Origin of the sequence: Sutcliffiella halmapala, from assembly GCF_050107295.1 — a bacterium.
Classification (GTDB): domain Bacteria; phylum Bacillota; class Bacilli; order Bacillales; family Bacillaceae_I; genus Sutcliffiella_A; species Sutcliffiella_A halmapala_A.
On the sequence record NZ_JBNIKR010000003.1, the window covers coordinates 57672 to 115342 of the forward strand.

Annotated in this window: 44 protein-coding genes and 2 riboswitches (1 of these 46 only partly in view); of the genes, 18 read left to right on the forward strand and 26 right to left on the reverse strand. The window is 41.4% G+C overall.

The window, feature by feature from the left end:
- From ACQCT5_RS06275 to ACQCT5_RS06300, 6 genes are all read right to left on the reverse strand, one after another.
- On the reverse strand, positions 1–4093 hold the 5' portion of the coding sequence (locus ACQCT5_RS06275; RefSeq protein ID WP_499640561.1) for a cell wall-binding repeat-containing protein. 566 nt of this gene lie to the left of the window's left edge; only the first 4093 of its 4659 coding nucleotides appear in the window; it begins with the start codon at positions 4091–4093; its stop codon lies off the left edge, out of view.
- A 744-nt stretch (positions 4094–4837) separates the two neighbouring features.
- Entirely contained in the window at positions 4838–6163 is a 1326-nt protein-coding gene (locus ACQCT5_RS06280) for a cell wall-binding repeat-containing protein (protein WP_499640098.1), read from the reverse strand.
- A gap of 121 nt (positions 6164–6284) precedes the next feature.
- Positions 6285–8573 (reverse strand): cell wall-binding repeat-containing protein, encoded by a 2289-nt coding sequence (locus ACQCT5_RS06285; protein WP_499640100.1) that lies wholly within the window; start codon positions 8571–8573, stop codon positions 6285–6287.
- A gap of 282 nt (positions 8574–8855) precedes the next feature.
- Entirely contained in the window at positions 8856–10688 is a 1833-nt protein-coding gene (locus ACQCT5_RS06290) for a hypothetical protein (protein WP_499640102.1), read from the reverse strand.
- Positions 10689–10691: 3 nt separating this feature from the next.
- Positions 10692–11768: a glycosyltransferase gene (locus ACQCT5_RS06295; RefSeq protein WP_499640104.1), complete on the reverse strand. Its 1077-nt coding sequence runs from the start codon at positions 11766–11768 to the stop codon at positions 10692–10694.
- An 825-nt stretch (positions 11769–12593) separates the two neighbouring features.
- Positions 12594–13406, reverse strand: a complete 813-nt coding sequence (locus tag ACQCT5_RS06300) for an SGNH/GDSL hydrolase family protein (protein ID WP_499640106.1) — start codon at positions 13404–13406, stop codon at positions 12594–12596.
- A 170-nt stretch (positions 13407–13576) separates the two neighbouring features.
- Between ACQCT5_RS06300 and tagU the strand changes: the two genes are divergently transcribed.
- A complete protein-coding gene (gene tagU, locus ACQCT5_RS06305; RefSeq protein WP_499640108.1) occupies positions 13577–14524 on the forward strand; it encodes a polyisoprenyl-teichoic acid--peptidoglycan teichoic acid transferase TagU in 948 nt (315 codons plus the stop codon).
- Between the two features lie 46 nt (positions 14525–14570).
- Here the strand turns inward: tagU and ACQCT5_RS06310 are convergent, their stop codons facing one another.
- From ACQCT5_RS06310 to ACQCT5_RS06325, 4 genes are all read right to left on the reverse strand, one after another.
- Positions 14571–15341, reverse strand: a complete 771-nt coding sequence (locus ACQCT5_RS06310; RefSeq protein ID WP_499640110.1) for a tyrosine-protein phosphatase — start codon at positions 15339–15341, stop codon at positions 14571–14573.
- Between the two features lie 363 nt (positions 15342–15704).
- Positions 15705–16316 carry a class D sortase, LPxTATN-specific gene (gene srtD, locus ACQCT5_RS06315; protein WP_499640112.1) on the reverse strand — a complete coding sequence of 204 codons (612 nt, stop codon included), beginning with the start codon at positions 16314–16316 and terminating at the stop codon, positions 15705–15707.
- Between the two features lie 237 nt (positions 16317–16553).
- Positions 16554–16871 carry a hypothetical protein gene (locus tag ACQCT5_RS06320; protein ID WP_499640114.1) on the reverse strand — a complete coding sequence of 106 codons (318 nt, stop codon included), beginning with the start codon at positions 16869–16871 and terminating at the stop codon, positions 16554–16556.
- Between the two features lie 163 nt (positions 16872–17034).
- On the reverse strand, positions 17035–17823 hold the full coding sequence (locus ACQCT5_RS06325; protein ID WP_499640116.1) for an N-acetylmuramoyl-L-alanine amidase: 789 nt from the start codon (positions 17821–17823) through the stop codon (positions 17035–17037).
- A gap of 222 nt (positions 17824–18045) precedes the next feature.
- Here ACQCT5_RS06325 and ACQCT5_RS06330 point away from each other — a divergent pair, with 222 nt between their 5' ends.
- The 3 genes from ACQCT5_RS06330 to ACQCT5_RS06340 all read left to right on the forward strand — a co-directional run bounded on the left by ACQCT5_RS06330 (position 18046) and on the right by ACQCT5_RS06340 (position 23086).
- Entirely contained in the window at positions 18046–18606 is a 561-nt protein-coding gene (locus ACQCT5_RS06330) for a BsuPI-related putative proteinase inhibitor (protein ID WP_499640118.1), read from the forward strand.
- 129 nt (positions 18607–18735) lie between these two features.
- Positions 18736–20286, forward strand: coding sequence for a hypothetical protein (locus tag ACQCT5_RS06335; protein WP_499640120.1), 1551 nt, complete (start codon positions 18736–18738; stop codon positions 20284–20286).
- Positions 20279–23086, forward strand: a complete 2808-nt coding sequence (locus ACQCT5_RS06340; protein ID WP_499640122.1) for a DEAD/DEAH box helicase — start codon at positions 20279–20281, stop codon at positions 23084–23086. The genes ACQCT5_RS06335 and ACQCT5_RS06340 overlap by 8 nt, the downstream gene beginning before the upstream one ends.
- Before the next feature lie 204 nt (positions 23087–23290).
- Here the strand turns inward: ACQCT5_RS06340 and ACQCT5_RS06345 are convergent, their stop codons facing one another.
- A complete protein-coding gene (locus tag ACQCT5_RS06345; protein ID WP_499640124.1) occupies positions 23291–23809 on the reverse strand; it encodes a VanZ family protein in 519 nt (172 codons plus the stop codon).
- A 60-nt stretch (positions 23810–23869) separates the two neighbouring features.
- Entirely contained in the window at positions 23870–24331 is a 462-nt protein-coding gene (locus tag ACQCT5_RS06350) for a hypothetical protein (protein WP_499640126.1), read from the reverse strand.
- A gap of 250 nt (positions 24332–24581) precedes the next feature.
- Between ACQCT5_RS06350 and ACQCT5_RS06355 the strand changes: the two genes are divergently transcribed.
- Complete coding sequence (locus ACQCT5_RS06355; RefSeq protein WP_499640128.1) at positions 24582–24986, forward strand: helix-turn-helix domain-containing protein; 405 nt, start codon at positions 24582–24584, stop codon at positions 24984–24986.
- A gap of 215 nt (positions 24987–25201) precedes the next feature.
- Here ACQCT5_RS06355 and ssb read toward each other — a convergent pair whose 3' ends face one another.
- Positions 25202–25585, reverse strand: coding sequence for a single-stranded DNA-binding protein (gene ssb, locus ACQCT5_RS06360; RefSeq protein WP_417898849.1), 384 nt, complete (start codon positions 25583–25585; stop codon positions 25202–25204).
- Between the two features lie 517 nt (positions 25586–26102).
- On the opposite strand from ssb, the gene ACQCT5_RS06365 reads away from it, so the two are divergent.
- Complete coding sequence (locus ACQCT5_RS06365; RefSeq protein ID WP_499640131.1) at positions 26103–26531, forward strand: YwpF family protein; 429 nt, start codon at positions 26103–26105, stop codon at positions 26529–26531.
- Positions 26532–26837: 306 nt separating this feature from the next.
- On the opposite strand, the gene srtD (ACQCT5_RS06370) is transcribed toward ACQCT5_RS06365, so the two are convergent.
- The 4 genes from srtD (ACQCT5_RS06370) to ACQCT5_RS06385 all read right to left on the reverse strand — a co-directional run bounded on the left by srtD (ACQCT5_RS06370) (position 26838) and on the right by ACQCT5_RS06385 (position 29834).
- On the reverse strand, positions 26838–27395 hold the full coding sequence (gene srtD / locus ACQCT5_RS06370) for a class D sortase, LPxTATN-specific (protein ID WP_499640133.1): 558 nt from the start codon (positions 27393–27395) through the stop codon (positions 26838–26840).
- A gap of 3 nt (positions 27396–27398) precedes the next feature.
- Positions 27399–28337 (reverse strand): processed acidic surface protein, encoded by a 939-nt coding sequence (locus ACQCT5_RS06375; RefSeq protein ID WP_499640135.1) that lies wholly within the window; start codon positions 28335–28337, stop codon positions 27399–27401.
- A gap of 131 nt (positions 28338–28468) precedes the next feature.
- Positions 28469–29518 (reverse strand): YecA family protein, encoded by a 1050-nt coding sequence (locus ACQCT5_RS06380; protein WP_499640137.1) that lies wholly within the window; start codon positions 29516–29518, stop codon positions 28469–28471.
- Positions 29519–29684: 166 nt separating this feature from the next.
- The gene (locus ACQCT5_RS06385; protein WP_499640139.1) at positions 29685–29834 is read right to left on the reverse strand and encodes a YwzD family small protein; all 150 of its coding nucleotides are present in this window, start codon (positions 29832–29834) and stop codon (positions 29685–29687) included.
- Positions 29835–30228: 394 nt separating this feature from the next.
- Between ACQCT5_RS06385 and ACQCT5_RS06390 the strand changes: the two genes are divergently transcribed.
- From ACQCT5_RS06390 to ACQCT5_RS06410, 5 genes are all read left to right on the forward strand, one after another.
- Complete coding sequence (locus ACQCT5_RS06390) at positions 30229–30807, forward strand: DUF5317 domain-containing protein (RefSeq protein ID WP_499640141.1); 579 nt, start codon at positions 30229–30231, stop codon at positions 30805–30807.
- A gap of 741 nt (positions 30808–31548) precedes the next feature.
- Entirely contained in the window at positions 31549–32862 is a 1314-nt protein-coding gene (locus ACQCT5_RS06395; RefSeq protein ID WP_499640143.1) for a diguanylate cyclase, read from the forward strand.
- A gap of 56 nt (positions 32863–32918) precedes the next feature.
- On the forward strand, positions 32919–33341 hold the full coding sequence (locus ACQCT5_RS06400) for a hypothetical protein (protein WP_499640145.1): 423 nt from the start codon (positions 32919–32921) through the stop codon (positions 33339–33341).
- A gap of 175 nt (positions 33342–33516) precedes the next feature.
- Positions 33517–34002: a hypothetical protein gene (locus ACQCT5_RS06405; RefSeq protein ID WP_499640146.1), complete on the forward strand. Its 486-nt coding sequence runs from the start codon at positions 33517–33519 to the stop codon at positions 34000–34002.
- A 132-nt stretch (positions 34003–34134) separates the two neighbouring features.
- Positions 34135–35589, forward strand: a complete 1455-nt coding sequence (locus ACQCT5_RS06410) for a hypothetical protein (protein ID WP_499640148.1) — start codon at positions 34135–34137, stop codon at positions 35587–35589.
- A gap of 440 nt (positions 35590–36029) precedes the next feature.
- Here the strand turns inward: ACQCT5_RS06410 and ACQCT5_RS06415 are convergent, their stop codons facing one another.
- The 7 genes from ACQCT5_RS06415 to ACQCT5_RS06445 all read right to left on the reverse strand — a co-directional run bounded on the left by ACQCT5_RS06415 (position 36030) and on the right by ACQCT5_RS06445 (position 43808).
- On the reverse strand, positions 36030–37070 hold the full coding sequence (locus tag ACQCT5_RS06415) for a Gfo/Idh/MocA family protein (RefSeq protein WP_499640150.1): 1041 nt from the start codon (positions 37068–37070) through the stop codon (positions 36030–36032).
- Positions 37071–37097: 27 nt separating this feature from the next.
- Positions 37098–37847, reverse strand: coding sequence for a response regulator transcription factor (locus ACQCT5_RS06420; protein WP_499640152.1), 750 nt, complete (start codon positions 37845–37847; stop codon positions 37098–37100).
- The gene (locus tag ACQCT5_RS06425) at positions 37828–39624 is read right to left on the reverse strand and encodes a cache domain-containing sensor histidine kinase (RefSeq protein WP_499640154.1); all 1797 of its coding nucleotides are present in this window, start codon (positions 39622–39624) and stop codon (positions 37828–37830) included. Before ACQCT5_RS06425 ends, ACQCT5_RS06420 begins: the two co-directional genes overlap by 20 nt.
- A gap of 322 nt (positions 39625–39946) precedes the next feature.
- Positions 39947–41218 carry an ABC transporter substrate-binding protein gene (locus ACQCT5_RS06430; RefSeq protein ID WP_499640156.1) on the reverse strand — a complete coding sequence of 424 codons (1272 nt, stop codon included), beginning with the start codon at positions 41216–41218 and terminating at the stop codon, positions 39947–39949.
- A 72-nt stretch (positions 41219–41290) separates the two neighbouring features.
- The gene (locus ACQCT5_RS06435) at positions 41291–42118 is read right to left on the reverse strand and encodes a carbohydrate ABC transporter permease (RefSeq protein WP_499640158.1); all 828 of its coding nucleotides are present in this window, start codon (positions 42116–42118) and stop codon (positions 41291–41293) included.
- Complete coding sequence (locus ACQCT5_RS06440) at positions 42118–43071, reverse strand: carbohydrate ABC transporter permease (protein ID WP_499640160.1); 954 nt, start codon at positions 43069–43071, stop codon at positions 42118–42120. The genes ACQCT5_RS06435 and ACQCT5_RS06440 overlap by 1 nt, the downstream gene beginning before the upstream one ends.
- 521 nt (positions 43072–43592) lie before the next feature.
- On the reverse strand, positions 43593–43808 hold the full coding sequence (locus ACQCT5_RS06445) for a hypothetical protein (protein WP_499640162.1): 216 nt from the start codon (positions 43806–43808) through the stop codon (positions 43593–43595).
- A 266-nt stretch (positions 43809–44074) separates the two neighbouring features.
- Between ACQCT5_RS06445 and ACQCT5_RS06450 the strand changes: the two genes are divergently transcribed.
- From ACQCT5_RS06450 to ACQCT5_RS06470, 5 genes are all read left to right on the forward strand, one after another.
- Positions 44075–46063 carry a PAS domain S-box protein gene (locus ACQCT5_RS06450; RefSeq protein WP_499640164.1) on the forward strand — a complete coding sequence of 663 codons (1989 nt, stop codon included), beginning with the start codon at positions 44075–44077 and terminating at the stop codon, positions 46061–46063.
- Positions 46064–46483: 420 nt separating this feature from the next.
- On the forward strand, positions 46484–47869 hold the full coding sequence (locus tag ACQCT5_RS06455) for a Glu/Leu/Phe/Val family dehydrogenase (protein WP_499640166.1): 1386 nt from the start codon (positions 46484–46486) through the stop codon (positions 47867–47869).
- 250 nt (positions 47870–48119) lie between these two features.
- Positions 48120–48605, forward strand: a complete 486-nt coding sequence (locus ACQCT5_RS06460) for a zinc ribbon domain-containing protein (RefSeq protein ID WP_499640168.1) — start codon at positions 48120–48122, stop codon at positions 48603–48605.
- A 30-nt stretch (positions 48606–48635) separates the two neighbouring features.
- On the forward strand, positions 48636–50192 hold the full coding sequence (locus tag ACQCT5_RS06465) for a zinc ribbon domain-containing protein (RefSeq protein WP_499640170.1): 1557 nt from the start codon (positions 48636–48638) through the stop codon (positions 50190–50192).
- A gap of 18 nt (positions 50193–50210) precedes the next feature.
- A complete protein-coding gene (locus ACQCT5_RS06470) occupies positions 50211–52016 on the forward strand; it encodes a zinc ribbon domain-containing protein (RefSeq protein ID WP_499640172.1) in 1806 nt (601 codons plus the stop codon).
- 39 nt (positions 52017–52055) lie between these two features.
- Here the strand turns inward: ACQCT5_RS06470 and ACQCT5_RS06475 are convergent, their stop codons facing one another.
- Entirely contained in the window at positions 52056–52313 is a 258-nt protein-coding gene (locus tag ACQCT5_RS06475) for a hypothetical protein (protein ID WP_499640174.1), read from the reverse strand.
- Between the two features lie 557 nt (positions 52314–52870).
- Positions 52871–52958: riboswitch (cyclic di-GMP riboswitch) on the forward strand.
- A gap of 41 nt (positions 52959–52999) precedes the next feature.
- On the opposite strand from ACQCT5_RS06475, the gene ACQCT5_RS06480 reads away from it, so the two are divergent.
- Positions 53000–53176 carry a hypothetical protein gene (locus ACQCT5_RS06480; RefSeq protein ID WP_499640176.1) on the forward strand — a complete coding sequence of 59 codons (177 nt, stop codon included), beginning with the start codon at positions 53000–53002 and terminating at the stop codon, positions 53174–53176.
- A 288-nt stretch (positions 53177–53464) separates the two neighbouring features.
- Complete coding sequence (locus tag ACQCT5_RS06485; protein ID WP_499640178.1) at positions 53465–56050, forward strand: leucine-rich repeat domain-containing protein; 2586 nt, start codon at positions 53465–53467, stop codon at positions 56048–56050.
- A gap of 149 nt (positions 56051–56199) precedes the next feature.
- On the opposite strand, the gene ACQCT5_RS06490 is transcribed toward ACQCT5_RS06485, so the two are convergent.
- On the reverse strand, positions 56200–57456 hold the full coding sequence (locus ACQCT5_RS06490) for a DUF5667 domain-containing protein (protein ID WP_499640180.1): 1257 nt from the start codon (positions 57454–57456) through the stop codon (positions 56200–56202).
- A gap of 73 nt (positions 57457–57529) precedes the next feature.
- Positions 57530–57618, reverse strand: a riboswitch (cyclic di-GMP riboswitch).
- Positions 57619–57671 lie beyond the last annotated feature (53 nt).

A 57671-nucleotide genomic window follows, 5' to 3' on the forward strand; every position in this document is an offset into this window, starting at 1 on the left:
CACCAGCTAATCGCACAACCTCAATCTTACTATCAATAGATTTAACTTGAGCATCAACTTCAGACCCGATCGCTTCATATCCACCTAGGATATAAACTTTCGTGGCTCCAAGTCTGGCAATCTCTTCTTTCGTTACATCTTCCAACTTGTTAGTGCGTGTCAATAATACAGGTGCATCATATTTGGCAGCCAATGGTACACCAGCTAATGCATCCGCGAAGTTATCCCCACGAGCCAATACTACCACATCAGAAGATTCAAAACCTGCTTGGCTGATAGCTACTGATGTTTCATAACGATTTTCGCCTTCAAGACGGAATATTTCCCCGCCGTCAGTACGATGGATCACGATTTCTTCGGTAGTTGTATTACCTGCAAGGTCCACAAGCTTTAATTCAAACACGTTTTCACCTGGCTCAAGAGTAAGCTCAGTTGTTACTTCCGTGCTGAATGGTACCATATTGTAGCCAGCCATTTCATTGTAGAACTCTTCACTTCCATCAATGAGGAATCTTAACTCTTCAGCATTATCAGAGATATGTGTAGTCAGCTCAACAGTCTCTGTTTCACCGCTAACTCTTGTTGGAACATCCACTGATAATTCAGGAGCAGTTGTATCAACAAAGATCATACGGCTATTTGTTAAAGAATGTTCGTTTCCAGCTTCATCAACTGCAACTATTTCAATTGGATTAGCTCCATCTTCAAAGGTAACAACTGTTTCAAAGTTGTAAACAGAGTTCTCTTCATCCCATACTAATTCTGTTGCTTGTCCATTAACTGTGAATTCTTTGATTTCTGTTTCATCTGTTACAGTACCAGCCACTTTAACATCACTAGTGTCATGGATACTGAATGTTTCTGGAGTATTCACTGTAATGACAGGATTGCCTCCATCCACAGCTCCAACTGTAGCTTCAGAATAGTTTCCAGCATAGTCAACAGCGATAACAGTGACTTCACTAGAAGCAGAAACAGCTTTGTCAAATTTGTAAGATGTAGCATCCGCTGCTAGAGGAGTTTCCAGCACCGACTCACCATCTACCAAAATATCAAAGTAAGAAACACCGGAACGTTCGTCGGTAGCCTCAAAGTTCACAGTGTACCCATCAACGCTTGCAGATACTTCAGGTGCAACTGTATCTACGATTACTGGTACTTTTACAGATTGAGGTGCTTTTCCTTCAAAATCGACTGTCGTTGCGATTTCAAAGATATATTCGCCATCTGCTGCTACTGTGTTCTTCACTTTTCCATCCCAACCATTTTCAGGATTTAAGGTGTAATAAGCTCCAAGCCCACGATCATAGTAATGTTTTCTAACATCTTTTTCAGATTTGATTTTACGTAGTGTATTTCCTTCACTATCAAGAACTTTGTATTCAACTAGTTTAGCATTACGCAAGAATGATAATACAGGAATTGCCTCATCATTCACACCATCACCATTTGGAGAGATAGCGATTGTTGCATTGTTAAATGTGTCAGCAGCCGGATTATATCCTAAATAGTTGTAATCATCACCAGCGTCTGCCACCATTCCAGAAGTGCCATAGAATGATTTGCTATCATAAACCATACCATCAATAACCGGAGGCTTGCTCCAATCACCTTTGTAACCTACATATGGTACTGTTACTGTTGGATTAGAGTCATTAACATCTGTTAATTGTACAAATCCTTCCACAAAGTATCCATTTGCAAAGATTGCTTCTAATGGTTCATTATACATCCAATCAATTGTATCAGTTAAGTCCACTGTCACATCGAAAGTTACGCTTTCACCAGCAGGAACAGTAAGTTGATCTGCACTGAAGGAAATTGGATATTCACCAGTATAAGGAGCTTCCGCAGAAATTGTACCATCTTTGAAAATCCCTTGAGCTTCAATCAAATTATTTCCATTTAAAGCCATATCAGTTTGTACAGTACCATCTACATTATACGTAACAACTGCGTCTGATAGGTTTTCAACGTTTAAAGTAAATGTTGCAACGTTACCTTCAATTTCTTTCAAGGCAACCTTTGCTTCATTTGTAGTAGCCTCCGTTACAACAACAGGAGTGCTAAGAGCTGCATCCAGCTTCATTAGTCCAGCACCTTGTCTACGTGGAGAGTAGAAGGAGTTAATTTGGAAATAATCATTGTAAAGACCTTTATCCACAACAGGCGTACTAGTATTCATTAGAATATTTTTCGCCAGGTTTACACGGTCTTTTCCTTCAACATCAAAATCTTCGTTGACACGCTGTAGAACAATAGCTGCCCCACCAGCGACATGTGGTGCCGCCATTGATGTTCCACTTTTTACACCGTACTCATTATTTTGAAGAGTGGAGTAAATGTTTCCACCTGGAGCCGTTATTTCCGGTTTAAAATCCAGGTTAGGCGTTAGACCCCATGAAGTAAAGTCAGACATCTCACCTGCAGTTGGGTTTGGAGCTGTTGTTAATTCTCCAGTAAATGTAATATTCACTTCCACGCCTTCTGCCAATTGAGCTGCTAACGCCTCCCCATTGGCTTGTAACATGAACAACTGTGGAATGTTAATTTCATCTGTAGTTTGCATGTTTACATAACCGGTTGAATGGTTATACACAATTACACCAGCCGCACCAGCGTTTTGAGCATTTAATGCAGTGTCAGTAAATGTATTCCCACGTTTAACAAGTGCAAATTTGCCTGTAAAATCAATTCCTTCAAAATCAGCTTTCACACCAATTCCTTGGCCGCCAACATGAAGTACTTCATACGTTTTAGTCTCTAAATCATTTGGATGTACTTTACTTGCTGATAGGAACGGTGCTAGACCTGACTCCTCACCATCAAATTCATAGGAAAGTGCATCAAGATCGATAAAATTATTTTCTAATGAAGCTACTTGTAGTGAATCATAAGATAGTCCCGGGGCACCAACAACACCAATATCAGGGTTGGATGCAAATGGGGCTTTAGCTGATCCATTTGGATTCAACCATCCATTACCAAGGTGAGCTGAGTTACCAGCGGAAATGGCCATTAATACACCATTTTCAACCGCTCTTGCGATTGCTTGTTGCTCAGGATTATTCTCATCAACGAAAGAAGCCGTTGATCCCAAGCTCATATTAATAACATCTGCACCTAAAATAATCGCATCGTCGATTGCTTTAATGTAGATATCTCCCCAAGTTGATCCCATGTTAGGGTCATTACCGAATACTTTAAGCGCCAATAATTGCGCTTCCGGGGAAACCCCTTTAATTCCACCATTTTCTTCATCACCGTTTGCAGCAACTGTACCTGCAACGTGCATACCATGATGGGAAGCTCCCGGACCTAGATCCAATACTTCCTGGTTTTTGTCCATATAGTTGTACCCGTAAGGCACTTTGGCTGTATGGAATTTACCCGGAAGTCCATTTTCAGCAATTGCAGCTTCTACTGATTCTTTCGAAAGAGCTGCCTTGGAATCATCTGTCAAAACAAAGTCTTTATGAGCTGGATCAATACCAGTATCAATGATACCGACAATCATCCCTTCTCCGTCATAGCCATAATTTTCCCAAGCTAATTGCGCTTCAATAATTTCCTTACTGTATTTCATATTTGGCTCTTGTTCTTCTGGACGCTGATATTCAACAGCGATTGTTACTTCCTTAACACCAGGAACCTTTTTCATTGCTGTGATTTCCTGGTATTCCACTTCACCACTGAAACCATTAAAAGCAGTTGTAAAGCTTTCCTCAACCTTAATGTTCAATGATGCAGAGTTAAGCTTATCTTTTACAGTCTGCTGCGTCTTAAGAATTTCATTTTGAAGATTCTCTTTAGTGGATTCAGATAATTCACTATATTTCTTACCTTCTTTAGTTGCATAGGTAATTGCCGGATCGCCATCCACTTCCACGATTACACGGACTTTGTCAGTAGCTTTATATTGCTCAATATGAGCATCTTCTTTAGCTATTTTCCCACCTTCAGGCAGGGCATTAAGCTCCGATCCATTAGCCTCAGACTGCGGAAGAGTAGGAATGGCAGGTGATGGTGCCGCTAATGCAGCATTAGAAAATACCAATAAAACAACCATGAGTAACGCTAAAATCTTCTTCACGTTCAATGTTTCTCCCCCTATCAAATGGTAAAAAAGAATGCTGGCTTTCTAGTACTAATAACTACAACATTATGTATTCATTTAGTAGACTAGATGACCAAGGTGATTTGTTTCTAACCTCCCCTATAAATTGAATATTTTACTATTTTAGTTTAGTTCCAATTTACTAAATAGTCAAACTATTATAGGTACTTTTTTTTACATTTTTCTTAACAATATTACAGAATTATTAACAAATTTATATATAATTTTCCAATTTAGTGAAATTGTCATATATCGTAGATTCAGTGTTTTATAAGTTTTCCTCTTATTTCCTCTTATTTCCTCTTAGAATTGTTATAGATAAAATCAATACGTCCGAAACGCATTTCAAAATATTAGAATATTATAGTAATATTTACTAATTACTAATTTTAAAAAAGAGGCTGGGACAAAACTAAAAATTGCTAATAAAGAAGGACAATATAGGTACCGGCTCTAAATACCTCTATTGATTTCCGTGCAAGACTTCGCTTTCCGCGGGTGACCCGTGAGCCTCCTCGGCTTCGCCTGCGGGGTCTCACTTTGGCCACTTCTCCCGTAGGAGTCTTCGTCTTACACTCCAATCAACCGCTGGTGTAACCTAAAACTAATCGAATACTTCAAAAAAAGACCCGAACTAATTTGATTTAAAATTCAAATTAGTTCGGGTTTTATTTAGACTAAAACACTTTTGTCCCAGCCTCTTTGATTCTGAATCTAAATTTAGTGAAGTCGTTTTGCCCCTAAATAACGGGGGTTAAAATAACTATTGGACAAGCTATGGATCGTAACGCCAGCAGTTGAACTTGCATGTATGAATTCATTGTTTCCAATATATATCCCTGCATGCGATGGACCTTCTTTATATGTGGTAAAGAATACAATATCTCCCACTTCAGGGGTTGAAACAGGTGTACCCGCTTTCCAAATATCCGCGGTGGTCCTAGGTAAAGATACGTCATGTTTATTGAAAACATAATTTAAATATCCACTGCAATCAAAACCGGATGGTGTCGTCCCACCCCAGAGGTATGGTACACCCATATATTCTTTTGCAGTATTGATAAGAGACGTCACATCAAATCCAAGTTGATTCTGCACAGAATTGGAAACGGCATTCGGCCCACCAATGATGGTTGCATTCGCAGGACTTGCCGATGACAAGATTTGCTGAACAGCATGAGGAATTTGATTTTGCTTCACCAACACGAGTGATGTATTCTGTTTTGCGGCAAGAACAGAACCAGTCAATGCATCTGCAAAGCTTTCACCAGTTGCCACATAAACATTGTTTCCAAAAGAGATGTTGAGACCATCGATAACATTGAATAGTGTTTGATAGCGGTCAGGTCCATGATATCTTTTAGGGCCTGGAATCTGACTGAAAATCTCCTTGGACACAACAGTTTCTCCACCAACCACGAGGGTGTTTTGGTAATTTTTCAATACTTCTTTCGTCCTATCGGGCAACTTATTTGTATCAGTCAGGAGGATGGGATATCCCTTTCTAGCAGCGTAAGACGCAATCGATAAGCTATCGGGAAAATTCTTCCCATATACCACTACTGCCGTATCAGCCTTTTTAGGCAGTTTTTCTGCAATTTTAGCTGCAGTTTCATACCGGTCTTCACCGCTGATTCTTTCCACGGTCAATTTCATATCAGAAATATCTTGAGCAACTTTTGAAGTAACTGCATGTTCCCCGCCAAGAATAATGACCTTTCCTGCTTTCAAGCGGGTGAGTTCTTTTTTTGTTTCACTCGGCAAATAATTCTTATTTGTTAATAGGATAGGGGCATTCATTGCATAAGCAAGCGGTGTACCAGTTAAAGCATCGGGGAATTGATCTCCCGCTGTAATGATAACGGTATCCGCTCCTGTGCTCCATCCCCTTTTTGATACTTCAACTGCGGTTTGATATCTATTCTCTCCACTGACTCTATCTACAGTAAGGCTGCCCGCATCTTTAGGTGAAGGGAAGGAAGCAAGGGCTAGCATTAGCATGAATACAAGTGCGACTATGTACCTTCGGGTAGTTATACTGTACATTTTTTCCTCCTATTTCTACCTTTTGTTACAGATTTATTTGACCTCTTTTTTTACATTGAAAATATTAGGTCATGCAACAAGATGACTTGTACAAAGTAGCTTCATACAAGTCATTTGAGTCTTATTTTATTAAATTTATGATATTGTCATTTTCTACAGCATAAATACCACCAAGCACGGAGAACTGATTAAATGCATGCTTTTCTGCAAGCATCTTTGTTTCTGCAGGAAGAATATCAGGTTTCACTAATAAAAGCGGCGAATTAAGTTTTGCTGCTAAAACAGAACCTGTTAGGGCATCAGGGAAATCCATTCCATTAACCACTAATCCAGTCTGAGCAGCAAAATTAAATTGAGAACCGATTTTATAAGATGTTTCGTATCTGTTCGCACCTGCGATTCTAGTTGCTTCCGGCATGCTTTTTAATAGATTGTCAGAAATAACATCTTTTCCACCCACCACAATGGTGTTGGTAGCTTTTGAAAGCATGGTCGTGGTTGGACCAGGAATTTGAGTCTTCTCTGTTAATAGAATCGGAATTCCATTTCTAGCTGCATATGGCGCTATCGCCAATGCATCCGGGAAACCCTTTCCATGTGCTACAACTACGGTTGAAAAATCCGTTCCCATCTTATTGGCAATGAGTTTTGCTGTTTCATATCTGTTCAGCCCGGCAATTCTCTCTACTTCCATTCCCAAGTCACCAATGGCCTCTTCCACCTTTTCGTTGACCGCAAAGTTACCTCCAAGAATGACCACCTTTTTTGCATTCAACCTAAGTAATTCCTTTTTAGTCTCTTCAACCAGTTCATTACTTCTGGTTAGTAGAATAGGTGCGTCGAGCTGATAGGCAAGAGGCGTACCTGCAAGGGCATCCGGAAAGTCATCCCCTCTCGCTAAAACAACTACATCAGACTTATCCCACCCCGTTCGGGAGATCTCCACAGCAGTAGCATAGCGATTTTCGCCTGAAATACGCATTTTTTCTAAATAACTAGAAGCAATAAAATACGTTTCATTTGAGTTCATATCTTTCACAGGATACCAGACAAAATGATTCTCTCTATTAGCGCCAGCCTTATAAGGGCCAACAATTTGCAAAGTTTCTCCAGCTATGGTCTTTCTGATTTCTGTTCCTTCTGGCGCATTTCTCAATCTGACACTATCCTCAGTGGCTTTCACTAGATCCCCTACATTGAATAGATGTTTGGAAGCTTGATAAGGGCCATTAATATGATAATGCGGCTTTTTAAACTGAAGAGACCCTGTACTAGTATAATAGATATCATCTTTTAATAATTGTTCTGGAAAACGAGTAGTCTCCATTTGAGCATATCTTTCCACATGATTATAAATGACATCTTGATAGGTATTACCAGGATAATATTGGGGGTCATTTCGTCTTGAAACTCCATTGTAAGCCATGACCGCAAAATACCAATCTTCTATAATTTGCATGTCATTCCCATTTATCTTTGGAATTCTCCCCCAGTTGCTATAAGTCCATTTATCTTTTAAAATCTTTAATCCTTCTTGAATATTATAAACAATATCTGTTTTTAATCTTCTTGCACGTTCAGCAGTCATATTAGGCTCGGTAATTTGCATAAGCCCGATTCCGCCATCAAAAGAAATGACAGGATCACCTATTTCCCATAGCCCATTAGGGTCATTTGTTGTTCTATACTGCTGCCAGGAACTCTCCTGCCATGCTATAGCTTTAACCAATTCAGGAGGTACACCTGCTTTAAGCGCTTCCGAAGTCAATAGCAGATTCATTTCAGAAGGGGTAGGGTTTGTCCCCTTCAAAGGATCTTCGGATTGTATCGAATACTTGTTATTCACTTCTTCTTTTGCTGGAATAGCTTTAACTTCTTCAGCTTGTTTACCGATTTGTACTGATCCATCGGTACCTTGGATGTAGGTATCTTTAAACAATTGGTAGTCAGCTGTCTGCACAGAATTAACGTTAGTATTTAAGTAGCTTACTATAATACTATTTTCATTAACTTCTACTGAACCCGCATTGTAGTCATCCGTTAACAAAAGTTGATCCATCTCACTACCACGAAACTCATAGAATGCATATCTCTTATAGCTTCCAGTACCATCATATGTATTTTCAAACAATACATAATAAAAGTCCCCTTTTTTCCAAGAAAAAACTTTGGAAACTTTAGCGAAATCTAGCTGCCACTCTTCCATTACTTTTCCTTCGGACTTTATACTGACAGTAGTACTTTCTCCATTTAGAATATTGATTTCATAGCCATCAAAAGTAATGGAATGATCACCATTCGGGCTTGCCTTATACTCGGTTACTTTCCCCTCCGCAAAGCCTTTATCTACAACCATAATCAACATCAGCACCAAGCAAAACTTCAGAACAACAATACTCTTACGAATCAAAATCTTTCCCCCTTGAATATTAAAATGTTTCTTATCTATTTCCAATTCTACCAAAGTTATCTCTTTCTGGAATAGGTAATTTGTCAAATTTTAACGTAATATCGCGATTTTAAACAGGTAATTTTAAGTTATAATGTAAAATTATGGACTTTTACGCGACCTATAGCCTAAAACTTTAGCTCTCAGGGATGTTGCATTAAAAAAGCCATCCGTCGCATAACGGATGACTCTTCTATAAAAACCCGTCACTCTACACCAAAGTGATGGGACTCAACTTAACACTTAAGGTAATTTAGATAACTTCAGCTCTCCATTATTAACAATGACTTTATACGTACCTTCTGAATGTGCATCGGAATATTTCTTTAGGAACTCAGAAAGATCCCCATCAGACTCAACAACCACTAAAAAGTCGGATTTCTTTATATGATAAAGGAGGGAAGCTTTTTTTTCTTGGGTATCACTGCTTCTGTAGATATAATAATTATTTGTTAATTGCTCATATGTTGCTAAGTATCTAAGATAGCCATTGTCATTTACACTCTTGGGACTATAATAGACAACTGTCGCTTCTTCTGATGAAGTAGCCCTGATCACCTCATTGCCATACTTCACCTTTTCCCGTATAGAACCAGTAGGGTCAGGTTTAGTGGTAATGGTAGGTACATTTTCAATAAACGGATAGAAGAATAAAAATGAAAGACCGAGTGTTACTCCTAATTCCAGGATTTTAGACTTGATTGAACTTGCATATTTTGTCCACTCCAAAGTGATTGCACCCATTAATATGCCTGCGTAATAAATAAACATCGTGGCTTGATATCTGCTAAAACCAGCAAGCCTTGCAGACTCATTTTCTGGCATTAGGTAAAGATACATCAAATATAGGAACATCATGTACAAAAAATATATACTGTTGACAAGTATGGTGGAAAATAATAATAACCGAGAAACCTTCTTGGTCTTCATATAGGATAAGATCATTAAAACAATGGAAATACCGCTTAATATAATCATACTTAAAACATTTGGATTATCCGGACTAGTGGAAGCTTTTATTAAATTCGCACCGAGATTATTTTTCAATTCATCAGACTTATCATCTGCATTTAATATCTCATTTGTTATTGCAAATTTATTACTTTCATAAGTAAATTCAGGGTAGGCCTTTTCGGTATATTTCGACCACAAAAAATTTGTGCCAAATGGTAATAGCAAGGTGAAGATAATCGCAATTACAGCTATTTTGCTCTTTGCAATACTAAACCTGTTGCCTCTTAAACTGTTCCAATATACAAAAGCCAATATTAATATTGCATTTATCACGATAAATAATTTCCCACTATCCTTTATTAATACAAGTAGTATCAGGATAGGGGCATTAACAAGAAGACTCTTTTTCCAATCGTTTCGATAAAAGTATGCTATGACCGCGACAGATAACGCCACTATTCCCAATAAAGTATCAACTAGTAAGTTGTAGATATGACCTTTAATGACAAACAAAAGTGTTAAGCTTGAAATCACACTTAAAATAATGGCAAACGGCTTTTTCCAATCACAGAATACCAATAATACAACTACAGCCGCTGCTAATAGAAATCCTTGTGCCATCAAGGCTCTACTTTCCGAATAACCTAGCACTTCTACTATGTAATAAATGAATACAGCGCTTCCTGGTGGGTAATTTCTAAATAATACCATTGCGGTTGAATCAGGAAGTCCTCTCATTAGATACATTTCTTTTACGATAAGACCCCAATGACTGAAATTATCATAATGTAAATATATTACACCCTTAAGAAGGAGAATAGCGCAAAAAACCAGAACAATAAAAAAGATGCTTGACGGGTTTAAAAGCCACTTTATTTCGTATCTTTTACTAAACAATCGAAAGGTAAAAATAATAAATAGTAATAAACCCGAATAAGTTATCAGGGTTACCATAAACGGCATAATTTTAAATAATCCAGCAAAAAAAACCAAGGATGTAATGGAAGAAAAGATGAATATAGGGATGAATGCTGGGTTGATTTTAAACTTTTTGTTAACAAGCAGCCCCCATCCTAATAATGAAAAGAACAACAGCCCAAATGTACTTATATACGCTGTCATACTTTAAGCACCTCGGTATTTTCTTGTGCTTTTTTTGTTAAAGACCCATTCTCTTTGAATAACAAAGCTTATCAAAAATAAAATGGAGTCCACAACAATTTTTATCCAAACTTCCCCTTCACCTATGGAAAAATAAACTAATTGAACTAAAGCCGCTGATGTCAGCATTTGAACAACACTTAAAGTAAAGTATTTTTGAATTGTATTTTTAGATCCTGATTTAAAGACAACATTTTTGTTTACTGTGTAATTAAAAAGACTGGACAAGACTCTTGCTAGTATAGTTGAAACGATGATGAAAGCTATTGGCAGAACATTTTTAAGTAACATTGTGAGGACCGTAAAGAGCAAAATGTCCACCACAAATGAACCCAAGGAAGAAAAGATGAATTTAAAGAAAACCGAATAAATTTTGATTGAATCGACTATTGGATTGAAATGTGATGAATCATTTTCGTCAATATATATCGTTCTAATTTTAACTTCTTCCATCGGAATATTGTGGGACTTGCATTCAAGTAACATATTCATTTCATATTCATAACGGTCCCCGCTGACATTCAATAAAGTTCCTGCAAAACTTCGAGGTATACCTCTTAAACCAGTTTGAGTATCAGAAATTTTTATACCACAGGCAAAGTTGACAACCGATTTCGTTACTAAATTTCCAAACTTACTTCTAAACGGGATATCTTGTGAACTAAAATCCCTGACTCCAAGTACTAAACTGTTTTCTTTTTCATATAACTTTTCTGCAGTTTTTACAATATCTTCGACTGCGTGTTGACCATCTGCATCTACCGTTACAATACCTTTGGATTCTTTGAAATTCTCCAAGAAATAACTAATTCCTGTTTTAAGCGCCCCACCCTTACCCTTATTGACACTGTGATGTATCACAGTACAAGGTTCGAGTATAGAGAGATCAACAAAAATCTTATTGCATTCCGATTTACTTCCATCATTCACAACAATGATTTTACTGAATCTATTTTCTATAATTTCCTTTACTAGAGTTGTTAATTTGTCATCCGGGTTATATGCGGGTATTAATATTGTCACATTTTCCTTTAGTGTCATAACTGTCCTCCAAAATTTTCTCTGTACATCATTTCCAAGCGAGGAGGAAATTATCTATTTCCTTTGGTGAAATCACATTATTAAAGTGTCCTCTAAGCTTTATTGAAAATTGTGTTTGAATGCGATTCAATAAATTTAAATTCTGAATCATTATTAATTGTAGATATTTATTCCCTTAAAATAGACAAAGAAAAACCTTTTTTCACTAATAAATTTTTCTCCCGTTTTTTTGAATTTAACAGTTTAATAAATTCATAAATGGGTATTATAGTAATGCGTATCTGCTATTCTAGTAAAAGGATCGAAGTTAATAATCATAATTAATACATAATATACATAGAATTAATAAATACTATGTTTTCGGAAAGTGAAGGTGAGCAAATTGACAGCAATTGCACACAGGTTTCTTCCATTGTTAAAGAAACGTTTCTCTGAATTCACCAGCAGTTCCAAGCAATGGGATTGGGAGAATATAACTTTGGTAATGGATGCTTATTGGCTACGTCTTATTATCCTTTCCTGCTTAAGTCCAGTGTTCATGATTGTTCCTGCTATCGCTTTTAAACTCTCATCTGAAAGTTTCTCTATGCTGGGATACATTCTATCTACCACTTTATTAATTCCATGGTTACTGATACCTGCACTCTTTATCCAACATATTACCTCCCGATCAAAGATGGGGAAGAATCTCTCCTTCGCATTTATTGGAATTCTATTAATGATTTTCATCCTGTGGATTACTATAATCAACTTTTAAAAAGCACAAAAAAACCTCCAATGTAGAAGCAATTGTCATTTCTACTTGGAGGTTTTTTCTTATTAATGTCACTCTTCATTAATGAAAATATTTGCTACATATTCTGCCCATACTTCGTGCCCTTCATCGTTCGGTCCAGCATTATCCTCCATAAGGAGTGCTTCTAATTCCGCTGAGTTATGATCCTCGGGCCAAACTTGCCAATGATTAATATATGTATATTCACTCAGTTCCACATACTCACGAAAAACTTCTACGTCACGAGGATAATAGAGACCTCCATGTAATGGATGCGCTGGTTGCAGGAATACGTGCAATTCAGGGTTTAAAGATTTAAAATCCTCTATGATCATTTCAATATGTTCTATAGATTGCTCTATACTTATTCCAACTGAATTGTCTTTAATCAGAAAAGGTTCCAATATAAGCAGATCTGGAGTCACTTCCAAATTTTCTGAATGTAACTCTTCATTTACCACGGTATATGAAGAAGTATCCCTGATCTCCTTAATGGTAATATGGAATAAATCCCCATATGCATCTTCCATCTTTTCTTGAAACAACTTCGTCCAAGGCATGGAACCCATTGTATTAGCCTCCGAACCTAATATTAAAAGATCTATCGTTTGTTGATTGGATGCCGCCTCTTCAATAAAGGAAGACGTTCCAAATGGTAGGAATGCTAATTTTTCTTTCAATGACGGATCGATTTCACTTCCTGTTGTAACGCCTATATCACTCCCCTCTTCTTTGGTAGATGCTTTTTCATTTACAGCCGCACCAACTGCAGAGGAGTTTTCTAATTTCTCTTTCCAATGTAGATTTCCTAATACTAAAGTAATACTGCAAATAATAACAATAATGAATGCTAGAATCCTCATTTATACCACCCCATTCCAAATATACTATTTTTATGTATTTTATCAATAAATATTACGAAATTTGTCAAAATACAGAAGAATTTTTCACCATAAATTGTATTTTGGGACATTAGTGCCTTATAATAGGTTGATATATAACTAATATTCTACACTCAAAGGAAGAGGATCATATGTTTAAAAAGAAATGGTTCATTGTTCTAATCAGTATTATCGGAATTACGACTATAGGCGTAGGTATATTCGCTTTTACAGTTTATAAATCTCTGGAAAATGCGGCAGGCTCCATGCATACCCCGTTAGATCGGACATCTTCGGAAAAACGTCCTGTAGAGGTGGATTTCAAAAAGCAGGATCCTCTATCCTTTCTTATATTAGGGGTAGATGAAAGGGAAGAAGATACAGGACGCTCCGATTCGATGATTGTACTCACTGTCAATCCGAACGACAAGTCCATGCAAATGGTGAGCATCCCCCGTGATACGAGAACAGAGATTATAGGAAAAGGTTTTGAGGACAAAATCAATCATGCATATGCCTTTGGCGGACCTGACATGTCTGTTGCCACGGTGGAAAACTTCCTCGATATTCCTATCGATTATTATGTGCAAGTGAATATGGAAAGCTTTAAGGATATTGTGGATGCTGTTGGAGGAATAAATGTTAACAACGAATTTGCGTTCAACTATGGGGGCAACGATTTTCCAGAAGGACAAATAAAACTGGATGGGAATTCTGCTTTAAATTACTCAAGAATGCGCTATGAGGATCCGAATGGAGACTTTGGAAGACAGAAAAGACAGCGGAAAATTATTCAAGGTGTGATTGATAAAGGAGCTTCTGTTTCCTCCATCACAAAATTCGATGACATTTTAGATATTCTTGGTAAAAATGTTCGAACCAATTTAACCTTCAATGAAATGGTAGATATCCAAGCAAATTACAAAGATGCACGACACAACCTGGATCAGCATCAAATCACTGGCCAAGGCCAATATATCAGCAACGGAAGCCAAGAGATCTACTATTTGATTGTTTCTGAGGAAGATAGAACGGAGCTTTCCGGAAGGCTGAGAAATCACTTGGAGATCGAAGCAAATGAAGTTGCCAAGAACAACTAATAAAAAGAGGGAGCCCATTTTTACAATGGCTCCCTCTTTTAAATTTCTATTTCAATAATCCAAATAGCTTCTTCTTTTTGATTCTTTCCGGAATTTCCTTCATGATAGTCTGTCCTTCTATAAGCAATTCAGCGTTTTCCATCAGCATGTACATGACATCATGACCGAATTCCTTACCAATAACATCATACGCTTCCTTCATCACAAAGGTACGGTTCTTGATATTGTGGGCATCAGAAGCGATGAAGTGCACAAGGTTAGCTTCTATTAGATCCAAAGAAAACTTCTTGATTTTTTTTCCGAACTTTCCAGCTACACTAGCAGCAGTAACCTGGGTACAAGCACCTTTTTTTACAAGCTGATATAGTTTATCCGGAGTCTCGATAAGTTCTGCATTACGTTCCGGGTGAACAATAATCGGTATAAGACCCTTCATTTGAAGATCGTACACAAGCTTCTCTGTATATAATGGCACTTGGCTTGAAGGCAATTCTATAAAAATATATTTACTTGTATTATTTAAAGTAAGCACTTCTCCGTTTTCATAATGCTCGATTATCTCTCCAGAAATTCTGCATTCCTGTCCGGGTAAAATAGTCAAATCAATCGCTTCTTTTTTCAGGCGGCTGTTTAACTCTTCCACCTTCTCGAGAATCTCTTCTTTTTTATTCATATATTTACCATCATTATGATGCGGAGTTGCCACAATTGTCGTAATCCCTTGCTGAACAGCAGCTCTTGCCATCTCAATACTTTCCGTCATATGTTTGGCTCCATCGTCTACTGACGGAAGTATGTGACAATGTATATCTATCATTTAAAAAATCCCCCATTTCAGAAATAGTTCTATTCTCCTATCCCTCACATCTAGTCTAGTTTAAATACTATCATAGAATAAATGATTGAGAAACGGGTGTAATTTGTCGAAATAAGGTTTTATTATTGTTTGAATCCTTATTTCACGGAGTTTATTAGATAATAACGTTTTTTCAGAATAACAATATTGGATGATATATACCATTTTCCCTTTAAATTAACATATGATGAGAAAGAGAAAAATATTTTTAGAATAGGTTCAAAATAACTATTAAAAAATTCTGTTTTTTGCCGAATAGACCCAATTATGAAAATACCTGTGCCTATTCCGCGTACATGGATAAAGGGCACAGGTATTTCATAATTATAAAACCGGCTTCGCATACACGATATATCTCTCAGGCGCCCGGCCAGTCAAGGTGAATGGATAGCAGGTTGTCAGAATCAACTCTTCTTTTTCTTTCTGAAGGGTTATGATGCTCGTATCGTCGTCGTCCACAATCTTTGTTTCATAGATTTCGTACATATAGTCACCATAAGGTAGGGAAACCACAAACTTATCCCCAAGTTCCAACTCCCCCAGACGCAGGAATACGGTGTCGCGATGACCGGAGAAGACGATTTGGCCAAGCTCCCCAGGGTAAGATGCACCAAGGTAGTGCCCCACTCCTTTTTCCAATTCATCGGGGTCTGTTCCTTCTACTATCGGCAACTGCGCTTCAAACCTCGGAATCTGAAGGATACCCACTACATCCCCAGTAGCCGGATTCCAATCTTCCGGTTTTGCCGGCCAATCCCGCTCCTTTTCAGTACTTGGAGCAATATCCTCTTCCTTATTTCCGGAGGTAAGCGCCATCGCGTCCTGAAGGGCAGCTTCCGTTTTGCGATCTAACGTCCACTTCTCATACAATCCATACCCGATAAACGAAACCCCTCCTATAATAAACAAGAGGGCCAGAATCATCCCTTTTCTCACTATCCACTCTTCTCCTTTTCATGTCAGATCAACACCCCGAAAAGTGCATGCAACATATTTTCTATCTTCATTATATAGGCGCAGATTATTAAATTCCATATTAATTACATTAGATGAAGCGAATATGCTTTTCCACATAGAAAAATCGCCTGCACCGTATAGTATGTAAATGGCTACTAGTGCAAACGATTTCATATGTACTATTTTACACAAAAATCAGAAAACTTCAATATTTATTTATAGTACCCCATTAAAAATCCCCGACATCCTCTGCATAAGCATTGGTAAAAACGCCGCTAAAAGATGTGTGGCAATCAGTGTATAGTGGTAAAATTTCTGCTTTGCCATCCGGAACACCAACGGAATGACGACCAGAAAGATTCCTGTTACGCTGATCAATGAGTATATCAGCGTCCCTTTCTCTTCCCCATATGTAACCAGCAAATAGAAGAATCCAACAATACTGATATTATAAATTAATAATAGCAAAGACAATGCAAAGCAAATGAAATTGATAACAGCCTTTGTTTTTGGTCCGATTCGGATTTTCCCCATGAGTGCTGCCCCCTTTCTCACTAGCAAGTTATCTATTAATTTCGCTAAATGGGGACAAATTTCCTGTTTTTATTACAAATGAAATTATTTTTATATGACAATTTAAATATAAGTATCATCTCATGAAAGGGTGGAGAGCTATTCCCAGCTACCACCCTATATCCTATGCACTTATAAAGGTCGAATATCCCTGCTTGCGCAATTTCTCTGCCAAACGGTCCGCATTTTCCTTTTGTGAAAATGCGCCAACTTGGACCTTATTCAGTCCCTGCTCCTGAAAAACGAAGGTGCTATAGCCTTTGCGGTCCAATTCATTTGCTAAGTTATCTGCATTTTCCTGTGCCTTGAATGCGCCGACTTGGACCTTATAGACCGCTTTAGCTGGAGGCGGTGTCGGCTTTAGCTCCAGGTTGAAATATTCCGCTACCCCTTCTGCAATAGCGCGGGCACACGTTTTTCGATAGCTATCTGTCTTTAATAGTTGTGCTTCTGGGTAATAGGTCATAAATCCGCATTCCACCAGAATTGAAGCCATCTTTGTTTCTCTTAAAACATGAAAATTTGCGGTTTTGATTCCTCTATCTCTTCTACCAGTTGCGTGGATCAATCTTGGGTGAACGAGTCTTGCGAGGCGATCCGAATTGGGGGATTCGACAGCTGGAGTATATGTTTCAATGCCTTGTGCGGTGTTCCATCCTCCTGATCCATATGCATTCGCATGAATGGAGATAAAGGCATCCGCTTCCCAGCTATTAGCACGATCGGTGCGCTCCTGCAATGGTACATCCCTTTCATCGGAATGGGTAAACAGAACCTCGACATCTTGATACTTTAATAGTTCCTCTCGTGTATACTGCGCCACTACTCGGTTAAATTCATATTCTCTCATTCCATCAGGTGTCCGTTTTCCTGTAGTACTATATCCATGACCAGCGTCCAATACAATTTTCATTTTCCCACCTCATTTTTCAAAGTTTTATACTTTGTACTAGTAGAATATGCAGATCGTACCATTTATTGACAAAAAGAGGCCGCTGCCTTGTTCCTCCCTCTGTAACCTTTTATATTATTTTGCGTCTAACCTTACAAAGAGACGTATGGGTCATTACACGGTTTGATATAGTAGGAAACAATGTATATCTCAAAATGAAATAGCACAGATGGAGGAATGATGATGAAGAGAATCGCACTTTTACTCACAATGGCGTTTCTTCTGACCGCATGTGGTACAGCACTGGAGAACAACACGGCTACTGAGGCTCCAGAGGAAACGACAGTGGGTTCGGATGGAAGTAACGAGGAAAATACGACAGGTAGCCCAGGAGCGGAAAGCGTCTTGAAGAAACCGGAAATGCCAAAAGGGCAGAAGAAGTTTACTGGCGAAGACCCGAACAAACAGAAACTCTCCAGTACGTTGGAACAGAAGGACAATTCTTTTGTATTTACAGTTGAAAATGATACCGGCAAAGATGCGGAAATAACCTTTTCCTCCGGCCAGGAATATGATTATATGGTGTACGATTCAGAAGGTAAGCTAGTGAAGAAGTTATCGGAAGGAATGATGTACACGCAAGCGATCAAGGAAGATGTCATTGCCCCCGGGGAAACGGTTTCCTATTCTGCTTCCTATGAAGAAGTAGCCTCTGGTCTGGCTAAAGGAGAATACATCATCGAGTTCGTCTTTACAGAACAAAATTTCCAAGCGTCAGCCAAAGAAGCATTTAACGTGGAATAAGAAGGGAAGTTTTCCCCAAGGTTGTAACTGCTTGTTAAAAAACCTATAATGGAATAAGAAGATTTTACCGTAAAAGAAAGGTCTACATATGATAAGTAGGCCTTTTATTCGTTTTGGATGGTGACAAAAATGGAGCAGTTTGCAACTTGGTTAATCAATACATATCCACTGTCAGAGGAAAAAAACCGTGTTCTTTTGAAGAGCGCCTTGCAGCTTTTTCGGCAAGGAAACGTGATAAATGCCCTTGAAGAGGGTTCTGGCATTACAGGGAAGGTACAGGATAATGGCCACCGCCATGTACTGCTGGATTTGGACATCCATGAATTGAGCAGGTGTTCATGTGGATCGGATTCCCTGTGCATCCACCAGCTCGCAACCTTTCTGTCCTTTTGGTCGCAAACGAGAACCATCGCATCGCTCATTGAAAAATGGAAGGAAACTACCCCTCATACCGCATCCGAACCGCTCCCCCTTTTCAAAAACAAGAAAGTGGATAGCTATTCTGATACATCTCTTGCAAGCTGGCTGGACTTTGTAGAGCATCAGCATGATCAATACAAGCGTTCCATTCCATCAACAAGAACGTATTTGACCGGTCTGACACATGCATTCTTTCCGAAGCTCCGTTTATTGGCACCCAAAAAGGCTGAGATTCGCCCGCTCTTCCTCTTGCACGCCTCTCTTTATTGCATGCAAGAGGTGATGAAAAGCTATGACTCCTCTCAGCCTTATCAATATATAGTGGATATCCTGCACCGTTTCGTGGATGAGGTCGAGACGGAAGCGAAAGGATTGTTTCATAGTGCGATCGCATTCCAGCTTGACTCCTTGTTGAAGGAAAGCAGGGAGTTGATCCGTCACATGCTCATGCAGCAGGAAGAGCCTTTTATCCGTGAGGTTTTCTATTGCTTTCAGTTCATGTGGAATGACGTATTTCAACGCAGAAACTGGATGTCCTCTGAATTGAAAGAGCTGGAAGATGATCTGACTCTGCAAGCCGAATTAGCGAAAACTCATCTCCTTTTTCTTCAAAAAAAAGACGATGAAGCACTGCATATAGTAAAGAAGCATTCCAATCGGTACGCTCCTTATGTGTTCAATTGGCTTCAGGCATTAGCGAGCTCCAAGGCAAAGGACCGATTGGACATTTGGCTGCAAACAGCGCTACCAATCGTGACCAATTATATTCATGATGAGCCGACCTATGAACGCAAACGTCAGCTCACAAAGCACCTTTTGAAGCTTTTGACGGACTATGCACTGGAAACGAAGCATGATGCCATGTACATCGAAGCGATGAAGAGCTTGATGCCTTACAGCTATGGCGAATACGAGTGGTACCTTTTCGAAACGAAGAAATTCCGGAAGTGGGTGGAGCTCCAGCTTTGGATGGGATTTGAACTGAGTGGTCTGGAGACATACAAAATCAAGACAATCAAGAAAGCCGATCCTTATGCCCTCTTTCCCCTTTATCATATTGCCATACAACAGGCGATCGGCCAGCGGAACAAGAGCTCCTACAAGGAAGCGACAAGCCTGTTGAAGACTCTGCACGCTTTATATAAAAAGGAAAAGCTCGAAGATGTCTGGGTGGAGTATATTTCACAGATAAAAGAAGGAACCAAACGACTCCGCTCCTTCCAAGAAGAACTGAAAAAAGGAAGATTCACATATGATTAATGGATCATTATCCGCCAACTCGATATACGATGAAAAAACGAACAGTTTTTTCCTATTTGTACAGATGAAGTCATCTGTACTGCCGCCTTCGCGTTTCATCCCGCTGTTATTCACCTGGCATGAAGGCTCTTTTTTCGGATCCTTTTATCAGGAATCCACTTTCCAAGGGAAAACGGGTATCTTTCTTTCTCCGGCAGATGCATTGGAGCTTTTTGCAAACAATACGGAGAATTCTTTTCTGCAGCTGGAATGGTGTGACCAATCGGAACTGTATCGTCTATTGGCTCCAACGGTATCTTCCATTTTTAATCAGAAAGCCTTTCAGCCTGATTTTTCAGAATGGCAGAACGGCAGACTCTCCTTTTCTTTGACGGAAGAAGGAAACAAGTTGATCCAGGAAAATCCGCTTCTCCCTTCCTATAAGGAAAAAATAGAAGAGTGGATCGGATCGATCATGATGGACTGGATAAAAAATGAGAAGACCGATACATTGCGCTCCTATTGGGCGGAATACTCCAATTCAGTCTCTCTTCTTTCTCATGACAGCCACACCAATTATCTGGATGAAGAGGATTGGCTGAAGGATATTGGCTGGATGAAGGACACTACTCCTTTCTTTGTAGGTCTCCGGTTATTGGAACCGGAAGAGGCATACTCGGACTGGAAGCTGGAGACGCTCCTTAAAGATAAAAAGACCGAGCAATTATATGTATGGGAACAGGATAAGCTCCCTGCCTCCTATAAAAAGTTTAAAAAAGAAGTGGAACGAAGCTTTAAAAAGTGGCAGCAAATCACCCCCTCCCTTTTTTCTAATGGTCAAATACGCGAGGCGTTAACCGAGGAAGATGCTTGGCGTTTTCTAGTGGACGGCAGTGAAAGATTGCTCGAAATTGGCAGCTTCATCCTGCTTCCATCATGGTGGCAGGCTGTCAAGGATTCCCGACTGAAAATCAAAGCGCGAGTCAACAGCTCCAAAAAGGGATCCTCTCATTCCACCTCTTTTGTAGGCTTACAGTCTCTCGTCAATTTTGAATGGCGCTTCTCCACCCGGAATACAGAGCTTTCGGAAGAGGAGTTCCTGGCATTGGTGGAGCAGAACCGCCGCCTCGTACAAATCAAAGGTGAATGGGTCGTTTTAGATCCTCAATTCATTGAAGAAATAAAACAGATGATGAAGCAAGCGGAAGAAACCGGGATCCGTATTGAGGATCTCCTGAAAAGTCATGCTTCCAACCACTTTGACGAGCCTCAGGAGGAAGCGGGAAGCTACTCCATGAGTGAAATCACCTATGAGATGACTGGCCCGCTTCAGAACCTGGTCGAGCAGCTCTATCAAGGAAGAGCCCTCCCTGACTTTAAGGCACCGACAACCTTCAAGGGAGAACTCCGCCCTTATCAGGAACAGGGTGCCGCCTGGCTGTTATTTTTGCGAAAACACGGTTTTGGAGCATGTCTGGCAGATGATATGGGACTCGGCAAGACCATCCAGCTTATCGCCTACTTCCTCGCCTGCAAGGAGCTCGAGGATGATCCAGAGCGCGAACCGGTTCTGATCATCTGTCCGACCTCTGTTTTAGGCAACTGGCAGAAGGAGCTGGAAAAGTTCGCTCCAAGCCTGAACGTCATGCTGCACTATGGAACAAACCGAAATAAGGGCGATAGCTTCTCGGAATCTATAAAAGGGGCAGATGTTGTACTGACCTCCTATGCAATCTCGCATCTGGATGAAGAGGAACTATCTAACGTCCGTTGGAGCACCGTTTGCCTCGATGAAGCACAAAACATTAAGAATGCCGATACGAAGCAATCACAGGCAGTCAGGAATCTTGACGGCATCCACCATATCGCGTTGACAGGCACCCCGATGGAAAACCGCCTGTCCGAGCTTTGGGCAATATTTGATTTTATTAATCCGGGCTACCTCGGTTCTCTTGGCGCGTTCCATAAACAGTTTGTCCTGCCAATCGAAAAGGATCAGGATAAAAAGAAAATCCAGCAGCTTCAGATGCTCATTCAGCCCTTCCTTCTGCGTCGAACCAAGCAGGATGAGCAAGTGGCTCTCAACCTGCCGGAGAAGCAGGAACAGAAGGAATACTGCCCGTTGACAATCGAACAGGCCTCTATCTACGAACAGCTTGTGAAGGAAACATTGGAAAAGTTGGAATCCCTGGGAGGCATTCAGCGAAGAGGCCTTGTTCTGAAGATGCTTGGCCAGCTCAAGCAGGTTTGCGACCACCCTTCCCTCTATTTAAAAGAAGAAGAGCCGACCAACCTGATGATGCGTTCCACGAAAATGGAGAAGCTGGTAGAGCTCGTGGAGCAGATTCGCCTGCGTAACGAAAGCTGCCTAATTTTTACCCAGTATATCAACATGGGGAATATGATCATCGAAGCAATCGAGAAAGCACTTGGGGAAAGAGGAAGGTTTTTAAATGGAAGTGTCGTGAAGAAGGACCGTGATAATCTGATCACCTCCTTCCAGAACGGGGAATTCCATGTGCTGGTTCTCTCCTTGAAGGCAGGCGGAACAGGACTGAACCTGACTGCAGCCAATCACGTCATCCACTATGACCGCTGGTGGAACCCGGCAGTCGAAAACCAGGCAACAGACCGTGCCTACCGGATCGGTCAAAACCGCTTCGTCCATGTCCATAAGTTCATTGCAACAGGGACACTGGAAGAAAAGATAGATGCCATGATCGAATCCAAGCAGGCACTGAACAACCAGATCATTACGAGTGAAGGCTGGATTACCGAGCTTAGCAACGAAGATCTGAAGGAACTGCTGACATTACGTTAAAGCTCTTTTCTTAAAGTTTGTTGATTTTGTCCGTAAAAAATCGGCTTTTGGATTTTTTACTGTACTAAATTCTTAAAGTTTATAGGGAATAGATATTCCAGACCGGAAAAGAGCACGAATATGAGTAATATTACGGGTTTTAATTGTATTCGAAAAAGCAACAATTTATGCGAAAACAGCCAATGTTAAAAAAGCGCGAGTCATTCACATCGAATGACTTGCGCTTTTTTTTATGGATGAGGCTCTGGAAGTTAAATAGCCCGCTGCTATCCCGACTAGCCCGCCGGTACAATCAAGCCACACATCTATCCAACGGCCGCTCCTGTCAGGATGTAGGTGCTGCAGATACTCGTCCAGCATGGAAATGAAAAGCACCATGCAGCAACTCAACAAGAATACACGCAATCGCCGGTTATGCATGAAACTGAGGAAGTAACGGACGATTACGAAACCTAGCATAAAGTAAAAGAACAGGTGGGCAGCCTTCCTGAACAGAAACTCCACAAAAGCATAGCCTCCACTCGTTTCCACACTGATAACACGCCCATCATATTTCATCTGAAATCCCTTTAACCACACAGATAGGCTTTCCTCTGGAACTAGCAATCTCAGATACGGCCTGATATCCTGTGCCGTATAAGACATGGAGGATAGGTGAAACAAAAGCACCGTCCAACCGATTGCAAGGAATAGATAATAGTATTTTCTTCTTTTTAAAATCATAGGATCACCACTATTCTTTTCAATAATAACGGTGTGTCCTATTTTTCATCTATCTATACGCTACTGATGCATACTTCTCACCCTTGGAAGGGAAAGAAAACTGCTTTTTCCTTTATGCTTGATGGAAATCCTCTTAAGAAGACTGATAACAAGTGGTTCGTCAAGGTCCTGGGGATCGTCAAATCGGATGAATGCTCTGCGGTGTTCTTGCCAGACATAGGAGGAAATCTCTATGAAGCTTGTTTCCAAAAATATTTTTATGGATATGATCCGCTTATCTTCCGTTGAACGGAAATGTATTTCTACTGCCTGATGGTTGTTGGTGACAATGCTTCTGACATCGCCATCATCACATTCATGACTCTCCCTATCACAGAGCTGCAAGGCATCATAAAAAGAAAAACCATGACTTGCGTAAGAATAGGTGGGCTCCTTTATATAAATAAAATAATTCTCCTGTTTATGAATCGGATTCTTTACCCTTTGAAGAAATGCAATACTGTATAAATGGAACTCTACCATTTTCTCACTCCCCTATTCCTACGTAATTGACCCACTTCTATCATTTCATTTTTTCCCAAATATGGAAACCCTTTTTAAAAGTATGTGTTTTTACTGGGTATTCTTACCTATTCTTGGAATACCTCTGTTTCTTACCATATTCCTCACCGTTCTATTTTGTTTCATATATATAATTGAACGGATTAAGAACCGAAGAAGCGCCCCTCTTCCTATACGGTAAAGGAAAAACCATCTGGTAGGAGGGGATTGGATGAAAGAAACTGCGGTTTCTCGCAATATTAAGAATTTCCGGGACCAAAAAGGATGGAGCCAGCAACAGCTTGCTGACGAACTGAATCGTTCCCGCGGCACCATCAGCAAATGGGAAACCGATAAAGAAACACCCAATATGGAGGCACTGATTCAACTGAGCAGTATTTTTGATGTATCTATCGATTACTTGGTAGGGAATCATCACCAACAGGAAGCATACGTAAAGGAATTCAATCGTCTTTATCAATTACAGAAAACCGATGACGAACTACTGGAGGTAGTCGATTATTTAAAACAAAATCCAAAATTCAAGAAATCACTACATATGTATACAAAACTGAATGTCAAATACCAAAAAACCATAGAAAAGAACTTTCGATCCCTGGTAGAAGATCTATCGTGAAAAGAGAGCCAACCCGAGATAGGTTGGCACAAGTATTGGAGAGCAGGGAGGATATTTTCTCTGTGAAGATTCTAAGAGGGCTTATCCAGTTTAATAAGCAAAAGAAAAAGGCAGCTTGTTTCGAAAAGTTGCCTTTTATTTGAAAGGCTAAAGCATCCTGGGAGGGGTTCCCTATTGCTTCATGGTTAACAATTCAATATTTGCGAAAGACATGGTTAAAATGGCAGCTCCACTTTTTCCAATTCTTTTTGCACTGTTTTTTCCACCTTTACTGCAGGCGGCTTCCGTTCCAAAAATCGCACATTATCTGCGACCACATCCGTCACAAACACAGTCGTACCGTTCTGACCCTCGTATTTCCTTGTCTGGATCCTTCCGGTAATTCCGATTAAAGCACCTTTTCTGCAATAGTTCGCTGTTGTCTCTGCCAGCTTTCTCCACACGGTGCAGGATACAAAATCCGCCTCCACCACACCATCCTGGTTTTTGAAATTACGGTTTACCGCTAGATGAAAGCTTGCCAATGCCGTTCCGTCACTCGTATACCTCAGCTCCGGATCCTTCGTCAATCGCCCAACAAGAATAACTTGATTAATCACGTTCCTTCCCTCCTTTTTCGTGTTCTTGCCTGTTGCTCCGTAATCATAAACGCAAGAGGGGATACCCGTAAAATGGAGGTTATTCATTTTTCTATAAGGTTTTGAGTCGAAAATGGTCGTTTTCTGTAATAAAAATCGCATTTCGTAGAGCACTCTCTTCTTAATAGATGAAATTTCATCATGGGAGAGTTTTTTTTCACCGGAAGACACTCTTATGAAAATTTGTTGCTTTTTCGAAAAGTTTAGACCCGTGAGTGGATTGTAGTGGAAGGCGCTTGACTCCTGCGGGAGGTAGCGTTTAGATGGAGACCCCACAGGCGAAGCCGAGGAGGCTCTCGCAAGCCCCGCGGAAAGCAAGCGCCTGCAGCGGAAATCCACGGGCAAAATTTTTACTTAAAATCAAAATTAATGCAAAACAAACCTTACACAAAACAAGATCAGTATCTTTCCCAACCAATATGATATAATAAAACCAAATTGGTACAGGCACGACAATAACACCCGCTGGAGGGAAAGTATGAAAACGTTCAAACTTGTTGCATTGTCCATCGTACACGGGGAAAACGTTGAAAAGTTAGACTTACAAGACGGATTGATCATCAATAGAGAATACGGCAAGGAAAACTGGCTCATTGAAGCCCTTCTTCCAAAGGAAAATCCGGAAAAATATCAATCCATATTAGAAAATAAACAAACTGTTCATGTGCAAGCTACCATCTCCAAACCAACCAATGATCCCGCTTCATTCGAGGCTGTTATCAGGAACGTGGCTGTGATGGACGAGCGTATGAGCATCCTCTTTGAAGGAGAACTGTTCCGCCGTAACAACAACTATCCGGAGAAGCTCTTGGAATCATTGGTGGAGAGCGGCTATTACGGGGATGATCTGCTGCAGGCCTTTAAAGACAAAATCAATGAGAAGCCTGTACTGCAGAAGTCTAAATAAGTGTATGAGAGTCAACCATGGTGGTTGGCTTTTTTATTTTGGGGCGTTGTTTGGCATGACGCGCGATATTTGTCGTTTTTTGACTTTTTGAACGCAAATGATGCGTTTTTGTGCATAACACATCATTTGCTAGCATTCGCTCCGATAAAGGATGTAACTCACACAGTATTTTATTATAGTAATTTTTAAACAAACGTTTGATTAAACGCTATGATAAAGGAGCAGTAACAATACTTCCATATACACAAAGTGAATTCTCTTCTTTTAATTACTATAGTAAAATAATATAGCCCCTCCATACTTTACCTAGTAAATCCGCACAGCCTCCAAAACATACCTCTCTGGGGCACTTCCAATAAACCGAAACGGATAACATGTCGTCACCGTCAGGGTTTCCTTCGGTTTTGGCACAAGGACAGTCGTATCATCCGCCTTCACAATGCGAATTCGCTTAATCTTATAATGATAGCTCTGCCCACCATTCTCCACATGAAGCGAATCCCCGACCTCCAGCTCACCCAACCGGCGGAATACCGTATCACGATGACCTGAAAGCACGATGTTTCCATCTTCCCCAGGGAGTTTGCTGTTAGCAACATGGCCGATTCCCTTTGTTAACTCTTTCTCAGAAGCTCCGTGATAGATTGGGATACTAGCCTCCAGTTCAGGAATGGCGAGGTTACCGATTAAATCTCCGATGTCCATCCGTCCCCAGGGACTCTCTACATCCTTCTTATCCTGATGGTCACGTTCATCCCATTCCTCCACAGCCGAATACCCTTGCCAAAAGGAAAGACCGCTTCTCACGAACAAAGCGGTCCCAATGATAAAAATCACGATAGATGCAACTCGAAGCTTGACCATGCACTATCCTCTGCTTACAGCCAATGACCTTCTGAAGAGGATTCCTGCAGCGGCTACCAGCAAGAGCCCCAGTACCATGCCCAATCCATATGGAGACGCAGTATCGGGCATTCTATTATGGTAGAGTTCATCACTCAATTGCACGCCGAGTTGTCCGAGATGGATCAATTCTTTTCCTGTTTGCTGAACATAGGCAGGAGAAATAATCTGGTCATTCATTTGGGCATTTGCCAAAAGTTCTCCCTCCTGGTTAAAAAGCTCTAAATGCACCGTTTTCCCTTCCAGCCATCCAGGCTGCAAAAGCTGTTCCTGCGTGATCGCCTCTTTATTTTCGCGATTTTCCATATGGAGATTTGCGGTGACGTCAAATGCATTCATAAAATCGGACCAGAGTGAAAATATCTTTTCCACGGAGTTCGGTTCTTCCTCAACCTTTTTCTCAAGCAAATCTAGCTCCGCCTGCAGGTCTTCATTCGGCAAACCAAGGATATGCTGGAATATCAATCGTGCTTCCTCCGCCTGAAAGCCTACGGAAACGAGAAAATCCTCCGCCCTTGCAACCTCCTCTTCATGCGTCAGGTAAAAATCCACCGCAATTTCAAGGTCCTCCAAGAAGGTATAGTCCTGCACCTTTTCCCCAAACCTTGAGAGCAGGATTTCTAGCTCCTCCTCCGTCAGATTATAAGAGTCGAGCATTCCATGGAGATTATCTTTATTGATCGGAGTTCCAAGCTCTGCCTGCAGGTGCTCGATATCACGGAAATCATCCAGGCTTACCTCATAAAATTTTAAATAAGTATCCAAATCATGTCTGGTCCATCCGATTTCCTTCAGGTAATTATCGACCTCATTCTCTGTTGGCGCAGCAAACACAGACCCGGGAGTTCCCACTATAGAAATGACCAATACCAGCATAGAAATCATGGCAACAAAACGCCTCATCAAAACGTCCTCCTCTTAATCGTCGCATTCTTTCCCATTAGTTTGACCAAAATATGGTGGAAATATGTAGCAAACTAAATAAAAAAGCTCTGAATCTACCTTATGGTAAAATCAGAGCTTCTTCACAGTTTTTAGTTCAATGCTGCTTCGATATCATGTTGGAAAGTCTGGATGACAGGCTGTAGAACCTCATCCAGCTTGCGGTATGTGGATGAGACACTACCAGGGGAAATGCCGAATTCCTCAGACAGCGACTTTTGCGTTTCAACCTGTTCCTGCATAAATTGAACATCCAGAAAATAGATCAGGGCCGCTGCATAGTTCGGTTCATTCCGGATAGCGGGACTCTCCTTCATACAATAGACGGACCAGAGCATATGGGCGAATTCCTGAAATCTTTTCGGGTATCTGCGCTTTTCAGCAGCTTCCACAAAAAGCTCCAACACCTTCTCCTGCGCTTCATTTTGCACAGGCAGCTCCTGTACGTCCTCTTCTGATAATTCAAATTCGATGACATGTCCAGCAAGTGTCGGGAACAACGAACAGACCTGTTCTTTGGACAAGCTTTTCTTTTCAAGAAGAACCTGCAGCTTTTCCTTAATGCGGATAGCCTCCAACGTCCCTCTTTCGAACGTGGACATGAAGACGACATGTGCATCCTGAAACGGCACAAACATCCCCACAACCAGCTCGTTCTTGCTTAGACCTTCTTCTCGTTCAATAAATTTAACTTTGACTTTCTCGTTTGTAAAACAGTCCTCCATCGTATATTGGGCTCCACGAACATTGGATACCTTATAAACAGAAGGCTGGGCTGTCTCCCAGCTCTCCGCCCATTCCTTCACTTGAGGGCGAGAGAACTTATGCCCGTTTCCTTTTACAAATTCCTGCACAATGGTCTGTCCGCTCTCACGCACAACTGTGAACATATACCAAAGGTGGACAATTTCCTGGTAGCCTTCTCTCTTATCCTGATCCAGTTCGAATTTATGTACATACTTGCTGGTTACCTCTTCCAACTCACCTGCATATTTATCATAAGCATAACGCATGATATCAATCTGAAGCGCCATCAGTTCCGACTCCAGCACCTTCTCAAAACTTGCATCCTGCTCTTTTTCACAACACTTCTTATACTTTCGTCCGCTTCCGCAAGGACACGGTTCGTTTCTTCCAATCATCCAATCACCTTACACTTTTAGTAGATTCTAAGTTGCATAGGCATAAGCCAATTAGCACAACGTTTTTCATTCTATCATAGTTTGCGCCACGATGTCGGGCTCATCCATTTGTAAAAAACGGAAAACACCGCTGTTGGCAGCGGTGTTTTCTAAAATACGAATCTATTTATTTGATAAGCATTTGCAGCTTTTCTCTCATTTCGTTAACAAGCTCAATCATGGAAATGTTCTCACGTTCCATCCCTTGTTGGTAGGCATACTGTAGGACCTTGATGATTTCATCCTGGTTTTCGATATTTTTAAAAGAATCGTTCATTTGTTTTTTATTCACCGCCTAATATATTACAATTCATAAAACAATTCTACTAGATTTCTACAAAATGGCAAGACAATTTTTTCAGGTTTTACTATTTTATAAGAATATAGGTTAAAAAAGGTTAAATAGTAACAATTTTCGTTAATTTACTTATACCTCTTTTCGTACATTTAAAACCTATTCGACAAATCCCATTTAATATTCGGTACTTTTGGCCGATAACTAGAAGAGATACTTTCCGTAATATAGGGTAGCACCCATTAAATCTTCCCTTCTATTCTATCATTTTCCAAATAAACCTTGAAATTTTTAAGTATTTTTGTTAATTATTAGTTAATGAAGTTTTCATTTTTCAACAATTTTCTACATAAATACTTCTTTTTGGAGGACCAGCATGGTATATGACGGAATTATTATCGCTCTATTAGTGGGCCTGTTTCGAGGCGGAAATTTTAAAGGATTAGCAGACATGAAATTGAAGCACGCGTGGGTCTTTCCCGTGCTATTGCTGATTCAGATTATCGTCTACCTTACACAAAATAAAATAGCAATCATCGGCTCGTCGAGTAACATCGTATTCATGCTGGTCTATATCGCAGGTCTGTATTTTTTATGGAAAAATAGACACCATTCCGGTTTTTTCATCATTTTCATCGGCGTCCTGCTGAACTTTATCGTCATGGCAGCTAACGGCGGAAGAATGCCTGTCTCCTTAGAGGCAAGCACCGTGCTGGATCCATATTTTATTGAAGCGCTGAAAAGCGATTTATATGGCAAGCATGCCGCTATCACAGAAGCCACCCGATTGGCTTTCCTGGGTGACATCATCCCGCTATCCGCTCCTTATCCACGTGAACAAGTAATCAGCATTGGCGATGTCATCATGAATATCGGCGTATTCTTTTTCATTCAGTACTTGATGCTCGGGAATAAAGAAAAGAGTCCAACACCTCAGGTAACCGCATCAAACTAAATTCCCAGAAAGCTTCTTGAAGGGAGGTGACAATAATGAGCGCACGTACTAAAAATGCTATCATTAACTTATTGGTGATTGGTTCTGTAATTGTAGCTTTAACTTCTGGTTATAAAGTTGTATAATTTATCATAGGGAAATAAATTTATTTATTTCCCTAAAATGAAAACTAACGAGAGTGATAACATGGAACTTCAAATAAAAAGTAACAAAGGCTTTATTCTATATGTGACAACTATTTCACTTATCGGTGTTATATCATTTTTATCTTTTATAAGTTTTTCCCCTATTTCACTTACAAAATGGGTAATAATTTATTCCCTTGTTGGAGCGCTTCTTCTAGTACTTCACTTCATTATCTACCTACCTCCAAAAGGAAATTCTATTTCAATGGATTCTGCTATATATCTAGCCTCTCTATTTGTTTATGGCATAGAGACAACTTTAATACTATTGTTAATTGGTAATATCATTTTCGCTTTAATCAACTATAAAATAGTATGGTGGAAACATCTTTTCAACTTTTCCCTTTATTCAATTATGATTATTAGTGCTTATTATTCTTTTATCTCTTTTAATGGCCCTATCGGAACGGTATCATTAAATACGATTTCACTGTACATACTTTCTCTAACCGTATATTTTTCACTAAACGTCCTTTTAATATGGCCTTATTTCTTTCTTTCTGACCCAAAATCGGTAAAAAATATATTTAATGGTTTAATTAAAAAAGGAATATTATTGGAGTCAATCATTAGTTATGCGAGCATATTAACTCTCTCTTTAGTACTAACAATATTATTAAAAGAAGAGCATTTTTTTGGATTATTTCTCTTCACTATTTTATCCGTTCTCCTTGCCTTGGCCTTTTCTAAATTTTTCGACCTGTATAGAGAATCAGAGGAACGTGCAAACAAGGACTTTTTGACCAACCTTTATAACCATGGCTACTTCAAACTCAAATTGGACGAAACCTTCAAGACCCATGAAAAGCACCAAGTATTCACTGTGGCTCTACTGGATATCGACGATTTCAAAAAATATAATGATCAGAATGGCCATCTGCAAGGTGATGAGCTTTTACGGTTCATAGGGCAATTTCTTATCAATAAAACGAAGCTTACCTCTTATACGCCTGCACGATACGGCGGTGAGGAATTCGCCATCCTATTTCCTGATGTTACGAAGGATGAAGCCAGCATATTTCTGAATAAAATCCGTAAGGACTTCAATGATACTCCCTTTAAAGGCGCGGACGACCTGCCTTTGAAATGCCTATCCTTCTCGGCCGGAATTACAGAGTATGAGCCTGGAACCTATAATTCAGCAGAGCTTTTGAATAAAGCTGATAAGGCGCTCTATTATGCAAAGGCTCAAGGGAAAAACAATGTTCAGATTTATTATGAAGAGGCGGATGTTTATCAGAATGACTTGTATCTGGTAAAGGAAATAGAGAATCTCGAACAGCAACTGCAGATTTTCCTTCCAAAAGATGTGTACACCTATCAGCACAGTAAACGAGTATTCAAATATGCCATGGACTTCAGCAAAAAGCTTGAACTGAGCGATCATGAGAAACAGACACTTATCCTTGGTGCGTTGATTCACGATATCGGGAAAGTGGAAATCCCACGAGATATCATCAATAAAAAAGGAAAGCTTGACCATCATGAGTGGGAGATTATGAAAAAGCACGTACTTTGGGGGAAAGAGATTGTTTCTACTACGAAGAAGTACGAGGAGCTGCTCCCATTAGTCGAGCTTCATCACGAACGCTTTGACGGAAAAGGATATCCTTCAGGACTTAAGGGCAATAACATTCCAAAGCTTGCCCGAATCCTCTGTCTCATTGATTCGTTTGATGCCATGACTACCGAGCGCCCTTATCAGCCTACAAAAACCTTTAGTGAGGCTTTTGCAGAGCTTCGCCGCTGTAGTGGAAGTCAATTTGACCCGCAATATGTGGAACCGTTCATCGAAGTCATACAGGAAAAATTCCCCGCCCTTTCGATAAAGGCAAGGCTGGAGGAAGAACCAAAACGAGCAGCGCAATGATAAATTTGCGCTGCTTTCTATTATTTTATATAGTAAATGGGAGAGAAGGTGATTAGATGAAGCTACTGAAAGGCTTGCTTATGACTGTAATTATTCTTGGTGCAATAGGGGCTGTAGGCTACTACTTCATCAATAAATATATCGAGGATAGAGCTGTTGATTATGTGGAGCAGGATTTAGATGACAGCAATATTGCCATCGCTCGGGAATATGTAGACAACTCCCCATCCTTGAAAGCATATATCTCAGAAGGTGCGGACGCCAACCTCGAGGACTTGCCGTTCCAGACGAGAGAAGAAGCGACAAGGGCAGTGATGAACAAGCTGAGCCTCCAGGAACTCCAGTCCATCCAGTCGAAAGCCGCTGACGGTATGACAGAGACCGAAGCGATGGAGCTTGCGGATACCTTTGAGGAAAAATTGACGGATGAAGAGCTATTGGCATTGAAGGCTATTATTTATAAAGAGCTTTATGAATAAGGAATGAGGATTAACGTTGATGCGTTGGTCCTTTTTTTGTGGCAATTCCTGCTAGAGCTGGCCAGCATACTAAAAGAGGCAGTTACTCTTCCATTATTTTAGGACAAGAGAACAAGCATTTTCCAAAGGGTCACATATATTAACTCTAGATTTCAATAAATAAGGAGGTTTATTTGTGTCCTTATATTTCGAATGGATAAAAAGCTCCGGCCCCCATGGTCCTTATGGTTGTATGGAGCCACGATTATATTTTGTCCAAATAAAAGAACCCATGGATGTCACGCTCGATTCCCTCGTGGAAATCTTAAAGCTGGATGTGACCATTAACTCATCCAAGGAAAGAGTATGGATGGACTCCAAGGTGAATCTGAAGATGGACACGGGAATATCCTCAGAATACAGCATACATTCCGAGTTCTCTTTGTGGAGAAACTCCACTTTAATCGCTACAGAAAATTTTGCATTAACTAATCAGCTAGGGAAGGAAGGTAAAACGAAAACACTGATAAATTCCATAGGTATCTCGTGGATCGATGATTTGCTTCCTCCCGGAAATTATACGTATACGCTAAAGGTTCGACGCCTTGAAGACGTTGAGGAGAATGTCTCAAACTTCGAGGTAAAAGATAGAGGATTAAATGCGGTTGTGTTCATGCAGTGAAAAGCCCTTATCAGGTTTAGAATTTCACCTGATTGGGGCTACTGTTATTTTTTCCAATTTCGGTGTGGTTTACCCTTGTGAAGCTGCTGGGTATGTAATCATTATTAAAGCAAGCTTGAGGAGGAAGAAAAGATGGCTGGACATCGTAAAGAAATGATTGGTTCATATTTAACAGAGCAGGAAGCGATGGATAAAATCAATTGGTTGAAGGAGGAAGGCTATCGCTCCGAGGAAATCTTCCTTATCAGGGACTTGAGTGGTGTGGTGGAGCCTTTGCATCCGCAGAATGATTTGACTTCTCCTGAGGATTCCGGGATGATGACCCATTCCAATATGGATCCCTTGCATGCTTCACATTCTATTGAAAGAACGTTCTTTAGAGGGTCTCGCGAAGATGGTGTCGCATCCACCCTGATGGAGATGGGCATTGAGCGTGAGGAAGCATATCGTTATGAATATGACGTAAAGGTTGGGAAAGTACTTATTTTGACGGATAATGTGAACAGAACGGTTTCACAGGACCATAGCCGTCTTGATTGTTATCGTACCGAGGAGGAGCCTGCCCTGCAGTTTGGTGAGATTCATGATGAACCTACCGAACCTGTGGAAAAGCCTGCGGAAGAAAACACTAGCTCCTGGAGTGTGAACAGGCCTTTAACAGATGACAATATTGATATTAATAGACCTCTCGATGAAATGATGGTGAACTCCTGGAATGACGAACGTCATGAGGAAGCTGGTGCGTTGGAACAGCTTGATGAAGGGTATCGTGAGGCTGAGAAACCTGAACCGATGATGCATGGCGAAGCGCACCGTCCATCTGATACAGTCGATTCTATCCAAGAGGAAAAGCCCCTCTTTACCACAATGGGACATTCTCATGCTCCTAAAGAGGATGCTGATAACAGCACGATTGAGGCTACAGAGGATTATGACAAGCTCTTATATGAGCATGGGCAGCCATTCCCTATGGAGAAAAAGGATGAGGAAAAGGAAAGCTATGATAGCAGTGTGATAAACAAGCATTCTTCCGAAATGGGTCACTTGGAGAAGGAATTGAATCTTGAGCATGATTCTTTTGAGATGCATGACAGAATGACTAATTCATCTCAACTTGAGCAGCAGCGCGGCCATTTCACTTCCGAGCAGGATGTCACTCCTGAGACGGCATTTACTCAGGACAATGTGCTCAGGTTTGAAACGGACCATATGCAGGAAGAGCCTGTCTCCCCTCAAAATGAATTCAATCATGAAGACCGAATGCTTGAAGAGGAAGGCCCGCTTATTTCAGATAGAGTCGAAGCGGAATATACACCTGATCTGATGGATTATGACCAGCAGCATGAACCGATGCCTTCCGGACAGTTGGAGCCTTGCAACGATTATGTCGGTAATGAGCCTGGGTATATGGAAGAGGAGCCAATGTTCAGAGACGAGGCAGCACATGGGGAAACCCAGCATTCTTCATTATTTGAGGAAGAAGCGGAGGAGCACTATTCTTCTGAAAGAAAGCCGAGCGCTCTGAACAGGAAGAAAGGTCTATTAAGTGATAAAGGACACGATCCTTTTAAGCCGAATAGCAGATAATGGAATAGGTAGTAGCAAGCAGTCTTCTGGCGTGGTGTCAGGAGACTGTTTGCTTTTTGGGTGAGCATAGGTTGTCTGCTGGGGAGACGGGTGGTTGTATAATTACTAATTTTTGTAAAGTGGACAGATAATGTGGTGTTTTGGATCGATTACGGTGGATTTCCGATAGATTCCGGCAGAAAGTGGATCGATTACTGCTCGTTTTGGACAGATTAACAGTGATTTTCGCTAGGAATAATGTGCCCCGTCCCACCTCCATAGGTAAAACGAGCAGCCTACACCCTCTCTAAAACAGAAAAATAGCCCCCACCACCCAAAAACTCCAATAAGGTGCGGAGGCATGCACAAAAACCTAAAACAAAATTACCTATTTTTAATAAAACCGGTTTTCCACTCACAAATTGCTAGTCGACATAACAACAGGGGCCAGACCCCTGTTGTTATGTCAATTTAATGCTAGTCCCGGTCTCACTACTGCGGTAGATGGCGTCGATGATTTGGGATGTTTGCATGGCTTGCTCGGGCTTGACTACGAGTTCTTCGAGGCCAAGGCAGCTGTTGATGAAGTTGAGTGCTTGTGGGATGCTTGGGTCGTCTTCGCCCGGTACCCAATTCGCTTCTGTGTTCAGGAGCATTCCATGTTTCATCTGGTTCAGGTGGAATGGAAACAGGTCGACTCCTCCGTCCATTCCGGAGATGCTTACACTCTCCTCATCTGCTTTCACGTTTGCCGACCAGGAGGTTTCAAAAAGCATCGATGCCCCGCCCTCGAATTTTATGTAGGCTGTAACATGGTCATCCACTTCAAACGTATCGTGGTTGAAGCTTCCCCACTGGTTCACTTGGCCAGGGATTTTGCTCAATTCATTATAAGCGGTACCCAACACTTCCACAGGCTTTGGGTTGCCAAGCAGCCATAGGGATAGATCCAGTAAGTGGCAGCCGTAGTCGATCAGGCTTCCGCCGCCCTGCAACTCTTTATTTGTAAAGACGCCCCATCCTGGAACTTTACGGCGGCGCATCCCTCTTGCACGTGCAACTATCGGCTTCCCGATTTCCTTTTCATCCACTAAGCGCTTTGCGGCAATGGATTCCTTCATAAAGCGGTAATGGTAGGCAATCGCCAGCTGCTTGCCAGATTTTTCTGCAGCTTGAATCATGCTTTCGCATTCATCGGGCGTCATGGCCATCGGCTTTTCGCAAAATACATGTAGCCCTGCTTCCAACGCTGCAATCGTGATTTCCGCGTGGAACTTATTCGGTGTACAAATCGTTACCGCGTCGACCTCCGAAAACATATCTGCATAATGGGGAAACACTTTCTCGATGCCGAACTTCTCAGCAACAAGCGTTGCCGTTGCTTCATTCACATCACTGATCGCTTCGATCACCACTTTGTCCGCCAATTTCAAGAAAGTAGGAATATGACGCCCCTGCGCAATTCCACCCACTCCGATAATTCCCATACGTAGCTTTTCCATATCCTAGCACCCCATCTTTATTTTTATCTATTTTCCGACTGTACTCCTGTATTCATTGGGAGTCATTCTAGTAAACTTCTTAAACACCTTACTGAAGTATTTCTCATTCTGATAGCCCACATGGTAGGCTACCTCATAAATTTTGACATGCGGCTTCGCCAAGTATTCCTTTGCTTTTTCCATCCGGATTCTCGTTACATAATCAGTGATGGTTTCATTATACTCCTGCTTGAATTTGCGCGATATATGCTCCCTGCTCAGAAAAAAGCGGTCCGCAATCTCCTGTAGCGTGACATCCTGCTGGTAATTGGCACGTAAGTATTCTTCTATTTGTCCCATACTTTTCGTTTCGGAGGAAGCAGCAAGGAACTCCATATTGCCAGAAGACCTCCTGACCAAGGCCTCCTCCTTCCACTTTTTCACCGCCCGCTCCAAGGTTTCATTTAAAATATCCGGATCAATCGGCTTCAAAATGTAATCGAAGCTTTTATACGTAATCGCATTACGCATAAACTCATAGTCATCATAGCCACTCACCACGATTGTCATACAGTTCAGGTCTATGGATGCTAGCCATTTCAGCAGGCTGATTCCATCCCTTTTAGGCATCCGCATGTCGGTGAAGATAATCTCCGGCCGATGCTGGGTAATCAGCTCGGTGGCCTCCTCCCCGTCCTGGGCCTCGAGGATGGTATTGATTCCGTGTTCTTTCCAATCCGCCAGGAGAAGCAGTCCTTCCCTGACATGCTTCTCATCGTCAATGATGATCGCCTTCATCCTTTACACCTTCCATTTCCAAAGGCAGTCTCAAGCAAACGACCAAGCCTCCCTCATGATGGTTGACAAGCTGCAGGCTCGCCGCCCCGTCATAATACAACTGCAAACGGGCATAGATATTTTTCAATCCGATATTCGTTACTTCTTCCCTTGCCTCTCTATTTCCTGCTTGAAAATGACGATAAATTTCCTGCAGTCTTTCATCTGTCACGCCGACTCCGTTGTCCACAACATCCAAAAGAAGCATACCTTCCTCCACTTTTCCCTCGACCGTTATTCTCCCTACTCCTTCTCGTATATCAAAGCCATGCTTAAAATAGTTTTCAATAATCGGCTGAAGGATCATTTTCGGAACGTGAACTTGCAAGGCGTCTTCTTCAACATCGATCATGTAATCGAGATGGTCTCCGAACCTCTCTTTCTGCAATAAAAGAAACGCCTTGATATAGTTGATCTCTTTTTTCAGAGGTACCATGTCCTCCTCCATATTCATCCCATAGCGCATGATTTTGGACAGGTGCGTGATCAGTGTATAGATCTGCGGCACATTATTTTTTAGGGCCAACGTACCGATTGACTGAAGGGCATTGTAGAGAAAATGGGGATTCAATTGCGACTGCAGCACCTTCAACTGATTGTTTTTATTCTCGATTTCGAGCTTATATTCCCGGTTTATGAGGTGATTGATCTTCTCCATCATCTGCTTGAACCTGCTGCCAAGTATCCCGATTTCATCGTGTCCCAATGACTCGAACTGCACCTTCATATTCCCTTCGTTCACCTGCTGGATGTTCTGAAGCAGCACTCTGATTGGTGAAGTGATTTTAAAGGATACGAACAAGGTAGCGAGAATGACAAGACTTAATCCAAGGACCCCGAACAGGATATTGATTTTCGTTACGGTGAAGGCATTTTCATAAAGGGTGGTGTATGGGACGCGTTTGACAAGTATCCATCCGCCGACCGCTGCCGGTGTCTGTTCATACATCATCATCCCGTGGAAGGAGTCATTCTGCCATTCCATCGTCCCCCGCTCTTTATTGGAGTCCATCACCTCGCCTATCCACTTCTGCTCCGCTTGCTTGACAAACACTTCTTCATTAGAGCTGTAGATCAGGTCCCCGGTCCTCGATAAAATAAAGAATTCCTCGGTCTCCTTGTTGTAAAGGTTCTCGCTTAGCTCCAGCACCCTCTCCGTCGACACCTCTACCGTAATAAATGCCAGCACCTCATCGGATGGCACATTCCTTAGCGCCCGGTGCAGATAAAGCACATTTCTCCCCTGCTGCGCTTCTGTGGTATCTATAAACATATTGAACGGATTCAATTGGGCATTTTTATAGGCATCCTCATACATCCTGCTGTTGAGCCTGGTTGAAAAGACGACCGTCGAGCGCTTGGAGGCCGTGATGCTCCGCTCTTCCTCGGCAAAGGATATATGTACGCGCCTGATATTATCCTCGGCATAAAGGATCGTCTGCAGGACGTTCTTCACAATTCCGAGTGTCATATAGTTATCTTCCTTATCAGGAGACCTCATATAGTTGATGAAATCAGGATTATTATACAAGGAAAGTGTTAAACTATTAAGCTCCTCCAAATAGGTTTCCAGATTGATCTTCCCCTGATAAAGGAGATTACTATTTTCCTGTACGACGAGATCCTTGAATGCTTCTTTTGTGTGGTAATACGTGATGATAATCGATGTTCCGAAAGGCAGAATCGTTATCAATAGCAGCAGTACGATAAGCTTATTGCGGATACTTTTTCTGATCATGGCCTACCCCCGGTGTAAGGCGTTTCTTTTCTTTAATGGTCTGTTAAACACCGCTGTTGATTTCCGCAAAAGACTGCACTTTCCGCGAGGCGTTTGTGGAGCCTCCTCGGCTTCGCCTGTGGGGTCACCACTAAACTCTCCTCCCGCAGGACAAGGAAGGCTTCGGCAGCGATACATCGCACGCAGAAAATGCTTGCATTTTCAAGGAGTCTCCGCCTTTTGCTCCAATCAACAGCTAGATTCTTATTAAATCATATTATCAAGGCTTTCTTTTAAGTATAAACAGAAAGCATGCCTATGAATAGACATGCCTTCCGCTGAATTATTTTAAATTATCCCAAGAGCTTTGGAAGCGCTCAAGGAGTGTGTCATAATCGATTTTGCCGGCAGCGTATTCCTGGATGCTTGCAGCAAATTCCTTGTTTGCCCCATCCGGCCACATGAACCATGTCCAAGGGATTGTCTGCTCGTTTTTGGAGTATTCCAGGATGTTTTGGCCAAGGTCGCCAAGTCCGGCAGGCTCGATGTTATCAAATGCCGGGATGAACGCGAACTCTTCGGTGATATATTTCTTACCAGTTTCAGAGGAAACCATCCAGTTCAAGAATGTTTTTGCTTCTTCCAGGTGCTTGGAGTTCTTATTCAATACCCAGTTGTTCGGCACGCCAACAGGAAGACGGTTGGCATCCGCATCGTCACTGATGCTGATCGGAAGGAAGCCCATGTTCATGTCAGGGTTCACTTCATAGATCATGTTTTCCGTCCAGTTTCCTTGTTGCAGCATTGCAGTCTGGCCTGAAGCGAATTGTGTTACCTGTGTATTATAATCTGTTGTTAGTGGGTTGCTGTTTCCGAAATTGATTTCTGTATCCAATACCTCTTTGAAATTTTTGAAGTGTTCATTGCCTACAATCTTTTCAGATCCATCATACAAGCCAGCAATGAATGCTTCCGGATCGTCCTGTTGTGCAAATGGGATGTTCAATAGATGCTGGCCGATTACCCACCACTCGCCATAACCGGCTGAGAATGGTGTGATGCCTTTGGCTTTTAGCTTTTCAGAAGCATCCTTCAATTGGGAAATCGTTGTTGGAGGCTCTGTAATTCCCGCTTCTTCAAAAAGGTCTTTGTTGTAGATGAATCCATATCCTTCAAGGTTGACAGGCATACCATAAAGCTTCCCATCTTCCGGATCTGTCATTGGTACTTTCCCAATAGGAAGAACGTGTTCAGCCCAAGGCTCTTCCGAAAGGTCTGCCAGCTTTTCTTTCCATAGCTCAAGCTCCTTGAAGCCACCATTGTTGAAAATATCCGGCTCTTCACCAGATGCAAACTTCGCTTTCAATGCAGCACCATAATCCGCACCGCCACCAACTGTTTCAAGCTTGATCTTGATGTTCGGGTGCTCTGCTTCGAATTCCTTGATCATTTCCCCCAACTGATCGGCAATCTCCACCTTGAACTGGAAGAAGTTCAACGTTACCTGATCGCCGGAATTTTCCTTGTCGTCCCCTGAGGAATTATTGCTCGAACATCCGGCAAAAATCCCAGCTACTAGTGTTAATGATAGTAATAGCATGAAAAAGCGTTTCATTTTATTGCCCCCCTTGAAAGTTAGATTAATTTTTATATAAATCTTGGAATCTGTAAAGCCAGACTCCTAGATTTACTTAACAGATCCAGCGGCAATCCCCTTGATGATATGCCTTTGTAAAAATAGGAAGAAGACAATGATCGGCGCGATACCAAGAACCAGTGCCGCCAATCCCATGTCCCACTGCTTCGTATACTGTGCAAAGAATGTACTCGTAGCAAGTGGAATCGTACGCAGATCCCCATCCTGCAGCACAAGAAGCGGTAGCAGGTAATCATTCCAGATCCAGAGTGTGTTCAGGATGACGACTGTCACTGTAATCGGCTTCAGCAGTGGAAATACAATTCTCCAGAACACACCGAACTGGCTGCAGCCATCGATCCTTGCCGCCTCCTCGATCTCAAGCGGCACCGTTTTGACAAAGCCGTGATAGAGAAAGAGGGAAAGTGGTACACCAAATCCGAAGTACATCATGATGATCCCCGGCAGGCTGTTGATCATGCCAAGCGTCCCGCCAAGTTTCATCAGCGGAATCATGACTGTCTGGAACGGAATGACCATCGCCGATACAATCAGGACGAACAGTATTTTACTGAACTTACCTGGTGTCCGAACCATTTTCCAGGCCGCCATCGAGCTGAGCAGCACAATTCCGATATTACTGAACACCGTGATGATAAGGGAGTTCCAGAATGCTTTCGGAAACTTGATGATTTCCCACACCTTCGCATAGTTAGAGAATAGGATCTCCTGCGGCAGTGCAGCTGCATCTATCAGGATTTCACTAAAGCTTTTCACCGAATTGATCAGGACAAAGTAGAAGGGAATGAGGAAAATGAGACCGAGTGTAATCCCGATGATTTCCAAAAGGAACGTCCTTTTCGTATACTTCTGATCCATTATGCCTCCACCTCCCTTTTCTTCGTTGCCATTACCTGTACCGTCGTAAAGATTGCAACGACGACAAAGAAGATAATGGACTTCGCTGTACCCAGCCCGTATCTGTTATATTGGAATGCCTCCTGGTAGATATTGATCGCTACCGATTGGGTCGAGTTGAACGGACCGCCCCCTGTCAGAGAGAGGTTCAGGTCGAAAATCTTGAATGCCATCGAGATCGTCAGGAAGAAGCAGATCGTAAACGCCGGTAAAATTAATGGAATAATGATTTTCGTAATCAAGGTAAAATTGGAAGCGCCATCAATTCTGGCCGCTTCAAGCAAGGAATTGTCCACTCCTTGTAACGCCGCCACATAGATGACCATCATATAGCCACTTATCTGCCAGGCGAACACGATGACAATGCCCCAGAACGCCGTCTTTTCATCCCCGAGCCATGGAAGCTGAAAGAAGGAGATGCCCGTCATTGCACCGACAGACGCGAAGCCTTTGACAAAAATGAACTGCCAGATGAAACCGAGTAGCAAGCCCCCGATTACATTTGGGAGAAAAAAGACCGTTCTTAATATATTGCGGGTTTTCAGTGCTGCATTAAGTAAAAGTGCGAAGCCAAAACCGATAAGATTGCTGATGATCACAGCCGCAAACATGAATTTGGTCGTGAACATGAAAGAGTTGAAGAATGCCTCATCGTTCGTAAAAATCTTTTTATAGTTCGCAAGCCCGACCCATTCTACCACTGAACTGACACCATTCCAGGAAGTGAAAGAGTAGTAGACTCCCATCAGGAATGGAATAATCTGAATGACAAGGAAGAATAACAATGCCGGCCCGACAAAGGCAGCGTAGGTTAAAATATTTTTCCATTTCACTTTCCGCTTTGGCACTCCTTCTACTATTCTCGTCTTCGTTCTAGGATTTTGCGACGTCGCCGGATTCACGTTCGTCTCCATCCTTCACCACCCCCGTATGTGTAACCGCTTTCTTTTATTATATGCGGACACCCTCTGGATTTTGGGGTACCTATATTGACCGGTTAGGTGCACAATATTGACTGAATTTTTTGTAGAATATGTGGTTAATCTCCTTTTTATATCAGAATGAATTTCATGTTATCGCGGAAAACCTTTTTTAAAAGTTAATCTCTATATTTTTTTTCAACCCTTTGAGACTCAAGGGGTTTATTTTTTCTTAATCAAACGTTTGTTTAAAAATTTCTATACTGATAAAAGAAATCAATAGCTTAATGAGTTTATTAACTCCAATTTCGACAGTTTGGACATGGTTTCTTACAAAACCTTTTTTAAAAGTTAATTTCTAAAATCTTTTTCAATCGCTTGGGGCTCAAGGAGTTTGTACTTTTTTAATCAAACGTTTGTTTAAAAAAAGCTATACTGGTATACTCATCAATTTCCCCATAAAAAAAGCCAATAAGAGCTAGGTAAAGCAAAGCTCTCATTGGCTGGTTCTTATATTACTCTTCGACTCCGCTCACACGCGGGCCGTCCACATTCTGCTTTCTGCGTCTGATTGCATAGGCGGCTGCACTTGCCGCACCTATAAGTCCAGCTGCAATGCCTCCGAAGAATAGTGGTTTATTTTCGTATACTTTTACTAGCACGCTCTTGTCCGCTATTTCAAATGGCAGGACAAAGCGCTCTATGTTCCCTGCTTCATCGACTGCTTCCACGATAATCTCGTATGGCTTGATGTCACTAAAGGTGGAACCGATTACTTACAACCTGTAAATATTCTGGGGGAATAAACTTATCAAAAATGACCCGTTAATTCGAAAGGTTTTTAGCCAATTACATTTTATAACATTAGATCGGGTTGTTACATTTTCTCCAATTGGTGAATTTATCTTATTGTGAGATATAGCTATATTAATCATAAATACCTATAATAGAAGGATAAACCTTTAGTAAAAAATAACGGACGAAAAGAAGGATACTTATGAGAATAGAAGAGAAATTCAAGTTTTTCTTTGAACATATGGTGGACATGGTGTTTTTGGTTGAGTGGAAAGATAATAATTTTTGGTATACCTATGTCAATTCTTCTGCACAGCAGAAACTCGTTGTCGAGATGATTGGCAGAAAATTGGAGGACGTACTCCCGCCGGTTACATACGATCTCCTTCATAAGCACTATTCAGTTTGTGTTCAGAATAGGGAATCCATCAGTTATTCAGATTTGAATCTATTCGTACCAGATATGCCAGCTTCGGAAACCACCTTAACTCCAATTGAAGATGATGGACGCATTTTCGTTCTTGCCATTACAAAAAATGTCAATGAATTGAAGGAAAAAGCGAAAGATTACCTTTTTCTGAACTCCCTAGTAGCAAACACCGTGGATGCCATGTTGGTAATAGATACAAATGGCACCATATTAAAAATAAACAATGCTTTTCAAAAACAATTTGGATGGACAATTACTGAAATGATTGGACACCATTGGGAAGAGTTCCTATTCACCCCAATTGAATTGAAAGCGCAATCAGATGAGACGATTCAGTTGCTTAAAAATCAAAAAACGACTCAGCCGCTGGAAACCGTCCGATTAACAAAAGATGGTCAATCTATCCATACTTCCGTCAGCTATTCTCCTATCTTGGATAAAGAGCAGCAAGTAGTCGCAATCTCCATGATCTATCGCAACATCCAGCATTTACGAGAGCTGGAGGCTAAACTTGCCGAAAGTAAAGATGCCTACAAATCACTTTTTTCCTACCATAAAAATGCGATTCTTATGGTAGATTCCAAAGGCTATATCACGAACGTTAATGAAGCCTGCGAAACGTTGACTGGCTATAAAAAGGAACTAATTATCGGCATCGATTTTAAACAATTTGTACAACATGAGCTCCAACTGCCGGATGACCCCCTCCAGAAAGCTTTTGAAGGGGTTGTAAATAGCTATGAGGTGGAAGTCCCCCATGCATCCGGAAACATGCTTTTCTTTTATGTCACCCACGTCCCTATTATCATTAAGGGGAAGGTAACCGGAGTGTATCTCATCGCCCAGGATATTACGGAAAAGCGCGAAATGGAGCTTGCCTTGAAGGACAGCGAGGAAAAATTCCGTCTCATCACAGAGCATTCCTCCGACTTAATAAAAGTTATCAATAAATGCGGCAATATTTCTTATGTGTCTCCTTCTTATCGAAATCTTATGGGCGCTAAATATGAAATCATGGAAGGCAAGCAACTGACATATGGCATTCATGAATTAGATCATCCATTACTATTGGAATCCATTCATAAGCTTCGGACAAACAAGATGAAATCCGTACAAATAGAATATCGATACTTGAATCAGGAAAAAGAGGATGTATGGGTGGAAGTGAATGCTACTTCTATAGCCGGTGAAGGAGAGCTCGATCACATCGTTCTGACTGGACGTATCATTTCAGAACGAAAAGAGCTGCAGGAACAGCTCACCTACCAAGCATACCATGACAGCCTGACTGATCTTCCAAACCGCCGATTACTTGAGCAATCCCTAGATAAAGCGATAAAATCTGCTTCAAAAAATAACGGAAAACTGGCGCTTCTTTTCTTGGACTGCGATAATTTCAAACAAATTAATGATACGCATGGACATGATATGGGAGATCTGTTGCTTGTTGAACTGGCACAACGATTATCAACCTGCGTCCGTTCAGAAGACACCGTTGCCCGCTTAGGCGGCGATGAATTTGTCATCCTCATCAAGCGTGTAGAGAATAACGAGCATATCACAAGAGTAGCAGACCGCATCCAATCAACACTGCAGCAACCATATATAATAGAAGGAGAACTGATTGAAACCACATCTTCCATCGGAATTTCCGTTTATCCCGATAATGGCACAACCATCAAGCAGCTATTCCGAAAAGCCGATCAGGCATTGTACCAGGTAAAGAACAACGGCCGCAACGACTATCAATTGTATTCATGAACACAGAGGCTGGGACAAAACTATAAAATGCTAATAAAAGACGACCAATATTAGTACCGGCTCTAAATACCGCTATTGATTTCCGTGCAAGACTTCGCTTTCCGCGGGTGACCCGTGAGCCTCCTCGGCTTCGCCTGCGGGGTCTCACATTGGCCACTTCTCCCGCAGGAGTCTTCGTCTTGCACTCCAATTAACCGCTGGTGCAACCTAAAAACTAAGCAAATACTTCGAAAAAAACCCGAACTAATTTGATTTTAAAATTCAAATTAGTTCGGGTTTTTTTTAGACTTAAACACTTTTGTCCCAACCTCTTATTATTTTCTACTCCCCCCTTCACCCTATCAAAAAGCATTTCACTAAAGATTCCCAACCAAAAATGTTATACTATTTGAAAAACATAGAACTGGAGTGATTCATAAAATGTCCAATCAAACACGCCAGATTGTCCAAGATTCGCTGAATGCCTTGCTGGAGGATACCGCATTTCTTCCCGAGCTGCAGGGAGATGCCAGAGAACAGGCTTTTACGTCCCTTGGCTCCATCCTTTCCACCCCCAATCATGTACATAAATCCTTTCTTCGAATCGCGCTTGAAAATGGAAGCGTTGTCAGGATTCCCGCTTTCCGGGTCCAGCACAACAATGCACTTGGCCCCTACAAGGGCGGCATCCGTTTCCATGAGTCCGTTAAAGAGGAGGAAGTGATCAACCTCGCTTCCCTGATGACCTTGAAAAACGCACTCCACGACGTGCCATATGGCGGAGGAAAAGGCGGTATCATTCTCGATCCACGCTCTTTTTCTGTAAAAGACCTGCACCTCATCTGTAAAAAATACGTTCAATATTTCAGCGACATCATTGGTCCGGACAAAGATATCCCAGCGCCTGATGTAGGATCTGGCGAAAGGGAAATGGACTGGATGATGGCTGAGTATAAAAGCATCCGTCCCGGTCAGCCCTATAAAGGAAGCTTCACCGGAAAAAGTGTCGTAAACGGAGGATCCCTCGGTCGCCGCGAAGCAACAGGGAAAGGCGTCTATTTCACCTTCCGCTATATGCTACATGATTTCATGAAGGACCAGCGAAAGTTCCTATCTGGCGCAAGCAATGACAACACCTTCGCCAAAACGGCACTTAAATACGAAGGACGACCGCTGAAGCTCGCTGTACAAGGCTTTGGTAACGTAGGCTCGGTTGCCGCCCTGGAAGCCTATCAATGCCAGTATCTCGAGAATAAAGTGGTGGCTGTTAGCGACCGAAACGTGACGCTATTCAATGCAGATGGCTTGGATATACCAGCTCTCGTCCGCTATACCTCCCTTCATAAAGGCGACCTGCCTACGACGGACGAACATCTAAAGGAAGCAGGAGTTAAGGCGGAAATCCAGGACCGCAGCAAGGTGCTCTATCTGGACGTTGATGTACTGATACTTGCTGCACTCGAGGACCAGATCCACCTCGATAATATGGATAAAATAAAAGCCGGAATCATCGTAGAAGGCGCGAACGCCCCTGTCACAAGCGAGGCCGACCAATACCTCAGCGACAAAGGCGTCATCATCGTGCCTGATATTCTTGCAAATGCAGGCGGGGTCATCGTCTCCTATTTCGAATGGATGCAGGGCCGTGAAACCCAGTTCTACACTGAGGCGGAAGTTTACGAACTTTTGTACAAACAGATGAAAAACACCATGGATACCATTCTTCCTGCATTCTTCGGAGATCCGTTTCCGTTGAGGCAGAACTGTTATATTCATTCGGTGATGAAGCTTTCGACTGTGTTGTTTAGGCAGGGGAAGTTGTACTGATATGTTTTTATTAAGGGGCCTGACCCCCACCGCTTTAAAGCGGTGGGGGTCAGGCCCCTTTTTTTCACTATTAACAACAAATTTCCATAGTATTATTTTCCTATTTATATATTTACTGTATAATTAGTAGGTCTACTTCCCTACTATATACATACTATTTACATGATATTGCTATTTTTCGATTTTTATAGAGTAGGAAGCCGGACAAGAATGAGAGTTCGTCTTAAAAATTCCAGAAAGGGTGAAGGATTTGGCAAACGATTTGCAATCAAAATTAGGTGAAGGATTATCAAAGGTACAGGGGGGAATTGAGCAAGGAAAGCAAAAACTTCAAATTGCTCAAGAAATCAGCAGATTGAAAAAGAGTATTGCGGAAAACTCCCAAAAGAAGTCCAAAATTTTATTGGAGGCTGGACAAGTTACATACCGCAAATTACGTGCGGGTCAAATTCACGATGCAGATTTGGCGCAGATCTCAGAAGCGATTATCGGATTGGATAAGCAAATGTATGTTGCTACAAGGCAGATTGCAGAGCTTTCCAAGACAACTCAAAACGGCGTGGTCTGTTCTTGTGGGACAATGAATGGAATGAACGATAAATTCTGCGGCGGCTGTGGAGCGAAAATGGAAAAGCCTGCTGAAATCGACTTAAGTACCGCTAGTTCATGCAATCAATGTGAAGAGATTGTACCAGTTGGTGCCAATTTCTGTCCATGCTGCGGTTCTAGAGCGTAAAACAACGAGGGAATAAGGAGGGAAAAGATATTGTTTTGTAAACATTGTGGAACGAAAAACCCAGAGGGTGCACACTATTGCGTAAATGATGGCATGCCACTTGGAGAAGCGAATGAAAATATTCAAGCAGTAAAAGAAACAGCGAACTTCTGTAAATCATGCAGTCAGCAGAATTCATCCGATGCCCTATATTGTGTAGCTTGCGGGGTTTCGCTAGAAAAAGTGACCGAGAAAAAATCAGGACCGGGAGATATTCTATCATTAGGTACCTTTAGCAAAAGTTCGAATAGTTCAGCCCCTATATTAGAAGGTGGTCTAGCAAGCAAGTTCAGTTTACCGGGATTAATTTCTGCAGCGAAATATGCCGGGATAGCTTTTGCTATTTTGTTAATCGTGTCTTTCATCGCCACATATTTTGTTAACAGCGCATTAAAAGACATGCTTGGTAACGACGAAATCATGGAGATGTTCTCATCAGGTTTAAAATTCATTTCCGTAACAGACATGCTGATGTTGAGTCATTTAGCTGGTGTTGAGTATGCCGTATCTGCGATGGGAGCAGCCGTTAGCTTAACCACTTCCGGATGGGTCAGTTTATTTGCCCTTATTTCTGCAATTGGATTGGTGGTTGCTGGGTTTCTTGCGAACAGAAATCAACCTGAGCGATCTGCAATCGAAAGATTCTACACGATTTTACCTATTTCCGCTGTATATGCTTTACTAATAGGAATCATCTCTACTTTTGCAGGTGTATCAATAGAAATGGAAGATCCTACAGGTTGGTTTGGAGATATTACAGTTTCTGCAAACTACCAATTCTTTACTGTATTAATCCGAGCACTTGTGTTAAGCATTATTTTTACAACAATCGGCTCCATGATTGGAATGACTTCACAATTGAAGAGCTTTGGAAGCAACTCGGGCTACGGAATTTCCATCCAAAGAGCAGCCTTACATTCTGTTTTAGGAATTGTAATTTGTATGGTACTTACCTTAACGATAATTGGTAACAAATCAGACATAAAAGAAGTAAAGGAAGAAGCTGGTGATGAATCATACTTTGTGGACTTTTTCCTAATTCAAGCTGGAACCTATATGTGGAATATGGCCCACTTAGGATCATTGGAATTCGACCTTAACGCATATGACGAGAATGTTGGTGCCAATTATTCCATTCTAGGGGGACCAAAAGCGGATGGGATGAATATGGAAGAATCACAAGAGGTTGCCACCGGGCTTAAGGAAATTCTCGGAAGCCTATGGTATTTCTTATTAGTTCCGATACTCCTGCATTTTTGGGCAGGGACGGCAATCAAAAAATCTACAACAGGTAATATCCTCTATGAAATTGGGGCTTATGCTCTTGCATTCGGTATCGTTAATACAGCTATCTTCCAGCTATTGAAGCTGTCTATTAACACAACATTTGGAGATTTGTTCAACGTAAGCTTTGGATTCTCCTTGTTCCTTACCTTCTTATTCAGCACTGTCATCTCATTCGGTATTTCTTATGCCGGAGTGGTCTTGATGAACAAGAAATCAGGTTCAGACGACGTAGTTCAGCACCAACAAGTATCAAACTTTTAGAAAAGAGGAACAGCACTTATGAGATTTTGTACGGAGTGCGGGGCCAAGGCCGATGATCAGGCAGCAATATGTACCAATTGCGGGGCGAGGCTATCGTCCCCCAAGCGGGCTCAGCAGCAAGAAAAGTCTGCGATACCCGCTTTTTCGAAAAAAACAAAGATTATTCTAGCAAGTATATTAGCGGTGTTCATCGCATTATTTGCTGCTTATAAAGCAGTAGATTCCTATAATAGCCCTGAAAAAGTCATGGAACGATTTTTGGAAGCTGTAAAAGAGGAAGATGTGGAGTATCTGTCGAAAAGCCTGGAATCCACAAACGAGAAGTTGAAAATGGAAGAGAAAAATGTCAAAGCCCTCTTGAAATTTTGGAAGGAAAACAAAGATTCCAAGGAAGACTTCTTCTCCTATCTTCAGGACACTACCAAAGAGCTGTCACGCTCCACTTCCAGAACTACCTCTGCTTTCAATGAGCTGATGGGGGAAGACGAAGGAAGAATGATCACCTTCAAAAAAGGCGGCAAAAAGTGGCGGCTCTTTGATGATTACAAGTTTCTGGTCCAGCCTCTTACAGTAGAGGTGTACACCAACTATCCTGACGTAAAGTTGTTTCTGGATGGAAAAGAGCAAAAAGCCAAACTTGATGAAGAAGGTGGCTACTATATAGTAGGACCGATGCTCCCAGGTGTCCATAAAATCAAAGGAACATTGGAAACCGAATTCCTTTCCCTAGATAAAGAAATCGAAGCTCACGTTTTTGATACGTATCATTATGAAGACCTCTACTTCGATGCAGAGGAAATCTATGTGGAAAGCAATATCATGGACGGGACCATTTTGATTAACGACAAGGAAACCGACCTTGTACTAAAAGAAGGCGGCCTGCGGTTCGGACCTGTTCTGGTTGATGGTACGATGACGGTGCAAGTTCAGAAGGATTCTCCCCTGGGTATACTGAAAAGTCCGGAATATAAGATTGAAGAAGATTATATTTATGCGGATGTATCCATCAATGAAGAGTCGCAGGAAGAGGTTATGACCCTGATTAACGACGCCCTTCTCTCCTACCGCAAAGCATTGATCGGGAAAGATGCTAGTCTTTTGAAATCATACAGCGGGGATGAACGATCCTATATTGAAGAGGATATCGAGGACCTTGGAAATGATGATAATTGGATAGGCTACCTCCTTTCGACCAGCTATGATCTCGACAGCTTTGCCACATGGGAAGAGGATGAAAATTGGCATGTCGGCGTTACGATGAACGCGAGCTGGCTCACAACCGATTATTATGGAGAGCTTAGTGAATTTGATTATTACGAACGATACTTCCTTCAAAAAACGGACGATTCCTGGTCCATCTACTCTGTGAACGGAGGATGGGGCTCCATCGACGACGCAGAGAATGTGAAGGACTTTAAATTCAACCAGGAAGAGCAGGAAAAGGATACACCAAAACCGAAAGTCGTACTTGATGAGGAAAGCCTAATTTCAGATTATCTGTATGGACTTGAAGATGCAATCAACTATGGGGATTTTGAAGAAGTGGAACCTTACCTTTTACCAGACAGCGAACTTTATAAGCTTCAAAAAAACCTGGTGGAAAACCTTTATGAAGAAGAAACAACTGAATACTTAATTGACTATGAAATCCTAGAAACAGAATTTTTGGAAGATGAGAAAGCCACCGTTCTCATTACTGTTTCAGAGAATTTTGAAATTATCAAGAAAGATGAGAAAGCAGCGGAAAAAGCCTTCAAGTGGAAGTACACGGCTCAAGTGCATAATGGAAAGTACTATCTGAGTAAGATCGAAGAAGCAAATTGATTTTTTGGGAGTCTCAAGCTTGAGACTCCTTTTTTATTGTTATTCCTTTTTCCGGGCAGCGTCTTCCTTCTCGTAATCGATGTCAGTGAACGGTGAATCCAATAATCGGTATATCCCATCGGAAAAAGCGACCTCTGTATCAAACAGTACATACCTCATATGATCCAATCCGTTATCATCAATGGCTGCGCCTCCACTAAGCTGATAGATACCCGGCTTTCCCAGTTCTTTTTCTTCCCTTTGTACAAGTTGAACTTCAAGGTCATAAAAATGATTGAATTCACAAACATCCCCCATGCAAGCCCTCTCAAAAAACCTTTCAACCTGCTCCAAAGCCTTTTCTTCATTCGGCCCATTGGAATTCAGGGTGAAAATGGTAAGGGAAATTGCCAGTAAAGAAGCTGCACCTATCATTAATTTTTTTTTGACTAATGGCTAAGGTCATTCCTCGGGAAGGTAGCTACGCCCATAGTTTTAGTCCATATTTGAACCACATCCCGGACAGAATCTATAGCCTTGTTGCTGTTGATGGCCACATGCTGTGCAAAATTTTCGACTCATTATTATTCCCCTTACTCTTGAATGCGTCTATGCCATTCCTAATATCGGCATATTGCTCTTATTCTAAATAGCATAAAATCGAAACTCCCTACATACAATTTCCGAGGAAATTACCCAAATTCCCCCTGAATTCTTACTGAACAATCGCCAAAGAGCTACATCCTCCATCACAATAATGCTTCCTATTCTATTATTCGCCATCCAATATTCCTAGAGTAATATTTCATATAGGCATTTAAACCCATACATAAACATTGCATTCTCGATATAATAGAATTGTATTTCTCATAAATCATGGAAAAAGGCAAAACTAGTGAAAGCTAGTGACGCAAAACTAAAGGGACTAAAGTTGCAATGGCAACTAGTCAGCCAGTTACCCGCAACATCCTCCGTTGATTTATGTGAGTAAAGGAGGGAAAGTTATGAGGATTGTGAATCATATACAATACTTCTGGCATGTGATGAGGTCTACTTATTGTGAATTGCTTGCAAATGATTGTCTAGATCAAGAGCTGAAAGCAACCATAGTGGCACAGGCTAAATATCACAAGGTTGAAGCACTCCAACGCCGTGCAAAAATCCAAAATCTTGCTTGCTAGAGTTTTTAATCATCAGAGACCTTTTAAGGAGGAGTTCCGTAACCCGGAACTTCTTTTTATTTTCCCCCTTGTTCTATTAAATAGCTTCCATATATGTCTTTTTGTCGTATTTTAGGTTGCCTTCTTGTGTAAAGCATGAACATGAGGATAACCTTGGTTTTTGTCAAGTAAACAATTTACATTTTATGTGAAGATATTACAAAAAAAGTAATTCCCTAAAAAATAAAATCAGAGTATAATCATTTTGTTATGTAAGGTATTTTAATAGAATTGGAGGATTGGTTTTAGTTGAAAAAGCATTTTTGGCTAAACTTAAGCGTAGTATTTACCTTACTACTTTCTTTATTAAGTCCAGCTTTGGCTACGGCAGAAGTGACGGAGGAAACTGGAATATTACTAACGAAAGCGGTACAAACGAATGAAGGAGTTTCTCTTGAATGGGAAACAGTTAGTAATGAGGATTTATCAAACAGCAACCAGAGTTTCATCATGGTGAAAAACGGTCAAGCCGAGACCATCTCACCTGTAAAACTAGAAGAGCAATCAACGGAAACAAAGCAAGTCTATAGCTATTTGGATGGTAATGACGATGTGAATGCAGATGTTGAATATCAGGTCGTTTGGAACATAGATGAGGAAGCTGTTCACAGTAATGCTTTATCTGTTGTATTCGATACTCAGATAGAAGAGGATCCATCTGGGACAGAAGATGAGGAAGAAGCTGAGCCAGTAAAAAAAGAAGAAGCTTCTCCACAGGATTCTGAAGGATTTATAGAAGAATCCTTTCTGGAAATAGACAAGCTGCAAGTGAATGAAAGCTCCTTCACTGCTACTTGGTTTGGTTATTTGGAAGAAAGTGAAGGGAAATTGGCAAAATATGAACTTTATCTGGAAGGCACGCTAGTGAAATCCGGGAATTTGAATTTTGTCGAATACCAGTTTACTAACTTACAACCGGACACATCTTATGAGGTTACCGTAAAAGCACTAAATTCAGTAAACGAAGTAAGGTTGGAAAAATCCATCGAGGTTACCACATTCCCTGCCCCATCTGGGAAAGTGGCTACATTTTCAGATAAGAATTTAGTACAGGCTATCAAGGACCAGTTGGGTGTAACGAGAGACATTTATGAGAGTGATGTACAAAATCTGACTGTGCTTTTTGCAGCAGACTATGGCATTAAAAGTATTGAAGGATTGGAAAAAGCAGTAAATCTTGAGGCTGCACATCTATATTATAATGAAATCTCAGATTTGACTCCACTTGCCAATCTAACCAATTTGGTAGAGCTGGACCTAGAAGGTAATACTTTTACAAGTATTACTCCTTTAAAGGATTTAACGAACCTTTCTATCCTATGGTTATCCGACAATAAGATTTCAGATATCAGCGTGTTGACCGGCATGAATAAACTGGAATACCTGTATCTTGACCGTACAGGCATCTCCAATATTGATGCATTGGTTCTTCTGCCGAACCTGACTCACGTTACATTGGCAGAAACCATGCTCGACCTTTCGGAAGAATCTCCTGTGTGGGAGGTACTGAATGTTTGGAAGGAAGCAGGCGTTTACGTTGATATTTTAGAAGAAGAACTGGGGTCTTTCTTTGAAGCATATGCAGAGGGCACTTCCGAGGAAAGTATATTCTTGTCATGGTATTACCATACGGATGATGAGGATTATTATCCTGAAAACTATAACTATATTGTCTATATCAACGGTGAGAAATATACAGAAACACCTGATTCCTATCTGTTAATAACAGACCTGGAAGCAGAAACGGAATATGAATTTAAGGTTGAAATGTACAATGAAGAAGGCGAGCTTCTTTTTGACTCAATGACAACCGCCACTACGCTTGGTCTTCCAACAGGTGAGATTGTGACGATTGCTGATGCAGGATTAGAAGAAGCGATTCGTCAAAGTCTATATCTGCCTGAGCGGGAAATCTATCAATCCGATATGGAACGCATGGAATATCTGCATGCAACATATATGAATATTGAGAATCTCTCCGGATTGGAATATGCTACTAACTTATTTATGCTGGACCTGGAAGGTAATTATATCGAGGATATTTCAGCTCTGGAGAATTTAACTAACATCGCCTACTTGAGTCTTGCTGATAACCTGCTCACGGACATTTCCGTCCTGGAACCCATGTCAGACTTGGAGATTCTGAATCTGCATTACAATCCAGTAACGGATATCAACGTATTGTTGACTTTGGAAAATCTGTATCAGGTTACCCTATTCGGAATGTTCAACCTTACATTTGAAGAAGGAACACCTGAACTGAAGGTTGTGGAAGAGCTTCTTGATAGAGGTGTGGAAGTGTACCTTGATGAAGATGATTATTACGGTGACACCCCTATCTCCATCAATGTGCTAGGCGTAACCGCAAACTCGATCGAAATGGATTGGACATATGAGGGTGAAGAAGAGGTTGCCTATTATGAAGTATTAGTAGACCAAGAGGCTTATGATATGGTGGAAGATAACTATTATCACTTTACCGACCTATTATCTGACGAATCCTACGATATAGCTGTAGCTGCATTTGATGCCGATGGTAACTGGTTAGGTCTCAGTGAATTTACTGTCACCACCCTTGCAGAAATTGTGGATGAAGAAGATGCAGAAACACCAGGTGAAACGGACCCAAAAGAAGAGGAAGGAACTCCTTCTGATAAACCAGGTAAAGATACTAAAGAAGACACAACAAAAGAAGAAACTGAAAAATCTACCGAAAAAGGCAACAAATTACCGGTAACTGCAACAAATACAATGAATTATGTCCTAGTAGGACTTGCATTATTGTTTGCAGGAATGGTCGGTATGGTTTTAGTGAGAAGAAAGAGATTGGCTTAAATAAGAGGTTCTAGTGCAAAAGAGGCAGTTCCCCACCTTTAAAATACGGTGGGGAACCTGCCTCTTTTTTTACTGTTTAGAGCTCGCAAAGGGGCCTGACCCCCACCGCTTTAAAGCGGTGGGGGTCAGGCCCCTTAAACATTAACTATTTACCCTCTGCCATCTTTTCCTTTACCATTTCCTTTGTTATCTTTACCTTTATTTTCGCCATTACCATCTTCTTCAGCTTCGTTTTCGTTTTCTTCATTGTTCTTTCTGTTACCTTGTTTTTCAGAAGCTTTGTCGTTATTTTTATCCTCTTTTTCCTGCTCTTTATGGCTTGCTTTCTCTTCCTTTTTCTTGGCTTCTTCTTTCTGCTCCTGTGCACGCTCTTTATTTTGCTTTGCCTGTTCCTTATTCTTTTGAGCAACAGCAGGAGTTACTGTGCCAGCATTTTCTTCAGATTCCGTTCCATCCTCTTCCGGCGCTTCAGGTGCTTCCACAACCTCCGTCTCCTCGACAACTTCAGGCTGTTCTTCCGCCGCTTCCTCTTCTTCGGTTGCTTCTCCCGTGTCTTCTACTGCTTCCTCTTCCTCCACCGGTTCTATTTTAGCTGCGAACTTTTCCTGTTTCTTTTTCAAAACGTCCAATTTCTTCGTAAGTTTTTTGATTGCATTGGCATCTTCCGCTTCCACCGCTTCAGCCAATGCCGCCTCTACATGGGTCATTTTTTTGGAGACTGCGGATTCCTTGATTTCAGCCATGGAAATACCCATTTCAGCCATCCATGCTTCAAGGTCTGCCTCCTCACCCTCCAGAAGAGCCGCAATTTCCTCGACCGTTTTTCCAGTTATATCAGATAGGGAGATAATTTTTGCGATTTCGCCATAGCCGAATCCTTGTTCACGCAACAATTTTACCTGCTCTGTATCATAGCCCATCACGACATTGGCCACAAGATAGGCTTTGTCCTGGATTTGGGTGACTTCCTCTTTTACTTCGTCCTCCAGCTGCTCTTCGATTTCCTCATTGATTTCGGTAGCTTCCTCGAGCTCATCACTCAATTTCTCTTTTTCTTCATCCTTCAGGTCCTCTTCTGCCATTGCATCGGACACTTTTTCCTGAGCTTGTTCCAGCAAGGTCAAGTAATCCTCCACCAAATCCTGAACATACTCCTTCTTCTCCTCTTCCGTCATCAGCTGAGCCTCAGCCAGGCGTTCTTTGGCAAACTCCACCAACAGTTTCGCCTCTTCCTCAGAGTTGAATGTAAACGTCAGCTTCAAGTCCTCCCAAAGCTGGTCAAAAAAGTAGCTGAACTGATCCGGTGTCGTCCCCGCATTCGTCGTGTTTTCCTCAGTATTTGCACTGACCGATGTACCGACCGTCAATGTCAAAGCAAGTGTTGTTGATAAAATAAGTTTCTTCATCTATTTTCCCCCTAAACTATGTATCAATAAAAAATCCATAAAAAAGCTACTCCGAAGAATAGCTGCGTAGCTCTTCGGCAACTGGCTGGCATTTTACATCATGTAAAAGAAGCCCCTCTAGCTTTGCGTCCCCATGTTTCCATAGATTTGCCCGTTCGGATTCGTATTGTTATTTTAAGTATAAATATTAGCAGAATATTTAGGTAGGTATTTTT

What these genes read in the sequence shown, in the direction of transcription:
- ACQCT5_RS06490 (WP_499640180.1), bottom strand. Translation starts at nt 57,456, where the DNA reads ATGAAGAAACTTATTTTATCAACAACACTTGCTTTGACATTGACGGTC.
- ACQCT5_RS06345 (WP_499640124.1), bottom strand. Translation starts at nt 23,809, where the DNA reads ATGATTTTAAAAAGAAGAAAATACTATTATCTATTCCTTGCAATCGGT.
- ACQCT5_RS06415 (WP_499640150.1), bottom strand. Translation starts at nt 37,070, where the DNA reads ATGGAAAAGCTACGTATGGGAATTATCGGAGTGGGTGGAATTGCGCAG.
- ACQCT5_RS06480 (WP_499640176.1), top strand. Translation starts at nt 53,000, where the DNA reads ATGAGGATTGTGAATCATATACAATACTTCTGGCATGTGATGAGGTCT.
- ACQCT5_RS06290 (WP_499640102.1), bottom strand. Translation starts at nt 10,688, where the DNA reads ATGACAGCGTATATAAGTACATTTGGGCTGTTGTTCTTTTCATTATTA.
- tagU (WP_499640108.1), top strand. Translation starts at nt 13,577, where the DNA reads ATGTTTAAAAAGAAATGGTTCATTGTTCTAATCAGTATTATCGGAATT.
- ACQCT5_RS06475 (WP_499640174.1), bottom strand. Translation starts at nt 52,313, where the DNA reads ATGGGGGATGTTTGTGAATTCAATCATTTTTATGACCTTGAAGTTCAA.
- ACQCT5_RS06320 (WP_499640114.1), bottom strand. Translation starts at nt 16,871, where the DNA reads ATGGGGAAAATCCGAATCGGACCAAAAACAAAGGCTGTTATCAATTTC.
- ACQCT5_RS06375 (WP_499640135.1), bottom strand. Translation starts at nt 28,337, where the DNA reads ATGAGGCGTTTTGTTGCCATGATTTCTATGCTGGTATTGGTCATTTCT.
- ACQCT5_RS06435 (WP_499640158.1), bottom strand. Translation starts at nt 42,118, where the DNA reads ATGGATCAGAAGTATACGAAAAGGACGTTCCTTTTGGAAATCATCGGG.
- ACQCT5_RS06355 (WP_499640128.1), top strand. Translation starts at nt 24,582, where the DNA reads ATGAAAGAAACTGCGGTTTCTCGCAATATTAAGAATTTCCGGGACCAA.
- ACQCT5_RS06280 (WP_499640098.1), bottom strand. Translation starts at nt 6,163, where the DNA reads ATGTACAGTATAACTACCCGAAGGTACATAGTCGCACTTGTATTCATG.
- ACQCT5_RS06310 (WP_499640110.1), bottom strand. Translation starts at nt 15,341, where the DNA reads ATGATAGATATACATTGTCACATACTTCCGTCAGTAGACGATGGAGCC.
- ACQCT5_RS06425 (WP_499640154.1), bottom strand. Translation starts at nt 39,624, where the DNA reads ATGATCAGAAAAAGTATCCGCAATAAGCTTATCGTACTGCTGCTATTG.
- ACQCT5_RS06440 (WP_499640160.1), bottom strand. Translation starts at nt 43,071, where the DNA reads ATGGAGACGAACGTGAATCCGGCGACGTCGCAAAATCCTAGAACGAAG.
- ACQCT5_RS06420 (WP_499640152.1), bottom strand. Translation starts at nt 37,847, where the DNA reads ATGAAGGCGATCATCATTGACGATGAGAAGCATGTCAGGGAAGGACTG.
- ACQCT5_RS06390 (WP_499640141.1), top strand. Translation starts at nt 30,229, where the DNA reads ATGGTATATGACGGAATTATTATCGCTCTATTAGTGGGCCTGTTTCGA.
- ACQCT5_RS06450 (WP_499640164.1), top strand. Translation starts at nt 44,075, where the DNA reads ATGAGAATAGAAGAGAAATTCAAGTTTTTCTTTGAACATATGGTGGAC.
- ACQCT5_RS06340 (WP_499640122.1), top strand. Translation starts at nt 20,279, where the DNA reads ATGATTAATGGATCATTATCCGCCAACTCGATATACGATGAAAAAACG.
- ACQCT5_RS06400 (WP_499640145.1), top strand. Translation starts at nt 32,919, where the DNA reads ATGAAGCTACTGAAAGGCTTGCTTATGACTGTAATTATTCTTGGTGCA.
- ACQCT5_RS06430 (WP_499640156.1), bottom strand. Translation starts at nt 41,218, where the DNA reads ATGAAACGCTTTTTCATGCTATTACTATCATTAACACTAGTAGCTGGG.
- ACQCT5_RS06325 (WP_499640116.1), bottom strand. Translation starts at nt 17,823, where the DNA reads ATGAAAATTGTATTGGACGCTGGTCATGGATATAGTACTACAGGAAAA.
- ACQCT5_RS06300 (WP_499640106.1), bottom strand. Translation starts at nt 13,406, where the DNA reads ATGAGGATTCTAGCATTCATTATTGTTATTATTTGCAGTATTACTTTA.
- ACQCT5_RS06295 (WP_499640104.1), bottom strand. Translation starts at nt 11,768, where the DNA reads ATGACACTAAAGGAAAATGTGACAATATTAATACCCGCATATAACCCG.
- ACQCT5_RS06410 (WP_499640148.1), top strand. Translation starts at nt 34,135, where the DNA reads ATGGCTGGACATCGTAAAGAAATGATTGGTTCATATTTAACAGAGCAG.
- srtD (WP_499640133.1), bottom strand. Translation starts at nt 27,395, where the DNA reads ATGGTCAAGCTTCGAGTTGCATCTATCGTGATTTTTATCATTGGGACC.
- ACQCT5_RS06335 (WP_499640120.1), top strand. Translation starts at nt 18,736, where the DNA reads ATGGAGCAGTTTGCAACTTGGTTAATCAATACATATCCACTGTCAGAG.
- ACQCT5_RS06455 (WP_499640166.1), top strand. Translation starts at nt 46,484, where the DNA reads ATGTCCAATCAAACACGCCAGATTGTCCAAGATTCGCTGAATGCCTTG.
- ACQCT5_RS06365 (WP_499640131.1), top strand. Translation starts at nt 26,103, where the DNA reads ATGAAAACGTTCAAACTTGTTGCATTGTCCATCGTACACGGGGAAAAC.
- ACQCT5_RS06350 (WP_499640126.1), bottom strand. Translation starts at nt 24,331, where the DNA reads ATGGTAGAGTTCCATTTATACAGTATTGCATTTCTTCAAAGGGTAAAG.
- ACQCT5_RS06385 (WP_499640139.1), bottom strand. Translation starts at nt 29,834, where the DNA reads ATGAACGATTCTTTTAAAAATATCGAAAACCAGGATGAAATCATCAAG.
- ACQCT5_RS06470 (WP_499640172.1), top strand. Translation starts at nt 50,211, where the DNA reads ATGAGATTTTGTACGGAGTGCGGGGCCAAGGCCGATGATCAGGCAGCA.
- ACQCT5_RS06330 (WP_499640118.1), top strand. Translation starts at nt 18,046, where the DNA reads ATGAAGAGAATCGCACTTTTACTCACAATGGCGTTTCTTCTGACCGCA.
- ACQCT5_RS06380 (WP_499640137.1), bottom strand. Translation starts at nt 29,518, where the DNA reads ATGATTGGAAGAAACGAACCGTGTCCTTGCGGAAGCGGACGAAAGTAT.